The 56,569-nt window shown below is 70.0% G+C and carries 52 protein-coding genes, 2 tRNA genes and 1 other RNA gene (2 of these 55 only partly in view); 35 read left to right on the top strand and 20 right to left on the bottom strand.

What is annotated here, in order from left to right; all coding sequences use genetic code 11:
- The 3 genes from ABZV38_RS13680 to ssrA all read left to right on the top strand — a co-directional run.
- A protein-coding gene (locus ABZV38_RS13680; RefSeq protein ID WP_356326985.1) for a S41 family peptidase crosses the window boundary here: on the top strand, nucleotides 1-72 show its 3' end. The gene continues 1,122 nt to the left of window position 1, outside the view; only the last 72 of its 1,194 coding nucleotides appear in the window; its start codon lies beyond the left edge, outside the window; it ends in the stop codon at nucleotides 70-72.
- Between the two features lie 18 nt (nucleotides 73-90).
- Entirely contained in the window at nucleotides 91-579 is a 489-nt protein-coding gene (smpB, locus tag ABZV38_RS13685) for an SsrA-binding protein SmpB (RefSeq protein WP_356326986.1), read from the top strand.
- A 95-nt stretch (nucleotides 580-674) separates the two neighbouring features.
- Nucleotides 675-1,044, top strand: a transfer-messenger RNA (tmRNA) gene (gene ssrA, locus ABZV38_RS13690).
- A 73-nt stretch (nucleotides 1,045-1,117) separates the two neighbouring features.
- On the opposite strand, the gene ABZV38_RS13695 is transcribed toward ssrA, so the two are convergent.
- Complete coding sequence (locus ABZV38_RS13695) at nucleotides 1,118-2,365, bottom strand: MFS transporter (RefSeq protein WP_356326987.1); 1,248 nt, start codon at nucleotides 2,363-2,365, stop codon at nucleotides 1,118-1,120.
- 83 nt (nucleotides 2,366-2,448) lie between these two features.
- Here ABZV38_RS13695 and ABZV38_RS13700 point away from each other — a divergent pair, with 83 nt between their 5' ends.
- From ABZV38_RS13700 to ABZV38_RS13730, 7 genes are all read left to right on the top strand, one after another.
- A complete protein-coding gene (locus tag ABZV38_RS13700; RefSeq protein WP_356326989.1) occupies nucleotides 2,449-3,417 on the top strand; it encodes a LysR family transcriptional regulator in 969 nt (322 codons plus the stop codon).
- Between the two features lie 313 nt (nucleotides 3,418-3,730).
- Entirely contained in the window at nucleotides 3,731-4,393 is a 663-nt protein-coding gene (locus ABZV38_RS13705; RefSeq protein WP_356326990.1) for a hypothetical protein, read from the top strand.
- 66 nt (nucleotides 4,394-4,459) lie between these two features.
- Nucleotides 4,460-6,586, top strand: coding sequence for a bifunctional polysaccharide deacetylase/glycosyltransferase family 2 protein (locus ABZV38_RS13710; RefSeq protein WP_356327046.1), 2,127 nt, complete (start codon nucleotides 4,460-4,462; stop codon nucleotides 6,584-6,586).
- Nucleotides 6,583-7,824, top strand: coding sequence for an acyltransferase (locus tag ABZV38_RS13715; protein WP_356326991.1), 1,242 nt, complete (start codon nucleotides 6,583-6,585; stop codon nucleotides 7,822-7,824). Before ABZV38_RS13710 ends, ABZV38_RS13715 begins: the two co-directional genes overlap by 4 nt.
- A 145-nt stretch (nucleotides 7,825-7,969) precedes the next feature.
- Nucleotides 7,970-9,301 (top strand): nitrate/nitrite transporter, encoded by a 1,332-nt coding sequence (locus tag ABZV38_RS13720; RefSeq protein ID WP_356326992.1) that lies wholly within the window; start codon nucleotides 7,970-7,972, stop codon nucleotides 9,299-9,301.
- Nucleotides 9,302-9,430: 129 nt separating this feature from the next.
- On the top strand, nucleotides 9,431-10,576 hold the full coding sequence (locus tag ABZV38_RS13725; RefSeq protein ID WP_356326993.1) for a uroporphyrinogen-III synthase: 1,146 nt from the start codon (nucleotides 9,431-9,433) through the stop codon (nucleotides 10,574-10,576).
- Nucleotides 10,577-10,593: 17 nt separating this feature from the next.
- Nucleotides 10,594-11,181, top strand: coding sequence for a GNAT family protein (locus ABZV38_RS13730; protein ID WP_356326994.1), 588 nt, complete (start codon nucleotides 10,594-10,596; stop codon nucleotides 11,179-11,181).
- 36 nt (nucleotides 11,182-11,217) lie between these two features.
- Here the strand turns inward: ABZV38_RS13730 and ABZV38_RS13735 are convergent, their stop codons facing one another.
- A complete protein-coding gene (locus tag ABZV38_RS13735) occupies nucleotides 11,218-11,760 on the bottom strand; it encodes a GNAT family N-acetyltransferase (RefSeq protein WP_356326995.1) in 543 nt (180 codons plus the stop codon).
- A gap of 120 nt (nucleotides 11,761-11,880) precedes the next feature.
- Here ABZV38_RS13735 and ABZV38_RS13740 point away from each other — a divergent pair, with 120 nt between their 5' ends.
- The 6 genes from ABZV38_RS13740 (at nucleotide 11,881) to ABZV38_RS13765 (ending at nucleotide 19,161) form a co-directional block, all read left to right on the top strand.
- Nucleotides 11,881-12,492 carry a CGNR zinc finger domain-containing protein gene (locus ABZV38_RS13740; protein WP_356327048.1) on the top strand — a complete coding sequence of 204 codons (612 nt, stop codon included), beginning with the start codon at nucleotides 11,881-11,883 and terminating at the stop codon, nucleotides 12,490-12,492.
- Between the two features lie 89 nt (nucleotides 12,493-12,581).
- On the top strand, nucleotides 12,582-13,169 hold the full coding sequence (locus tag ABZV38_RS13745) for a sigma-70 family RNA polymerase sigma factor (protein ID WP_356326996.1): 588 nt from the start codon (nucleotides 12,582-12,584) through the stop codon (nucleotides 13,167-13,169).
- On the top strand, nucleotides 13,166-14,083 hold the full coding sequence (locus tag ABZV38_RS13750; RefSeq protein WP_356326997.1) for a zf-HC2 domain-containing protein: 918 nt from the start codon (nucleotides 13,166-13,168) through the stop codon (nucleotides 14,081-14,083). The genes ABZV38_RS13745 and ABZV38_RS13750 overlap by 4 nt, the downstream gene beginning before the upstream one ends.
- Nucleotides 14,084-14,213: 130 nt before the next feature.
- Entirely contained in the window at nucleotides 14,214-16,616 is a 2,403-nt protein-coding gene (locus ABZV38_RS13755) for a UvrD-helicase domain-containing protein (protein ID WP_356326998.1), read from the top strand.
- A 406-nt stretch (nucleotides 16,617-17,022) separates the two neighbouring features.
- On the top strand, nucleotides 17,023-18,459 hold the full coding sequence (locus tag ABZV38_RS13760; protein ID WP_356326999.1) for an NAD-dependent malic enzyme: 1,437 nt from the start codon (nucleotides 17,023-17,025) through the stop codon (nucleotides 18,457-18,459).
- 420 nt (nucleotides 18,460-18,879) lie between these two features.
- Complete coding sequence (locus tag ABZV38_RS13765; protein ID WP_003968811.1) at nucleotides 18,880-19,161, top strand: HU family DNA-binding protein; 282 nt, start codon at nucleotides 18,880-18,882, stop codon at nucleotides 19,159-19,161.
- 234 nt (nucleotides 19,162-19,395) lie between these two features.
- Here ABZV38_RS13765 and murA read toward each other — a convergent pair whose 3' ends face one another.
- On the bottom strand, nucleotides 19,396-20,736 hold the full coding sequence (gene murA / locus ABZV38_RS13770; RefSeq protein WP_030922987.1) for a UDP-N-acetylglucosamine 1-carboxyvinyltransferase: 1,341 nt from the start codon (nucleotides 20,734-20,736) through the stop codon (nucleotides 19,396-19,398).
- A 277-nt stretch (nucleotides 20,737-21,013) separates the two neighbouring features.
- Between murA and ABZV38_RS13775 the strand changes: the two genes are divergently transcribed.
- Together ABZV38_RS13775 and ABZV38_RS13780 are read left to right on the top strand one after the other, a co-directional pair.
- A complete protein-coding gene (locus ABZV38_RS13775; RefSeq protein ID WP_356327000.1) occupies nucleotides 21,014-21,574 on the top strand; it encodes a YqgE/AlgH family protein in 561 nt (186 codons plus the stop codon).
- 29 nt (nucleotides 21,575-21,603) lie between these two features.
- Nucleotides 21,604-21,897 carry a DUF3039 domain-containing protein gene (locus ABZV38_RS13780; RefSeq protein ID WP_352262647.1) on the top strand — a complete coding sequence of 98 codons (294 nt, stop codon included), beginning with the start codon at nucleotides 21,604-21,606 and terminating at the stop codon, nucleotides 21,895-21,897.
- Nucleotides 21,898-21,937: 40 nt separating this feature from the next.
- Here the strand turns inward: ABZV38_RS13780 and ABZV38_RS13785 are convergent, their stop codons facing one another.
- Genes ABZV38_RS13785 through ABZV38_RS13795 form a run of 3 tightly spaced genes read right to left on the bottom strand, consistent with a single transcriptional unit; the run spans nucleotide 21,938 to nucleotide 23,415 of the window.
- The gene (locus ABZV38_RS13785; RefSeq protein WP_356327001.1) at nucleotides 21,938-22,201 is read right to left on the bottom strand and encodes a zinc ribbon domain-containing protein; all 264 of its coding nucleotides are present in this window, start codon (nucleotides 22,199-22,201) and stop codon (nucleotides 21,938-21,940) included.
- 30 nt (nucleotides 22,202-22,231) lie between these two features.
- Nucleotides 22,232-22,480, bottom strand: a complete 249-nt coding sequence (locus ABZV38_RS13790; protein ID WP_356327049.1) for a transposase — start codon at nucleotides 22,478-22,480, stop codon at nucleotides 22,232-22,234.
- Nucleotides 22,459-23,415, bottom strand: a complete 957-nt coding sequence (locus ABZV38_RS13795; RefSeq protein WP_356327002.1) for a transposase — start codon at nucleotides 23,413-23,415, stop codon at nucleotides 22,459-22,461. Before ABZV38_RS13795 ends, ABZV38_RS13790 begins: the two co-directional genes overlap by 22 nt.
- A 208-nt stretch (nucleotides 23,416-23,623) precedes the next feature.
- On the opposite strand from ABZV38_RS13795, the gene ABZV38_RS13800 reads away from it, so the two are divergent.
- The 8 genes from ABZV38_RS13800 to ABZV38_RS13835 all read left to right on the top strand — a co-directional run bounded on the left by ABZV38_RS13800 (nucleotide 23,624) and on the right by ABZV38_RS13835 (nucleotide 35,153).
- The gene (locus ABZV38_RS13800; RefSeq protein ID WP_356327003.1) at nucleotides 23,624-25,252 is read left to right on the top strand and encodes a beta-N-acetylhexosaminidase; all 1,629 of its coding nucleotides are present in this window, start codon (nucleotides 23,624-23,626) and stop codon (nucleotides 25,250-25,252) included.
- A 295-nt stretch (nucleotides 25,253-25,547) separates the two neighbouring features.
- Nucleotides 25,548-26,444, top strand: a complete 897-nt coding sequence (locus tag ABZV38_RS13805; protein ID WP_356327004.1) for an FAD binding domain-containing protein — start codon at nucleotides 25,548-25,550, stop codon at nucleotides 26,442-26,444.
- On the top strand, nucleotides 26,441-27,964 hold the full coding sequence (locus ABZV38_RS13810) for a 2Fe-2S iron-sulfur cluster-binding protein (protein ID WP_356327005.1): 1,524 nt from the start codon (nucleotides 26,441-26,443) through the stop codon (nucleotides 27,962-27,964). Before ABZV38_RS13805 ends, ABZV38_RS13810 begins: the two co-directional genes overlap by 4 nt.
- The gene (locus ABZV38_RS13815; RefSeq protein ID WP_356327006.1) at nucleotides 27,961-30,297 is read left to right on the top strand and encodes a molybdopterin cofactor-binding domain-containing protein; all 2,337 of its coding nucleotides are present in this window, start codon (nucleotides 27,961-27,963) and stop codon (nucleotides 30,295-30,297) included. The genes ABZV38_RS13810 and ABZV38_RS13815 overlap by 4 nt, the downstream gene beginning before the upstream one ends.
- Before the next feature lie 133 nt (nucleotides 30,298-30,430).
- The gene (locus tag ABZV38_RS13820) at nucleotides 30,431-30,961 is read left to right on the top strand and encodes a hypothetical protein (RefSeq protein WP_356327007.1); all 531 of its coding nucleotides are present in this window, start codon (nucleotides 30,431-30,433) and stop codon (nucleotides 30,959-30,961) included.
- Between the two features lie 52 nt (nucleotides 30,962-31,013).
- Nucleotides 31,014-32,486: a translation initiation factor IF-2 gene (locus ABZV38_RS13825; RefSeq protein ID WP_356327008.1), complete on the top strand. Its 1,473-nt coding sequence runs from the start codon at nucleotides 31,014-31,016 to the stop codon at nucleotides 32,484-32,486.
- Nucleotides 32,487-32,555: 69 nt separating this feature from the next.
- On the top strand, nucleotides 32,556-33,860 hold the full coding sequence (gene mycP, locus ABZV38_RS13830; protein ID WP_356327009.1) for a type VII secretion-associated serine protease mycosin: 1,305 nt from the start codon (nucleotides 32,556-32,558) through the stop codon (nucleotides 33,858-33,860).
- A 93-nt stretch (nucleotides 33,861-33,953) separates the two neighbouring features.
- Nucleotides 33,954-35,153, top strand: a complete 1,200-nt coding sequence (locus ABZV38_RS13835) for a S8 family serine peptidase (RefSeq protein WP_356327011.1) — start codon at nucleotides 33,954-33,956, stop codon at nucleotides 35,151-35,153.
- Here the strand turns inward: ABZV38_RS13835 and ABZV38_RS13840 are convergent.
- The 4 genes from ABZV38_RS13840 to ABZV38_RS13855 all read right to left on the bottom strand — a co-directional run bounded on the left by ABZV38_RS13840 (nucleotide 35,140) and on the right by ABZV38_RS13855 (nucleotide 38,521).
- Nucleotides 35,140-36,147, bottom strand: a complete 1,008-nt coding sequence (locus ABZV38_RS13840; protein WP_356327012.1) for a serine/threonine-protein kinase — start codon at nucleotides 36,145-36,147, stop codon at nucleotides 35,140-35,142. The two genes, ABZV38_RS13835 and ABZV38_RS13840, sit on opposite strands and share 14 nt — an antisense overlap.
- Nucleotides 36,144-37,058 carry a serine/threonine protein kinase gene (locus ABZV38_RS13845; RefSeq protein WP_356327013.1) on the bottom strand — a complete coding sequence of 305 codons (915 nt, stop codon included), beginning with the start codon at nucleotides 37,056-37,058 and terminating at the stop codon, nucleotides 36,144-36,146. Before ABZV38_RS13845 ends, ABZV38_RS13840 begins: the two co-directional genes overlap by 4 nt.
- A 188-nt stretch (nucleotides 37,059-37,246) precedes the next feature.
- Nucleotides 37,247-37,317, bottom strand: a tRNA-Cys gene (locus ABZV38_RS13850).
- A 19-nt stretch (nucleotides 37,318-37,336) separates the two neighbouring features.
- Nucleotides 37,337-38,521: an acyltransferase family protein gene (locus ABZV38_RS13855; RefSeq protein WP_356327014.1), complete on the bottom strand. Its 1,185-nt coding sequence runs from the start codon at nucleotides 38,519-38,521 to the stop codon at nucleotides 37,337-37,339.
- A 174-nt stretch (nucleotides 38,522-38,695) separates the two neighbouring features.
- On the opposite strand from ABZV38_RS13855, the gene ABZV38_RS13860 reads away from it, so the two are divergent.
- Entirely contained in the window at nucleotides 38,696-39,130 is a 435-nt protein-coding gene (locus ABZV38_RS13860; RefSeq protein ID WP_356327015.1) for a winged helix-turn-helix domain-containing protein, read from the top strand.
- Between the two features lie 125 nt (nucleotides 39,131-39,255).
- Here the strand turns inward: ABZV38_RS13860 and ABZV38_RS13865 are convergent.
- A tRNA-Cys gene (locus tag ABZV38_RS13865) sits at nucleotides 39,256-39,327 on the bottom strand.
- A gap of 204 nt (nucleotides 39,328-39,531) precedes the next feature.
- Between ABZV38_RS13865 and ABZV38_RS13870 the strand changes: the two genes are divergently transcribed.
- From ABZV38_RS13870 to ABZV38_RS13895, 6 genes are all read left to right on the top strand, one after another.
- A complete protein-coding gene (locus ABZV38_RS13870) occupies nucleotides 39,532-40,995 on the top strand; it encodes an MFS transporter (RefSeq protein ID WP_356327016.1) in 1,464 nt (487 codons plus the stop codon).
- Between the two features lie 32 nt (nucleotides 40,996-41,027).
- A complete protein-coding gene (locus ABZV38_RS13875; RefSeq protein WP_114249050.1) occupies nucleotides 41,028-41,225 on the top strand; it encodes an Arc family DNA-binding protein in 198 nt (65 codons plus the stop codon).
- Entirely contained in the window at nucleotides 41,225-41,593 is a 369-nt protein-coding gene (locus tag ABZV38_RS13880) for a Fic family protein (RefSeq protein ID WP_356327017.1), read from the top strand. Before ABZV38_RS13875 ends, ABZV38_RS13880 begins: the two co-directional genes overlap by 1 nt.
- 164 nt (nucleotides 41,594-41,757) lie before the next feature.
- Nucleotides 41,758-43,539, top strand: a complete 1,782-nt coding sequence (locus tag ABZV38_RS13885) for a DEAD/DEAH box helicase (protein WP_356327018.1) — start codon at nucleotides 41,758-41,760, stop codon at nucleotides 43,537-43,539.
- A gap of 496 nt (nucleotides 43,540-44,035) precedes the next feature.
- Nucleotides 44,036-44,677 carry a helix-turn-helix domain-containing protein gene (locus ABZV38_RS13890; RefSeq protein ID WP_356327019.1) on the top strand — a complete coding sequence of 214 codons (642 nt, stop codon included), beginning with the start codon at nucleotides 44,036-44,038 and terminating at the stop codon, nucleotides 44,675-44,677.
- A 136-nt stretch (nucleotides 44,678-44,813) separates the two neighbouring features.
- Complete coding sequence (locus ABZV38_RS13895) at nucleotides 44,814-45,602, top strand: S16 family serine protease (protein ID WP_356327020.1); 789 nt, start codon at nucleotides 44,814-44,816, stop codon at nucleotides 45,600-45,602.
- 96 nt (nucleotides 45,603-45,698) lie between these two features.
- Here the strand turns inward: ABZV38_RS13895 and ABZV38_RS13900 are convergent, their stop codons facing one another.
- The 8 genes from ABZV38_RS13900 to ABZV38_RS13935 form a co-directional block, all read right to left on the bottom strand.
- Nucleotides 45,699-46,991, bottom strand: coding sequence for an MFS transporter (locus tag ABZV38_RS13900; protein ID WP_356327021.1), 1,293 nt, complete (start codon nucleotides 46,989-46,991; stop codon nucleotides 45,699-45,701).
- Between the two features lie 2 nt (nucleotides 46,992-46,993).
- Complete coding sequence (locus ABZV38_RS13905; protein ID WP_356327022.1) at nucleotides 46,994-47,206, bottom strand: hypothetical protein; 213 nt, start codon at nucleotides 47,204-47,206, stop codon at nucleotides 46,994-46,996.
- Between the two features lie 13 nt (nucleotides 47,207-47,219).
- A complete protein-coding gene (locus ABZV38_RS13910; protein ID WP_356327023.1) occupies nucleotides 47,220-47,828 on the bottom strand; it encodes a helix-turn-helix domain-containing protein in 609 nt (202 codons plus the stop codon).
- 88 nt (nucleotides 47,829-47,916) lie between these two features.
- The gene (locus ABZV38_RS13915; RefSeq protein ID WP_356327025.1) at nucleotides 47,917-48,912 is read right to left on the bottom strand and encodes a glycine betaine ABC transporter substrate-binding protein; all 996 of its coding nucleotides are present in this window, start codon (nucleotides 48,910-48,912) and stop codon (nucleotides 47,917-47,919) included.
- Nucleotides 48,912-49,766 (bottom strand): ABC transporter permease, encoded by an 855-nt coding sequence (locus tag ABZV38_RS13920; protein WP_356327026.1) that lies wholly within the window; start codon nucleotides 49,764-49,766, stop codon nucleotides 48,912-48,914. The genes ABZV38_RS13915 and ABZV38_RS13920 overlap by 1 nt, the downstream gene beginning before the upstream one ends.
- A gap of 68 nt (nucleotides 49,767-49,834) precedes the next feature.
- The gene (locus tag ABZV38_RS13925; RefSeq protein WP_356327027.1) at nucleotides 49,835-51,091 is read right to left on the bottom strand and encodes a betaine/proline/choline family ABC transporter ATP-binding protein; all 1,257 of its coding nucleotides are present in this window, start codon (nucleotides 51,089-51,091) and stop codon (nucleotides 49,835-49,837) included.
- A complete protein-coding gene (locus ABZV38_RS13930) occupies nucleotides 51,084-51,731 on the bottom strand; it encodes an ABC transporter permease (RefSeq protein ID WP_356327028.1) in 648 nt (215 codons plus the stop codon). Before ABZV38_RS13930 ends, ABZV38_RS13925 begins: the two co-directional genes overlap by 8 nt.
- Nucleotides 51,732-51,746: 15 nt before the next feature.
- Nucleotides 51,747-52,220: an Lrp/AsnC family transcriptional regulator gene (locus tag ABZV38_RS13935; protein ID WP_037692474.1), complete on the bottom strand. Its 474-nt coding sequence runs from the start codon at nucleotides 52,218-52,220 to the stop codon at nucleotides 51,747-51,749.
- 122 nt (nucleotides 52,221-52,342) lie between these two features.
- Here ABZV38_RS13935 and hppD point away from each other — a divergent pair, with 122 nt between their 5' ends.
- Complete coding sequence (hppD, locus tag ABZV38_RS13940; RefSeq protein WP_356327029.1) at nucleotides 52,343-53,488, top strand: 4-hydroxyphenylpyruvate dioxygenase; 1,146 nt, start codon at nucleotides 52,343-52,345, stop codon at nucleotides 53,486-53,488.
- A 77-nt stretch (nucleotides 53,489-53,565) separates the two neighbouring features.
- Here hppD and ABZV38_RS13945 read toward each other — a convergent pair whose 3' ends face one another.
- Nucleotides 53,566-55,257, bottom strand: a complete 1,692-nt coding sequence (locus tag ABZV38_RS13945) for a tetratricopeptide repeat protein (protein ID WP_356327030.1) — start codon at nucleotides 55,255-55,257, stop codon at nucleotides 53,566-53,568.
- A 97-nt stretch (nucleotides 55,258-55,354) separates the two neighbouring features.
- Here ABZV38_RS13945 and ABZV38_RS13950 point away from each other — a divergent pair, with 97 nt between their 5' ends.
- Nucleotides 55,355-56,569, top strand: partial view of an FAD-linked oxidase C-terminal domain-containing protein gene (locus tag ABZV38_RS13950; protein ID WP_356327031.1) — the 5' portion only. Its footprint extends 153 nt past the window's final position; the window shows 1,215 of its 1,368 coding nt (coding positions 1-1,215); the start codon lies at nucleotides 55,355-55,357; the stop codon falls past the right edge of the window.

The raw sequence follows: 56,569 nt of genomic DNA on the forward strand, positions 1-56,569 counted from the left end.
GACCTGGCGGTCTCCTCCCGGGCCCTGCAGCGGGGCGAGACAGTATTGAGTGGCCTCGGGGGTGGGTCGTAGTGCGAAAATGGCCGCACTATGGCTAAGGAAAAGGACACAGGGCGCAAGCTCATCGCGCAGAACAAGAAGGCGCGGCACGACTACCACATCCTCGACACCTATGAGTGCGGTCTCGTGCTGATGGGCACCGAGGTCAAGTCGCTGCGGCTGGGCCGGGCCTCGCTGGTGGACGGCTTCGTCCAGATCGACCGGCACGAGGCGTGGCTGCACAACATCCATGTCCCCGAGTACGTGCAGGGCACATGGACCAACCACTCCGCCAAGCGCAAGCGCAAGCTGCTGATGCACCGGGCCGAGATCGACAAGCTGGAGTCGAAGTCGCAGGAGACCGGGCACACGATCGTGCCGCTCGCGCTGTACTTCAAGGACGGCCGGGTCAAGGTCGAGATCGCGCTCGCCAAGGGCAAGAAGGAGTTCGACAAGCGGCAGACGCTGCGGGAGAAGCAGGACCTGCGGGAGACGAACCGCGCGATTTCGGCGGTCCGACGGCGTCAGCGGAGCGCCTGAGCGCGCTCGGACAGGAATAGGCTGGCACCGTCGTGCGTTGGTCACGTACGATGGCACTGGACCTCACAGCGGGTGCGCCTTTGAAAAAACAACATGGGGATGATCGGTTTCGACAGCGGATGTCGAAGCAGGGGAAGCGTGTCGAGGAAGCGGCAATGATCTCGTAAACCATATGTCGCAACCAATAATCGCCGATTCCAAGCGCGATTCCTTCGCCCTCGCTGCCTAAGTAGCGACTTGCGAAGTGTCAGCCCGGGGGTGATCCCGACCCGGATCCTGGCATCATCAAGGGATCTAAACTTCTAGGCCCGGTCACGGGGCCTGGAAGGAAATCAAACAGTGGCTGGGCCTGTCGGAGGCTTGTTCGCGTGATCTCCGGGGCCGAGAAAAGCGCAGCGAACTGCACACGGAGAAGCCCTGATTCTGCACCGTTGGACGCGGGTTCGATTCCCGCCATCTCCACAATTCCCATGTGAACGAGGACCCCGTTGCCCACCGGCAGCGGGGTCCTCGTTCGTGTCCGGGGTGATCTCCGGGTTCATGTCCGGCGGATTCCGGCCGCTGCGACGGCCAGGGCGAGTCCCGCCGCGCACACCGGGACGACGTACCCCGTCACCGCCCCCATGTGCTCCACCATCCAGCCGCCGGCCGCCGAACCGGCCGCTATTCCGCCCAGCAGCGCGGTGACGGGGAGCGTCATGCCCTCGTTCAACCGGCCCTCGGGGGTCAGCCGTTGCACCAGCGTCATCCCGGTGACCATCGTCGGCGCCGTGGCCGCGCCCGCCAGCAGCAGACCGCCGGCCAGCGTGAGCAGCGAATCGGTCGAGCAGGCGGCGAGCAGCGGCAGGGACATCAGCGCGGTCATCCCGGCCAGGCACCACAGCAGCCGGCGCCGGGTGTCCGTGGCCGGGCGCAGTGATCCGTACAGCAGTCCCGCCACGCACGAGCCGCCTGCCTGAAGCGCCAGGATCGCGCCCCCGGCGTGCGCGATCGTGACGACCTCCATGGCGCCGAAGACCGCGCCGGTGGCGAGGAAAGTGGCGAGCAGCGCGGGCATGCCGCCGGTGCGCAGCGGGGAGCCTGCCCGGGTACGGGGCGCCACCGGGGGTTCCGTGGCGCGCTGAGCGGCGAAGATCAGCACGCCGGTCATCAGCAGGATTGTGCCGATCAGCGTCCCGGCCTCCGGGAAGAGCGCCGCGCACAGGAGCGCGGCGAGGGCGGGGCCGAGCATGAAGCACAGTTCGTCGGCGGCCTGTTCGAAGGAGTTCGCGGTGTGCAGGGCGGCCGGGTCGCCGCGGTGCAGATGGGCCCAGCGGGCGCGGGACATGCCACCGGTGTTGGGGGTGGTGGCGGTGGCGGCGTAGGCGGCGAAGAGTGTCCAGGCCGGGGCGTCGTAGTGCACGCAGAGCAGCAGCGCGAGCGACCCGAGCGCGGCGATCGCGGTGGCGGGCACGGCGATCCTGGCCTGGCCGTACCGGTCGACGAGCCGGGCCGTCCAGGGCGCGACCACGGCGGTCGCGGCGAGTCCGGTCGCGGTGACCGCTCCGGCCAGGGCGTACGAGCCGCGCGACCCGGCGATCATGATGACGGCGCTGACGCTGAACATCCCCATCGGCAGCCGGGCGATCAGATTGCCGGTGGTGAAGGCGCGGGCGCCGGGGGTGGAGAGCAGGCGGCGGTACGGGTTGGTGGAGGCCCGGCGGGCGGGGGCGTCGGTGCGCGGGGCGATCACCAGCAGGTCGCCGGAGACGGCGTGCACGGGCGTGGTGGGCGTGTCGTACGGCATGGCTCAACCCTCGCGGTGCCCGGCCGGTGCGGTCCAACACCTGCTCCGCACCCATTCACGCATATTCGTTGTAAGTTCGGCCCGTGACCTCCTCCGATATCGATCCCCGGCTGTTGCGCGCCTTCGTCACCGTCGCCGAGGAGCTGCACTTCACCCGCGCCGCCGCCCGCCTCTACCTCGCCCAGCAGGCACTCAGCCGCGACATCCGACGGCTGGAGCGCGAGCTCGGTGCGGAGCTGTTCGTACGGACCACCCGGCAGGTCTCCCTCACACCCGACGGCGAACGGCTGCTGCCGCACGCCCGCCGGGTGATCGCCGCCCATGACGACCTCCGCGCCGCCTGGGCGGTGCAGACGCGCCCGCTGCTGGTCGACGTCAGTGCCCCGGTCGGGACGGGCCACCGGCTGCTCGGGCTGGCCCGCGGCGAGGCGCCGGGGGTGGAGTTCGTGGCGCGCTATCTGAGCGGGCTGACGGGGGCGGCGGCGGAGATCCTGGCGGGGCGGCTCGATGTCTCCTTCGGTCGGGTGGCAGGGCTCGATCCGGCGGTACGGGCGGGGCTGGCGCATCAGCCGGTCTGCTTCGAGCGGCTGACCGTCCTGCTGCGCGACGACCATCGTCTGGCGTCGCTCGCCCAGGTCCCGATGGCGGCGCTGGCGGGGGAGCGGCTGTACGCAGCGGCGGGCAACCCGGCCACGGCGGAGTGGACCGACCTCGCGGAGCGGCTGTTCGCGGGGCGAGGGATCGAACTGGTGGCGCCCTTCCCGGAGATCGTGGGGGAAGAGGAGTTCGTGCGGGTGGTGCGCAAGCAGGGCTGGTCGGTGCTGGCGAGCACCGAGTTCATCGAGGTGCCGGGGATGGTCGTGCGGCCGCTGGTCGACCCCGTGCCGTTGTCACCGGTATCGCTCGTGTGGCGCAAGGGTCTGAAGCATCCGGGGGTCGATGCGTTGCGGCGGGTTGCGGCAGGGGTGACGGCGGCGGAACGGGGGCTGAAGGTACCTGCCGGGAGCTGGCTTCCCGAGGGAGATCTGGCATTCATGTCGCAGGCGTGTTGACGCTGCAGGTGTCCTGAAGTGGCATGTTGGCCCATTGCTGACCAGCATTGGCTCAACTCCGGGACAGATACATGTGGATTGTGCATGTAGGGGCGGATCTGCCTTCCATTCGCAGGCTGTGTGAAATCGGTACATCTCTCATCCTGGGCATCACTCGTTCAGGGACAATTTCGTCAGCTTCGTGCGCTACATTCATCCTCCGGGTGCAAGGTGCTGGGGGGCGCACGGACCGGGTGGGGGCCCAGGTCCGTCGGTACGTAACTGGCTCAAACGTGCGCACCCGTTTTTCTGAGTGGGGGATGTGCCTACACCTGTGGAAAATTGGCGTGAAGGTGCCCGTACCGGGCACACGCACGAGCCGAACGATGTCACCGTCCAGCTCGACGGTCTCGGACGTCAGCTCTCCGAACTAACTGCCGAACCCGGAGCCCCCGAAGGCTCCGACGGTCCGGTCTTCGTCGACGAGAGCGGCCGGCGCAGCAAGACGTTCAGGCGTCTGGGCTGGGTCCTTGCCGCGGTCTGCGCCTGCTACGCGGTGACGCTGGTCGTCGCCCTGCTCGGCGGCAATTCCAGCGCGCCGTGGCTGCCGCTCTCGGGTCAGAAGCAGCACAAGAAGGCGGAGGAGGTTCCGGCGCTGCCCGCTCCGTCGGGCAGCGCGGACACGGTCGTGCCGGTGGGCGCGACACCGGGCGTCACGGAGCCCGAACACAGGGTCGGCAGCAATGCGACGCCGTCGGCCGGCGCCCGTTCCGGCAGCGCGTCCGCGCCCGGCAAGGACCCGTCGAAGCCCGCCACCGTACCGCCCAAGAACAATACCGCCACCGGCGGGGGCACGAAGCCCCAACCGGGGACCCCGACCCCCGAGCCGCCCGCCGCCACCACGACGCCGCCCGTCGATCCCGGTCCCACCGGGACGCCGACACCGCCCGTCGAGTCCCCGGATCCTCCTGTGCAAGAGCAAGAAGGCGCCCAGTAAATGACCATCCCCGCCTCGCGGGGCAGGCACAACCGACAGAAGCGGAACCAGCGGCGCAGGATCCCCATGCGCTATCTGCTGCCATCCGTGTTTCTCGTTGCCCTGCTCGCCATGCTGATGCTGCGCGGTTACGTGCACAGCGAAATCCTCGCGGACCACCGGGTCCAGGCCCCGGCGCCCACCGACCATGTGCCCGACGCGATCCTCGACGGCGGTCCGGTCATCGACGCCCGGAAGGCCACCGCGCCCGCCAAGACGCTGCGCATCCCCGATCACCGGATCGTGCTGACCTTCGACGACGGACCGGACCCGGTGTGGACCCCGCGGGTCCTGGACACGCTGAAGAAGTACGACGCGCATGGTGTCTTCTTCGTCACCGGAACGATGGCCTCGCGCTACCCCGACCTCGTCCAGCGCATGGTCGACGAGGGGCACGAGGTCGGGGTGCACACGTTCAACCACCCCGACCTCTCCTACCAGTCGCACTCCCGCATCGACTGGGAGCTGTCCCAGAACCAACTGGTGCTGGCGGGTGCGGCAGGCATCCGTACGTCCCTGTTCCGGCCGCCGTATTCGTCGTTCGCCGATGCCATGGACAACAAGTCGTGGCCGGTCACCCAGTACGTCGGCACGCGTGGCTACCTCACCGTCGTCAACAACACCGACAGCGAGGACTGGAAGCGACCCGGCGTCCCCGCGATCATCGAGCAGGCCACCCCCAAGGGTGGCAAGGGCGCCGTCATCCTGATGCACGACTCCGGCGGCGACCGGTCCCAGACCGTGGCCGCCCTGGGCGACTTCCTGCCGCGGATGCAGCAGGAGGGCTACACGTTCACCAACCTCACCACCGCCCTCGGCGCCCCCAGCGCGCACACCCCCGTGACCGGGTTCGCACTGTGGAAGGGCAAGGCGTTCGTCTACGCCGTCGACCTCTCGGAGAAACTCACCGACGTACTGGTGGCCGGGCTCGCCGTCATCGGGGTGCTCGTCCTCGTCCGCTTCGGACTGATGCTGCTGCTGTCCTTCCTGCACTCCCGGAAGGTCCGCAGGAGGGACTTCAGCTGGGGGCCCGCGTTCCACCGCCCCGTCTCGGTGCTCGTGCCGGCGTACAACGAACGCGAATGCATCGCCAACACCGTGCGTTCCCTGGTGGCGAGCGAGCATCCCATCGAGATCATCGTCATCGACGACGGCTCGACGGACGGCACGGCGGACATCGTGGAGGCGATGCGGCTGCCGAACGTCCGCGTCATCCGCCAGCGCAACGCCGGCAAGCCCGCCGCCCTCAACAACGGCATCGCGCACGCCCGTCACGACATCGTGGTGATGATGGACGGCGACACGGTCTTCGAACCGGCCACCGTCCGCGAACTGGTCCAGCCGTTCGCCGACCCCAAGGTCGGCGCCGTCGCCGGGAACGCCAAGGTGGGCAACCGCGACTCGCTGATCGGCGCCTGGCAGCACATCGAGTACGTCATGGGCTTCAACCTCGACCGCCGGATGTACGACATGCTGCGCTGCATGCCGACCATCCCCGGCGCGGTCGGCGCCTTCCGCCGCGACGCACTGGACCGGATCGGCGGCATGAGCGAGGACACCCTCGCCGAGGACACCGACGTCACGATGGCACTGCACCGCGACGGCTGGCAGGTCGTCTACGCGGAGAACGCCCGCGCCTGGACCGAGGCGCCGGAGACCGTGCAGCAGCTGTGGTCGCAGCGGTACCGGTGGTCGTACGGCACCATGCAGGCGATCTGGAAGCACCGCCGCGCCGTCGTCGAGCGCGGCCCGTCCGGCCGCTTCGGGCGCGTCGGACTGCCGTTCGTCGCCCTGTTCATGGTCGTCGCCCCGCTGCTCGCGCCTCTCATCGACGTCTTCCTGCTGTACGGACTGGTCTTCGGCCCCACCGAGAAGACCATCGGCGCCTGGCTGGGTGTCCTCGCGGTGCAGGCCGTCTGCGCCGCGTACGCCTTCCGGCTCGACAGGGAACGCATGACGCATCTGATCTCGCTGCCCCTCCAGCAGATTCTCTACCGGCAGCTCATGTACGTGGTGCTGCTCCAGTCCTGGATCACCGCGCTCACCGGCGGCCGGCTGCGCTGGCAGAAGCTTCGCCGTACGGGAGTGGTGGAGGCGCCCGGCGCGATGGTGAGCCAGCGCGGGCGCAGCAACGAGCGGAGGCCCGTCGCATGACGAGCAGCTACACCCCGGCATTCCCCCCGTCCCACCCGGTCCCGGTGCCGGCCCAGTCCGCCGCACCGGTACCGGAGGCGGCCGCTCCGGCCGCCCCGAGGAGGCCGGGCCGCGACCGCTACCTCGACCTGCTGCGCGCCGTCGCCCTTGTCCGTGTCGTCGTCTTCCACATCTTCGGCTGGGCCTGGCTGACGGTGGTGTTCCCCTCCATGGGCGTCATGTTCGCCCTCGCGGGTTCGCTGATGGCGCGCTCGCTGGACCGCCCCGCCCCGGCCGTCGTGCGTGCCCGGCTCCGCCGTCTGCTGCCCCCGATGTGGGCGTTCGCCGCGGTCGTCGTCCCGGTCATGTTCGTCCTCGGCTGGAAGCCCCTGAAGGAGGAGGGCATCTGGTGGTTCATCAAGCTGGGCTGCTACCTCCTCCCGGTCGGCGCCCCGCCGTATCCGTGGGAGAGCGGCTCGCCGGGCGGCTTCCTGGAGGAGTCCTGGGCGGACCAGGCCGCCGGACCGCTCTGGTACATCCGCGCCTACCTCTGGTTCGTGCTCGCCTCGCCGCTGCTGCTGAAGGCCTTCCGCAAGCTGCCCTGGGCGACACTGCTCGCCCCGCTCGGTCTCACCGCCGTGATCGGCACCGGACTGGTCACCGTGCCCGGGGAGACCGGCGAGGGGCTCGTCGACTTCGCGGTGTTCGGCTCCTGCTGGATCCTCGGCTTCGCCCACCACGACGGACTTCTGCAGAAGGTCCCGCGCTATCTGGCGGTCTCGCTCGCCGCGCTCCTGATGGCGTTCGGACTGTGGTGGGCCTCGGGACATCTGACGCAGGAGGGCTGGAACCTCGACGAGATCCCGCTGGCCCAGGCGGCCTGGTCGCTCGGCTTCTGCGCGATCCTGCTCCAGTACGCACCGTCCTGGCAGCGACTCCCCGGCAGGCTGGCCCGGTGGGACAGCCTGATCACCCTCGCCAACAACCGCGCGGTGACGATCTACCTCTGGCACAACCTGCTGATCATGGCGACCTCGCCGCTCATCGACCAGCTGTGGAACATCCCCTGGGTCGATGACCACCTCGGTACGTACATCGACTCCTCGTACGCGGAACTGATGCTGCTCCTGGTCTGGCCGCTGCTGGCGCTGATGATCCTCGCGGTCGGCTGGGTCGAGGACGTCGCGGCGAAGCGCAGTCCCCGGCTGTGGCCCACCGGCGCGTCCGCGAGAAGGAAGAACGCACCGGCCCCGCAGTGACCGGTCCTCACCTCACCGGTCCGCCCCCGGCCCGGTGAGAGCAAGGTTGCCCACCGGTCACCTCGCAGCACCGCACCGAAACGCGCGCTCCCTAGCGTCGAGGCAGACGACCCGACACCCGTGGAACGCGAACCGTGGAGGCGTGATGGCCGGCAGGTGGATCGAGCAGTGGGAGCCGGAGGACGAGATCTTCTGGCAGGAGAAGGGCGAGCGGATCGCCCGCCGGAATCTGTGGTTCTCCGTGCTCTCCGAGCACATCGGGTTCTCGATCTGGACCCTGTGGTCGGTGATGGTGCTGTTCATGGGACCGGAGTACGGAGTCGACCCGGCCGGGAAGTTCTTCCTGATCTCGACGGCGACGCTGGTCGGGGCCCTGGTCCGGGTCCCGTACACGTTCGCCGTCGCGAGGTTCGGCGGGCGGAACTGGACGGTGGTCAGCGCCCTGACCCTCCTGGTGCCGACCGTCGCCGCGTACCTGGTGATGGAGCCCGGGACCTCGTACACCACGTTCCTCGTGGTGGCCGCCCTCGCCGGGATCGGCGGCGGGAACTTCGCCTCGTCGATGACGAACATCAACGCCTTCTTCCCGCTCCGGAAGAAGGGGTGGGCGCTCGGGCTCAACGCGGGCGGCGGCAACATCGGCGTACCCGTCGTGCAGCTCGTCGGGCTGCTGGTGATCGGCACGGCGGGCGCCACCCACCCGCGGATCGTGCTCGCCGTGTACGTGCCCCTGATCGTCGTCGCCGCCCTGTGCGCCGCGTCCTTCATGGACAACCTGGCCCCCGTGCAGAACGACACCGGGGCCGCGAAGGGCGCCGTCCGCGATCCGCACACCTGGATCATGTCGGTGCTCTACATCGGCACCTTCGGCTCCTTCATCGGCTACAGCTTCGCCTTCGGTCTCGTCCTGCAGACCCAGTTCGGCCGGACCCCGCTGCAGGCCGCCTCGCTCACCTTCGTCGGCCCGCTGCTCGGCTCGCTGATCCGGCCCGCGGGAGGGTGGCTCGCCGACCGCTACGGCGGCGCCCGGATCACCCTGTGGAACTTCGCCGCGATGGCCGCAGCGACCGGAGTCGTCGTGTACGCCTCCGGGATCGAGTCGCTCGCCGTGTTCCTTGTGGGGTTCATCGCCCTCTTCGTGCTGACCGGGCTGGGCAACGGATCGACGTACAAGATGATCCCCGGCATCTTCCACGCGAAGGCGATCGCCCAGGGGCTGCGCGGCGAGGAGGCCGCGGCTCAAGGGCGACGGCTGTCCGGGGCGGCCATGGGACTGATCGGCGCCGTCGGCGCGCTCGGCGGGCTCGCCATCAACCTCGCGTTCCGGCAGTCCTTCCAGGCCGCGGGCACGGGCACGGCGGCCTTCTGGTCCTTCCTCGCCTTCTACGGGGTGTGTTTCACCGTCACCTGGGCGGTATACCTTCGCCGCGCCGCTGCCGTCTCCGTGAAGCCGCAGCTCAGCTACGCCGAGGTGTGATCATGACCGTCCGGCGTCTACACGACGTAACGGGCGGGAAATGCAGGTGAACCGAGCCTGTCACGCTTCGTTGGCAGTCTCGGTTCTCCGCATCAACGAGCAGCAGCGGGACGAGAGCCGGTAGACCATATGCGCGACGACGAACAGCACGGGCCCCTTGCGGGTTTCACAGTCGGGGTGACCGCCGCACGCCGAGCGGACGAACTCGGCACCCTGTTGCAGCGACGGGGTGCCACCGTCGTGCACGCGCCCGCCCTGCGGATCGTGCCGCTCGCCGACGACCGTGAACTTCTCACCGCCACCGAGGAACTCGTCGACCAGGTCCCCGATGTGGTGGTCGCGACCACCGCGATCGGCTTCCGCGGCTGGATCGAGGCCGCCGACGGCTGGGGCATCGGCGACCGGCTGCTGGACCGGCTGCGCACGGTCGAACTGCTGGCCCGCGGCCCGAAGGTGAAGGGCGCCGTCCGGGCCGCCGGGCTCACCGAAGCCTGGTCGCCCGGCTCCGAGTCCATGGCCGAGGTGCTGGAGCGGCTCCTCGACGAAGGCGTCGAGGGCCGCCGCATCGCACTCCAGCTGCACGGCGAACCACTGCCGGGCTTCGTCGAGTCGCTCCGGGCGGGCGGCGCCGAAGTCGTCGTCGTACCCGTCTACCGCTGGATGGAACCCGAGGACCTCGCCCCGCTCGACCGGCTGCTCGACATCACCGCCGCCCGCGGCCTGGACGCGCTCACCTTCACCAGCGCCCCGGCCGCAGCCTCCTTCCTGAACCGGGCCGGGAAGCGCGGGCTGCTCCCGGAGATCCTGGGCGCCCTCCAGGGCGAAGTCGTCTCGGCCTGCGTCGGCCCGGTCACCGCACTGCCGCTGCAGGCCCGCGGCATCGGCACCATCCAGCCGGAGCGCTTCCGGCTCGGCCCGCTCGTCCAGCTGCTGTGCCGCGAACTGCCCGGCGGCGCCCGTACGCTGCCGGTCGCCGGGCACCGGGTCGAGATCCGCGGTCACGCGGTGCTCGTCGACGACGAACTGCGCTCTGTGCCGCCCGCCGGCATGGCCCTGCTGCACAGCCTGGCCCGCCGGCCGGGCTGGGTGGTGGCCCGGGCCGACCTGCTGCGCGCACTGCCCGGCAGCGGTACGGACGAACACGCGGTGGAGACCGCGATGGCCCGGCTGCGTACGGCGCTCGGTGTGCCCCGGCTGATCCAGACGGTCGTCAAGCGCGGTTACCGGCTGGCGCTGGACCCGGCGGCGGCGGACGCCAAGTACGCGGACTCCTGAGGCGTTACCGTGCAGGAATGACTACCGACATCCACCTGCTCGACACGGAGGTACGACTCCGTCCCGCCACCATGGCCGACGCCGCCTGTCTCGCCGACTCGCTGACCCGCAGCCGCGCGTACCTGCAGCCCTGGGAACCCGTGCGTCCCGACGTCTTCTACACCGAGAAGGGGCAGCAGGAGCGCCTGGCCGGGCTGCTGGCGGACCGTGAGGCGGGGCGTGTGATGCCGTGGGTGCTCGCCGACGCCGACGACCGGGCGATGGGCGGGTTCACGCTCACCAACATCGTGCTGGGGCCGTTTCGCAGCGCCAGTCTCGGCTACTGGGTCGATGTCGCGTACGTGGGTCGGGGGCTTGCCACCGCAGCCGTGGCGCAGGTCTGCGCGGCGGCCAGGGACGTGCTGCGGCTGCACCGGGTGGAGGCCTCGACCCTGCTCGACAACGCGGCGTCGCAGCGGGTGCTCGCCAAGTCCGGCTTCGAGGTGATCGGTACGGCTCCGCGCTATCTGCACATCAACGGTGAGTGGCGCGACCACCGGCTGTTCCAGCGGATCCTGCACGACGGTCCGGTCGAGGGACCGGTCGACCGGCCGTCGGCCGGCTGACAGCCGGCCCGGACAACACACCTAGTTGCTGGAGTACTAGTCCGCCTCCCGGACATGGCGGTGCCCGTCGAGCGGCCACGGCGGGCGGGCCGGGAGGATCTCCGCGAAGGCGTACCCGCTCTTCACGGCGACCCGGCACGAGGCGCGGTTGTCCTCCTGGTGGAGCAGGTCGAGCCGGCGCAGACCGTCGTCGGCGAAAGCGGTGAACGCCCAGCCGGTGAGCGCCTCGACCGCCTGCGGGGCGAGTCCGCGGCCCCGCGCCCGCGCCGCCGTCCAGTAGCCGACCTCGGCCGAACCGGAGCCGGGCGCCGGGTACTTCAGCGCCACATCGCCGACCGGTCGGCCGTCGAGGTCCGTGTCGACGACGGCGAAGCTGAACCGGGTGCCGGACTCCCGGCCCTCGGTCTGGACTCGCAGCCAGCGTTCCGCGTCCGCCTCGTCCGTGACGAGATCCTGCAGCCGGTCGCGCATCGTGGGATCGCGGTAGGCCTCGACCAGCGCAGGTATGTCGTCCCGGCACCAGGGCCGCAGCAGCAGGGGGCCGGCCGAGAACGCGGCCTCCCGAAGATCGTCGCTCATGTCCTCACCGTACTGGGGAGCCCGGCCACGACCCGGACGGTGGGAGGGGTTCCGGGCCGGGCCGGCGACGGGCACTCTGGTGGTGGCTACCACCGGTGACCCCGAGGCGGTGACATGCGCATGGCGGCGGGCAAGGGCTCGTACGACTGGCGGTTCGACTCCGGGCGGCTCTGCCTGGACCTGGTGGCGACGGGGATCGGCACCTCCGGCGCCTGCGAACTGCTCGACGGGGCGGACCGGCTCGCCGACTGGCTGGTGGCCACCGGACTCGTACCGGAGGACACCCGCCTCGACGCCGTCGACGACACCTGGCTGGCGAGCTTCCGGCAGCTGCGCACAGGCGTCGACCGGCTGCTGACCGCCGAGCTCGGCGGCCGCGACGCCGGCGGCGCGCTGGAACGCGTCAATGAACTCGCCGCCGGGGCCCCGCCTGGAGTGCAGGCCGTGCGCGCCCGGAACGGGCTGCTGGTACGGGCACTGAGCACCGAACCCGAATGCCGGGCGCTGCTGTCCGCGGTCGCCCGCGACGTCGTGGAGCTACTGACCGACCCGGTGGCGCGGGCCGGGCTCCGTCGCTGCGAGGGCGACAATTGCCGACGGCTCTACCTCGATACGTCACGGGGGCGGCGGCGCCGCTGGTGCTCCAGCGAGGTGTGCGGGAACCGGGAGCGGGTGGCCCGGCACCGGCGCCGGGCGGCCAAGGCCACGGTCCCGGCGGAGCTCACCACGTAAAAAATCTTGGAACTGCGTTGAATGGATCGGGGCCCGCCTCCGTATTCGATGGCCAAGGAGCTCTACAGGGTCTCGACCGGGAGGTTCGGGTGCGCAAGGATGCGGCCGTGGCCGATGACCGTCCGTACAGGGCTCGACATCGCAGTGAACCGCCCCCGTCCCCCTCCGCCGTCCCCGACGAGGAGCTGATGCGGGCGCTCTACCGCGAACACGCCGGACCGTTGCTCGCGTACGTGCTCCGTCTCGTCGCCGGCGACCGTCAGCGTGCCGAGGACGTGGTGCAGGAAACGCTCATCCGTGCCTGGAAGAACGCCGGTCAGCTCAACCGGGCGACCGGCTCTGTCCGCCCCTGGCTGGTGACGGTCGCCCGGCGCATCGTCATCGACGGCCACCGCAGTCGGCAGGCCCGGCCGCACGAGGTCGATCCGTCGCCGCTGGAGGTCATTCCCGCGGAGGACGAGATTGACAAGGCGTTGTGGCTGATGACGCTCTCGGATGCGCTCGACGATTTGACCCCCGCCCATCGGGAAGCATTGGTCGAGACCTACTTCAAGGGACGTACGGTCAATGAGGCTGCCGAGGTGCTCGGCATACCCAGCGGCACGGTGCGGTCCCGGGTCTTCTACGCACTGCGCTCGATGAAGCTCGCACTCGAAGAGAGGGGGATCACGGCATGAGCGACCACGAGTGGGAGCCTTTCGGGCCCCGGCCGACCGGTCCCTCCAGCCCCACCGGCTCCACAGGTTCCCGCGGCCGCCCGGGAATCCCCAGCAGCTTCGGCGGGCCCAGCAGCTTCGGCGGCTTCGACGCAGCCCACGGCCCCGGCTCCGGTGGAGCCTCCGAAGGGCCGGAGCACGACGCCGCCGGTGCGTACGTCCTGGGCATCCTGGACGCCACCGAGGCCTCCGCGTTCGAGGAGCATCTGGCCGGCTGCGCGCTCTGCGCCGCCCATCTCGACGAGTTCGCCGGCATGGAACCCATGCTCGCGATGCTCGCCGAAGCCCCCGCCGCCGTACCGGGCGCCCGCCCCGTCCCGCACGTCCCCGAGCTGCCCGCCCCCCGGGTGCTCGACCGGCTGGTCGACGAGGTCGCGACCAGGCGGGCCGCGCGGCGCCGCCGCGGCATGTATCTGGTGGCGGCCGCCGCGGCGCTGATCATCGGCGGTCCGGTGGTCGCCGTCGTGGCCACCGGCGGCGACAGCGGCTCGAACCAGGCGGCCGACCCGCACCCCACCAGCCCCGCCGAGGACGCGTTCTTCCACCACATGACGGAGAAGGTGCAGGCCACCGACCCCACCACCAAGGTCGACGCCACGGTCGGCATGGAGAAGAAGGCGTGGGGCACCCACGCGGTGCTACAGCTCAAGAACGTCACGGGGCCGGAGAAGTGCAGTCTGATCGCCGTCTCCAAGACCGGCGAGGAGGAGGTCGTCACCTCCTGGTCCGTCCCGAAGTGGGGCTACGGCATCAAGGACTCCCCGCACTCGGCCGCGCTCTATGTCCACGGCGGCGCGGCGATGGACCGCTCCGACATCGACCATTTCGAGGTGCGCACCTTCGACGGCAAACGGCTGGTGGACATCGACGCATAACCGCCCGGCCGGGGTCCGACGCACAATCGAGACCTCAGACGAGCCATATCGGTGCTCGTGGCAGGTGCGCGGCGGGGCCCCCTTCGCATAGGGTTGACGGCTGCCCAATGCACGTCAGAAGGGGGCCTCGGTGGCCGCGCAGGATGCCGCTGTCGATTCGTTGCGGGACCGGGAAATCGGTGTCGAGCAGGAACATCTCGACCGTGTTTATCACCGCCTTGAGGAGAAGATCCACGAGGCGGAATTTCTCATGAACGATGCCGTCAAACGCGGCCAGGTCGGTACGCCCGGTGCGCTCGCCGAGCGCGATGCCCAGGTGTTCCGGGCCGGGATTCACCTCAACCGGCTGAACAGCGAGTTCGAGGACTTCCTCTTCGGGAGGATCGATCTGCTGCTCGGCAAGGACGGCGAGCGTGGCCCGGACGGCGCGTTCACCTCCGTCGAGCCTGCCGACGACGCCGTGCGCGACGACAGCACGGCCGATATCGCGGAGACGCTCCATATCGGCCGGATCGGGGTCCTCGACTCCGACTACGCGCCGCTGGTCATCGACTGGCGGGCACCGGCTGCCGCGCCGTTCTACCGGTCGACGCCGAAGGACCCGGGCCGGGTGGTACGCCGCCGGGTCATCCGCTCCAAGGGCCGCAAGGTCCTCGGGGTCGAGGACGACCTGATGCGTCCGGAGCTGACCGCGTACAAGGACGGCGACAAGCTGCCCGTCATCGGCGACGGCGCGCTGATGGCGGCGCTCGGCCAGGCCCGCAGCCACACCATGCGGGACATCGTCTCGTCCATCCAGGCCGAGCAGGACCTGGTGATCCGGGCGCCCGCCGCCTCCGTCACCGAGGTCTCCGGTGGCCCCGGCACCGGCAAGACCGCCGTCGCCCTGCACCGCGCCGCGTATCTGCTCTACCAGGACCGGCGGCGGTACGCGGGCGGCATCCTTGTCGTCTCGCCGACCCCGCTGCTGGTCGCGTACACCGAAGGCGTGCTGCCCTCGCTCGGCGAGGAGGGACAGGTCGCGATCCGCGCGGTCGGCTCGCTCTCCGACGAGGCGGCGGGCGTCGAGGGCGCCACCACGTACGACGAACCGGCCGTCGCCCGGATCAAGGGCTCCTCCCGGATGCTCCAGGTGCTGCGCAAGGCGGCCCGCGGGGCGCTGGAGCAGCCGCGGACCCCGGGCGCGCCACAGGGCAGGGAGGACGGCCAGCTGTCATTCGGTGACGAGGACGACACCGACGGCGCCGGGGACGGGACGGCCGCCCCCCTCACCACCCACCTGCGTGTGGTCGCCTTCGGCGCCCGCGTCGAGCTGAACGCCGACGAGCTCCACCGCATCCGGCAGTCCGTCCTCGGCGGCACCGCCCCGGTCAACCTGCTGCGCCCGCGCGCCCGCAGGCTGCTGCTGGACGCCCTGTGGAACAAGTCGTCGGGCCGGGGCCGCTACACCGACCCCGAGCTGGCCGCGGAACTGCGCTCCTCCTTCGACGAGGACGTCTCCACCGAGAGGCCGTTCGTCGACTTCCTGAACGCCTGGTGGCCCGAGCTCACCCCGCGCGGGGTGCTCGCCGCGATGGCCGACGAGAAGCGGCTCGGCCGCTGGGCGCGCCGGGTCCTCAACCAGGGCGAGGTGCGCCGCCTCGCCCGCTCGCTGAAGCGGCTCGACAGTGCCGGCCAGGGCCCCCTGTCGGTGCACGACGTGGCGATCCTCGACGAGCTGCACACGTTGCTCGGCACCCCGCACCGGCCGAAGAGGAAGCGCGAGTTCGATCCGCTGGACCAGTTCTCGGGTCTGGAGGAGCTGATGCCGCAGCGCGAGGAGACCCAGCGTGAGCGGGCCGAGCGGCTGGCCGCAGAGCGCACGGAGTACGCGCACGTCATCGTCGACGAGGCGCAGGACCTCACGCCCATGCAGTGGCGCATGGTCGGCCGCCGTGGCCGGACGGCCACCTGGACGATCGTCGGCGACCCGGCGCAGTCCTCCTGGTCCGATCCGGACGAGGCGGCCGAGGCGCGCGACGAGGCGCTCGGCAAGCGCCCGCGCCGCCGCTTCACCCTCACCGTCAACTACCGCAACCCGGCGGAGATCGCGGAGCTCGCGGCGAAGGTCCTGGCGCTCGCGATGCCCGGGATGGAGTCCCCGGCCGCGGTCCGTTCGACGGGGGTGCAGCCCCGCTTCGAGGCCGTACGCGACGGCGATCTGGCCGGGGCCGTACGGGAGGAGTCGCGGCGGCTGCTCGGCGAGGTGGACGGCACGGTGGGTGTCGTCGTCGCGATGAACCGGCGCGCGCAGGCCCGCAAGTGGCTCGCGGAGCTCGGCGACCGGGTGGTGGCGCTCGGCAGCCTGGAGGCGAAGGGTCTGGAGTACGACGCCACGGTCGTCGTCTCGCCGGCGGAGATCGCCGACGAGTCGCCGGCCGGTCTGCGGGTGCTGTACGTGGCGCTGACACGCGCGACGCAGCAGCTCACGGTGGTCTCGGGGGAGCGGGACCTGCCCGACGAGAACGGTGTTCCGGACCTGCTCAGGGACTGACGGACAAGTCAACCTGCGAGGGGGGAATCACTTATCCCGGGGACTTTGTTAGCCTGGTGTCGGCACCGGCTCGATCCAAGCCCCCGGGCCCAACCTTCGTCGCTACGAGCGACCACTTGCCGCGAGGCGAGCATGGCGGGTCGGTGCCGCTGAAGTGAAAAAGACAGACCCGTGTCACCTTCCGGTGACGCGGGTCTGTTTTTGTTGGTGGCCCGCTCCGGGCAGCCGTCTCCGGCGGCTGCCGAGGTTCCGGGACGAGATCAAATCTCGTATGGTGGAAAACACTTTCCGAACAGTGGCAGTCATTACCGGCTACCAGTCAGTAGGTGCGAATATCGGGAAGCGTGTCCGAGGCGAGCGCCCCGGCCGCGCAGCAATGAAGCTAGGGAAAGCGAAGGACTCGGCCATGGCAACGGCGCCCAGCGTCTCGTACTCGATGACGGTCAGGCTGGAGGTGCCCGCGAGCGGCACAGCGGTCTCCCAGCTCACCACGGCCGTGGAGTCCTCCGGCGGGTCGGTCACCGGCCTCGATGTGACCGCTTCCGGTCACGAGAAGCTGCGGATCGACGTCACGATCGCGGCCTCCTCCACCGCACACGCGGACGAGATCGTCGAAGGCCTGCGCGACATCGAGGGTGTCGTGCTGGGCAAGGTCTCCGACCGTACGTTCCTGATGCACCTCGGCGGCAAGATCGAGATGGCGTCCAAGCACCCCATCCGCAACCGTGACGACCTGTCGATGATCTACACCCCCGGTGTGGCGCGGGTCTGCATGGCGATCGCCGAGAACCCCGAGGACGCCCGCCGTCTCACCATCAAGCGCAACTCCGTCGCAGTTGTGACGGACGGCTCCGCCGTACTCGGCCTCGGCAACATCGGCCCGATGGCGGCCCTGCCGGTGATGGAGGGCAAGGCGGCCCTCTTCAAGCGGTTCGCCGGCATCGACGCCTGGCCGATCTGCCTGGACACCCAGGACACCGACGCCATCGTCGAGATCGTCAAGGCGATCGCCCCCGGATTCGCTGGCATCAACCTGGAGGACATCTCCGCACCCCGCTGCTTCGAGATCGAGGCACGGCTGCGCGAGGCCCTCGACATCCCCGTCTTCCACGACGACCAGCACGGCACCGCGATCGTCGTGCTGGCCGCTCTGACCAACGCACTGCGCGTGGTGGGTAAGGGAATCGGAGACGTACGCGTCGTCATGTCCGGCGCCGGAGCGGCCGGTACGGCCATCCTGAAGCTGCTCATCGCCGCAGGCGTCAAGCACGCCGTCGTCGCCGACATCCACGGTGTGGTGCACGCGGGCCGCGAGGACCTGGTCTCCGCCGACCCCGACTCGCCGCTGCGCTGGATCGCCGACAACACCAACCCGGAGTCGATGACCGGCACGCTCAAGGAGGCCGTCGTCGGCGCCGACGTCTTCATCGGCGTCTCCGCTCCGAACGTGCTGGACGGCAACGATGTCGCGGCGATGGCGGACGGCGCGATCGTGTTCGCGCTCGCGAACCCGGACCCCGAGGTGGACCCGGCAATCGCCCGCCAGACCGCGGCAGTTGTCGCCACCGGCCGCTCCGACTTCCCGAACCAGATCAACAACGTGCTGGTCTTCCCGGGTGTCTTCCGCGGCCTGCTGGACGCTCAGTCCCGCACGGTCAACACGGAGATGATGCTCGCCGCGGCCGGCGCCCTCGCCGAGACGGTCGCCGAGGACGAGCTGAACCGGAACTACATCATCCCCTCGGTCTTCAACGACAAGGTCGCGGGCGCGGTCGCCGGGGCCGTCCGCACGGCCGCGAAGGCCGCCGGAGGCGCTGTGACAGGCCCGGGGAACCCCATGTGAACCGACCGCTTCCCTTACCCGCCACGGCCCCTGCCGGGGGCTGCCCGGGGCTGTGGTGCCCCCCACGTTGGCCTGCCCCACGGCGCGTCGCGGGTCGCGGGGCCCCAAACGCCCCTTTAGGGTGGGCGGGCAGCGAGCCCCCCAGGACCCCGCACCCGCTGTGGACCCGCCGGGGGCGCTCCAGCATCTGCTGAGGGCCGCTTCAGGGAGTCGACGGAACGTCACCACGACGAGGCAGTGGCGGCTTTCGTGTGACTCCGGAGGGTGCCGGATTGGCTTTCCCGCCGCAGGTGGGGGCAGGATGCATATTCGGGCGCGAGGGTCTGACGTCAGACCCGGGTCCGGGGACTGTCCGAGGGCCCTGGCAGCATCGGCTTCGATCTCACGCCTCACAGGCAAGAAGAACACGGGAGTAACAACATGAACCGCAGTGAGCTGGTGGCCGCCCTGGCCGACCGCGCCGAGGTGACCCGCAAGGACGCCGACGCCGTGCTGGCCGCGCTCGCCGAGACCGTCGGTGAGATCGTCGCCAAGGGCGACGAGAAGGTCACCATCCCCGGCTTCCTGACCTTCGAGCGCACCCACCGTGCCGCTCGCACCGCTCGTAACCCGCAGACCGGCGACCCGATCAACATCCCGGCCGGCTACAGCGTGAAGGTCTCCGCGGGCTCGAAGCTCAAGGAAGCCGCCAAGGGCAAGTAAGCCCCGTAGGCACGACGGAGGGCGGTCACCCCGACCAGGGTGACCGCCCTTCGGCGTACAGGCCTCAGAAATGCGCTGAAAGGCCGCTGTGAGACCGCTGTGAGGCCACTGCCGGGCCCTGCGCGAGCCTGGGCGGTGAAGAGCCGTGTGCAAGCCGCGTCGGCGAACGAGAAGCGGGGGCCCGGGGCAGTGCCCCGAACCCCCGCGTCGGTCCTGACCGTCGGGCGCCCGCCCTCAGACCAGCGACCCGCCCGGCAGCTCCACCTTCGCGCCCAGCTTCTCCAGCTTGTCCATGAAGTTCTCGTAGCCACGGTTGATCAGGTCGATGCCGTGCACCCGGGACGTGCCCTGTGCCGCCAGCGCGGCGATCAGGTACGAGAACCCGCCGCGCAGGTCCGGGATGACCAGATCCGCACCCTGCAGCTTCGTCGGCCCGGACACGACCGCCGAGTGCAGGAAGTTCCGCTGGCCGAAGCGGCAGTCGGAGCCGCCCAGGCACTCGCGGTAGAGCTGGATGTGCGCGCCCATCTGGTTGAGCGCGGACGTGAAGCCGAGCCGCGACTCGTAGACCGTCTCGTGGACGATGGACAGGCCGGCGGCCTGCGTCAGCGCCACCACCAGCGGCTGCTGCCAGTCGGTCTGGAAGCCGGGGTGCACGTCCGTCTCCAGAGCGATGGCGTTCAGCGCGCCGCCCGGGTGCCAGAAGCGGATGCCCTCGTCGTCGATCTCGAAGGCACCACCGACCCGGCGGAACGTGTTCAGGAACGTCATCATCGAGCGCTGCTGTGCGCCGCGCACATAGATGTTGCCCTCGGTCGCCAGCGCTGCGGACGCCCAGGAGGCCGCCTCCAGGCGGTCCGGGATCGCCCGGTGCGTGTAACCGTCGAGCCGGTCGACACCGGTGATCCGGATCGTCCGGTCGGTGTCCATCGAGATGATCGCGCCCATCTTCTGCAGCACGCAGATGAGGTCCTCGATCTCCGGCTCCACGGCCGCGTTGGACAGCTCGGTGACACCCTCGGCGAGCACGGCCGTCAGCAGCACCTGCTCGGTGGAGCCCACCGAGGGGTACGGCAGCCGGATCTTCGTACCGCGCAGCCGCTGCGGGGCCTCCAGGTACTGGCCGTCCGCCCGCTTCTCGATCGTCGCGCCGAACTGCCGCAGCACGTCGAAGTGGAAGTCGATCGGCCGTCCGCCGATGTCACAGCCGCCGAGGCCCGGAATGAACGCGTGGCCCAGCCGGTGCAGCAGCGGGCCGCAGAAGAGGATCGGGATGCGCGACGAGCCCGCGTGGGCATCGATGTCGGCGACGTTCGCGCTCTCGACATGGGTGGGGTCCAGGATCAGTTCGCCCGGCTCGTCGCCGGGGCGGACCGTCACACCGTGCAGCTGCAGCAGACCCCGCACGACCCGCACATCGCGGATGTCGGGCACATTGCGCAGCCGGCTGGGCCCGCTGCCGAGCAGCGCGGCGACCATCGCCTTCGGCACCAGGTTCTTGGCGCCTCGGACGCGGATCTCGCCCTCCAGCGGGGTTCCGCCGTGGACAAGCAGGACATCGTCTGTGCCGGTCATGGATCTCGCGTTCCGGAGTGGTCGGGCAGGGGGCCAACCGAAAGGGTAATGGGCAGGTGCCCCCCTTCCGTAAGGCTACGGGGGGTGTACGAACGTCATGAATCCGCTATAACACGTTCTGCTTGCCGAGCCTTGCGGAGGGTCACCGTCCGCAAGTGCCTCCCGGACCGTGCGCTCTCCGTGCACCTGTGCGCCCTGAGCTGCGCTCGGGCCCCCTTCCGCACCCGGCGCTCCACTTGGTCCCCACGGAGGGCGAAGATGCGGGATCATTTCTGCCATGACCGAGGTGTCCTCGCTCACAGGGCGACTGCTCGTGGCCACACCCGCCCTGGCGGACCCGAATTTCGACCGCGCGGTGGTGCTGCTCCTCGACCACGACGAGGAGGGCTCGCTCGGCGTGGTCCTGAACCGCCCGACCCCGGTCGGTGTCGGTGACATCCTCGTGTCCTGGGCCGACCTGACCGCTGAGCCGGACGTCGTCTTCCAGGGCGGCCCCGTCTCGCTCGACTCGGCGCTCGGCGTCGCGGTGATCCCCGGCGACGAGGGACCGCTCGGCTGGCGACGGGTGTACGGGGCGATCGGTCTGGTGGACCTGGAGGCGCCGCCGGAGCTGCTGGCCGCGGCGCTCGGCTCGCTGCGGATCTTCGCCGGATACGCGGGCTGGGGCCCCGGACAGCTGGAGACGGAACTGATCGAGGGGGCCTGGTACGTGGTGGAGTCGGAGCCCGGAGACGTCTCCTCGCCGCGTCCGGAACAGCTGTGGCGGGCGGTCCTGCGCCGCCAGCGCAGCGAGCTCGCCATGATCGCCACCTATCCGGACGACCCTTCGCTCAACTGAAGCCCGGGGCTTTCAGTACCCTGGCAGTTATGAGCACTCTTGAGCCCGAGCGCGGGGCAGGTACGGGGACCCTCGTAGAGCCGACGCCGCAGGTGTCGAGCGGCGACGGCGACCACGAGCGCTACGCCCATTACGTCCAGAAGGACAAGATCATGGCGAGTGCCCTGGAGGGCACCCCCGTGGTCGCACTGTGCGGGAAGGTCTGGGTACCGGGGCGCGACCCCAAGAAGTATCCGGTCTGTCCCATGTGCAAGGAGATCTACGAGTCCATGGGCGCCGGTGGCGACAAGGACAAGGGCAAGGGCGGCAAGGACAAGAATTGACGATCCTCTCCCGGCTCTGAAGCCGGGAGATTCCCTTTGGCTACCCGGAAGTGGCCGGTTGGGTTTCACGCGTCCGCCTCCGCCGGAGGGCGGGACTCGGCACCAACGGGTGCCTGCGCGTGCTGTTGTTGACCGAGCCACCCGTCCGGCGGGCTCGGGCCTCGATCTCGACCGAGGCGTTGTGATCAGCGTCGTCCTCGTGCCCGCAGTGCACGCATGCGAACAGTCGGCCACAGCCCTTGCGGGACTGCGGATCCGCCCGACCGCAGGCCGCGCAGGTCTGCGAGGTGTGAAACGGCGGCACCGGTCGGAGCTCGGAGCCGTACAGGCGGCACTAGTATTCCAGCTGCCGCCTGCGTTCACCGGGGCAGTTGTCGAGGATGGATCGGTTGAGTCCGGCCTTCTGCCTTACGTTGCGGCCGGGTTGCTTTGCGGCGCCTTTGGCGCTGGCGGTCATGTTCGTCACGCGCAGGTCCTCGATACCGACGAAGCCGTGTTTTTTGGCGAGATCGGTGGTGAGCTGGTGCGTGAAATTCCGGCGGCGGTTGGCTTCCCGGGTCTTCAGTTTCGCGATCTGTGCGATGGTGCGACGAGCCGGTTGCTGTACTTACCGTGGTTGTGCTTCTGGGCGTAGACAATCTGGCGGGCTTTGCGCCGTTCCAAGCAACGCAGCCGGATCCGCTCGTGCTCGGTCAGGCCCGGAGGCTTGATGCGTGGCACAGTCTCGGTGGATACATAGGCGGAGGCGGCGACACCGAAGTCGACGCCGCAGCCCGGTCGGCCGTTCGGGGCGGCAGCCTCGGTCCCGGTGGCGACGCCGAAGGCGATGTGCCAGCCAGTCCCGTCCCGAGAGGTGGTGGCGTTACGGATCACACCTCCCACAGCGCGGGAGAGGCGGAAGCGGACCCAGCCAAGTTTCGGCAAGCGCACCTCGGCCCAGTGCCGGTTCAGCTTGCGTGTCTCGACCGCTTGCCCCGGGAGCGGGACAGACAGCCGGTGCCCGCGTTTCTTGAACGCCGGGAACCGGGCCAGGTGTCCGGAGTTGAAGAAGTCGTCGAACGCCGCGTCCAGATGCCGCAGCACCTGCTGGCCGGCCTGCGCGGGGAGTTCGGCCAGCCAAGTCAGCTCGCTCTCGGCGCGGGCCTCGGTGAGATACCGGCACTGCTCCACGGCGCGGACACTGCGGCCCCGCTGCTCGTATACATGGACGCGCTGTGCGAGGGCGACATTCCACAGGGCGCGCGCGGCATGCCCCCACCCGGTCAGGACCTGCTCCTGAACGATGGTGGGATACAACCGGTACCGGCGCCCCATGTCTGCCTTTACACTGCAGACCGTAGGCATCAGCGCAGGTAACTGCCCTGCCTGAGCGCATAATTCACACTCCCGTACCCAATGTCGAACGCGCGTACGGATCTTGAGGTCGGGCTGGTGGAGTCCAAAAACGAGAACAGTCACGTCCACCCGCTCATGCACTTCCCCTAAGGCCACCTTTTCCGAGTTGGTCAGCTCACTCAAGGCGGCTCCTCTCGCCGCGTGCGCCAGATGTCCTTCACCTCCGACCCGAAGGGCTGAGCACTGCGCATGAATCATCGGTGGCGGGTGTCGCTCTTCGCCGGTTGGCGGGCGAAGGCCCCGACACGTGTATCGGCGCTGATGAGGGACTGCTGCGCGCACTCGCCAGCCGCACTCAGGGACGCACAAGCTCATCTGAGACGCTGAACCCATGGATCTGATCCCGGCGCCCGTCGCAGTCGAAAGAATGGCCCCCGATGGTTTCCTGCTGGACCGGGGCACCACGCTGTACGTGGCGCCTGGCACGGAGACCACGGAGCGCTGGCTGCGTTCCAACGTCGGTGCCGCCCTCGGTCTGCCGCTGGCGCCGGGAGATGAAAGGGCCAAGAATTCGGTCACGCTGCTCATCGACGACGCACTGGAGCCCGAGGCGTACAGGCTTGGTGTGGTCCGGAGCCAGGGCATTGAGATCCGCGGCGGCAGCGCGGCGGGGGTTTTCTGGGGCGCCCAGACCCTGCGTCAGCTCTTTGGCCCCGACGCCTTCCGCCGCGCGCCTGTCCACTCCAATAAGAAGTGGGTCATCCCCTTCACGGACATCGAGGACCGTCCCCGCTTCTCCTGGCGCGGCCTGATGCTCGACGTCTCGCGGCACTTCCTGCCCAAGGACGACGTCCTGCGCTACCTCGACCTCCTCGCCGCCCACAAGCTGAACGTCTTCCACTTCCACCTCACCGACGACCAGGGCTGGCGCGTGGAGATCAAGCGCTACCCGAAGCTCACCGAGGTCGGCTCCTGGCGCTTCCGTACCAAGCACGGACACCGGGCCTCGGAGCTGTGGGACGAGACTCCGTACGGTGGCTACTACACCCAGGACGACATCCGCGAGATCGTCGCGTACGCCGCCGAGCGGCATATCCGCGTCGTCCCCGAGATCGACATCCCGGGCCACTCGCAGGCCGCCATCAGCGCATACCCGGAACTGGGCAACACCGACGTCATCGACACCACCGCCCTCTCCGTGTGGGACACCTGGGGCGTCAGCCCGAACGTACTCGCCCCCACCGACAACACCCTGCGCTTCTTCGAGGGCGTCTTCGAGGAGATCCTCGACCTCTTCCCGGCGGCCACCTCGCCGTTCATCCACGTCGGCGGGGACGAGTGCCTCAAGGACCAGTGGAAGGAGTCCTCGACCGCCCAGGCCCGTATCAGGGAGCTCGGCCTGGCCGACGAGGACGAGCTGCAGTCCTGGTTCATCAGGCACTTCGACCGCTGGCTCACCGTGCGCGGCCGCCGCCTCATCGGCTGGGACGAGATCCTCGAAGGCGGCCTCCCGGACGGTGCGGCCGTGTCGTCGTGGCGCGGGTACGCGGGCGGCATCGCCGCAGCCGAGGCGGGGCACGACGTCGTGATGTGCCCGGAGCAGCAGGTGTATCTGGACTACCGTCAGGGCGGCGGCCCCGACGAACCGATGCCCATCGGGTACGTCCGCACCCTGGAGGACGTCTTCCGCTTCGACCCCGTACCGCCGGGCCTGACCGAGGAGGCGGTCCGTCACATCCTCGGCACCCAGGCCAACGTGTGGACCGAGGTCATGCAGAACCGGTCCCGGGTCGACTACCAGGTCTTCCCGCGGCTCGCGGCCTTCGCGGAGGTCGCCTGGTCGGCACTGCCGGCCCCCGCCGACCGGGACTTCGCCGACTTCGAACGGCGGATGACGGCGCACTACGCCCGACTTGACGCGCTCGGCGTCGAGTACCGTCCGCCGGGCGGCCCGTTGCCGTGGCAGCGACGCCCCGGTGTTCTCGGACGCCCGATCGAGGGGGCGCCCCCGAACGTGTGAGCCCGGGCGCAGTGTGGGTCCGGCCACCACGGTTCCTGGGAACGTGGTGGCCGGTACACGCTCACTGCACGAACGGAATAAGTCGTACAACCATGGCTGAAGAGTGGCAATTCACACTCTGCGCCGAAGAGGTGCGAAACGGGATCATCTCGCAGGTCAGGGACGGATACACCCTTCGCGGACCCTCGCGTCGGTCCGATCGGAAGATGTGCCAGAGTTGCCACGTCCGGGCTTTGAGCACGTACCGTACGGCGAAACAAGCGGGACGCCGGGACACCGGGAAGGGGCAGCTGGGTTGACCACGCACGCACCGCAGGCGACGCAGTCCGTGACGCTGCCCGCCTCGCTCGACGAGGCCGTGGCGGCACTCGGCGCCATGCCCGCCGCCGTTCCTGTGGCCGGCGGCACCGACCTGATGTCGGCCGTCAACAAGGGGCTCCTGCGTCCCTCCGGGCTGGTCGGCCTCGGCCGGATCAGCGAGCTCCGCGGCTGGCACTACCAGGACGGTCACGCCCTGCTCGGCACCGGGCTCACCCACGCCCGCATGGGGCGGCCCGACTTCGCCGCCCTGATCCCCGCCCTGGCCGCGTCCGCGCGCGCCGCGGGCCCACCCCAGATCCGTAACGCCGGAACGCTCGGCGGCAACATCGCCACCGCGGCCCCGACCGGCGACGCCCTGCCGGTGCTCGCCGCGCTGGAGGCCGAGCTCGTCATCGCGGGCCCCGGCGGCGCACGCCGCGAGATCCCCGTCTCGCACCTGCTGGCCGGCCGCGAGATGCTCGAACCCGCGGAGCTGATCGGCTTCGTCCGCGTACCGCTGCTGCATGCCCCGCAGGTCTTCCTGAAGGCGACCGGCCGCACCGGCCCCGGCCGCGCCATGGCATCCGTCGCGATCGTCCTCGACCCTGCCCGGCGCGGGGTGCGCTGCGCGGTCGGCGCCATAGCGCCGATGCCGCTGCGCCCGCTTGAGGCCGAGCGGTGGATCGCCTCGCTGATCGACTGGGACGGTGAACGGGGACTGGCGCCCGACGCGCTGGCCGCGTTCGGCGAGTACGTCGCCGCGGCGTGCATCCCGGACCAGGTACCACCCGCCGACGGGAGCGAGGCACCACCGCTGCCCCCCGCCGTACTGCATCTGCGGCGCACGGTCGCCGCGCTCGCCCGACGCGCGCTGGGGAGGGCACTGTCGTGAGCAACAACAACGCCAACCACGAGGATCACACCGAGCAGCACGATGGCTGGCAGCCGACCCCGCAGGGCGGCGAGTACGACTCCGAGGCGACCGCCTTCGTCCACCTGCCGCCGGAGGATCTGGCGAACGCCCCGCTGGCTGCCCCCGGCCATGGCTACGTGCCGCCGATGATCCTGCCGCTGACCCCCGCGGCCGGGCTCGACCCGGCGGCGACGGGCAGCTGGGTGGTCCAGACGCAGAGCGTGCCCGAGGGAGGCGCGGAGCAGCAGGCGTCGGGCGCGGTGCACTGGCCGGACCCGAACCAGCAGCACGGCTACACGCAGCACGAGCAGCACTCCCCGGGCGAGCAGTACCCCCAGCACGAGCAGCAGTCCCAGCACGGTGAGCCGTCGGCCGTGACGGGCCAGTGGAACTTCGCCGAGGCGACGGCCGCGGAGACCCCCGGCCACACCGGCCAGTGGACGATCCCGGTCGCCGAGGGCGACCTCCCGGACGAGTCCGGCGAGTTCACGACCTCGGCGCTGGCCTCCGAGTGGTACGGGGACCGGACGCCGCCGGCCACGCTGCCGGGCGGCGCGGCCGCGCCGTGGGCGACGCAGCCGGAGCCGGCCCCCGAGGCCCCCGGGACGGCTGCGGGGACACCGGCGCTCGGCGTGGACGTCACGCAGGCGCCCGCCCCCGAGTCCACGCGCGTCCACGTGCAGCGCGATGCGGACGCCGAGCTGCCGACGGAGCCGGTCCCGGGCCCGACGGCGGACCTCACGCCGGGCCCGGCCCCCGACGTCTCACCGGACCTGATCCCCGGCGTCGGGACCGACACCGACAGCCCCGCCGCCGCACTCGCAGCCGACGAGGCACCGGCCGACACGCCGCCTCTCGACCTGCCTCCCCTCGACACACCGAGCGAGCACCCCGCCGCCTCGTACGTCCTGCATGTGAACGGCGCCGACCGCCCCGTCACCGATGCCTGGATCGGCGAGTCGCTGCTCTACGTGCTGCGTGAACGGCTCGGCCTCGCCGGCGCCAAGGACGGCTGCTCGCAGGGCGAGTGCGGTGCCTGCAACGTCCAGGTCGACGGCAGGCTCGTCGCCTCCTGCCTGGTCCCCGCGGCCACGGCTGCGGGCAGCGAGGTCCGTACGGTCGAGGGCCTGGCCGTCGACGGCGAGCCGTCCGACGTCCAGCGGGCCCTGGCCAACTGCGGTGCCGTCCAGTGCGGCTTCTGCATTCCCGGCATGGCCATGACCGTCCATGACCTGCTGGAGGGCAACCACGCCCCCAGCGAGCTGGAGACGCGCCAGGCGCTCTGCGGCAACCTCTGCCGCTGCTCCGGCTACCGCGGCGTGCTCGACGCCGTGAACGAGGTCATCGCGGGCCGCGAGGCCAGCGCCGAAGCCGCCGCAGTCGCCGGCCCCGCGTCCTCGTCCGCGGAGGCGCACGCCGACGAGGCGCGCATCCCGCACCAGGCAGCTCCGGGTGCCGGTAGTGTCCAGCCACATCTGCAGGACGGAGGCATGGCGTGAGCAACGACGCAGCCACCGCGGCCAACGCAACCCGCACCGCGCTCAGCACCCCGCCGGTCGACAGCCCCGACACCGAGCCGCCCCTGTTCGGCCTCGGCGCCTCGCTGCCACCCGCCGACGCCCGTGCCAAGACCGAGGGCACCTTCCCGTACGCGGCCGACCTCTGGGCCGAGGGACTGCTGTGGGCGGCGGTGCTGCGTTCGCCGCACCCGCACGCCCGCATCCTGTCCATCGACACCACCGCCGCGGCCGAGATGCCGGGCGTACGCGCAGTCGTCACGCACGAGGACGTCCCCGGGGACGGCGCGTACGGCCGCCGTGTGGTCGACCGCCCGGTCTTCGCGTCCGACCTGGTCCGCCACCACGGGGAGCCGATCGCCGCGGTCGCCGCCGACCACCCCGACACGGCCCGCCTCGCCGCGGCGGCGGTCGTCGTCGAGTACGAGATCCTCGAACCGGTCACCGACCCGGAGAAGGCCTTCGAGGCCGAGCCCCTGCACCCCGACGGCAACCTGATCCGTCACATCCCGCTGCGCTACGGCGACCCGGACATCGCGGGCGAGGTCATCGTCGAGGGCCTGTACCGCATCGGCCGCCAGGACCCGGCTCCGATCGGTGCCGAGGCCGGACTCGCCGTGCCCCGACCGGACGGCGGCGTGGAGATCTACACCGCCTCCACCGACCCGCACACCGACCGCGACCTCGCCGCCGCCTGCTTCGGTCTGGAACCGGAGCGGGTGAAGATCGTCGTCACCGGTGTCCCCGGCGCGACCGGCGACCGCGAGGACCCCGGCTTCCAGCTCCCGCTCGGCCTGCTCGCCCTGCGCACCGGCTGCCCGGTCAAACTGGCCGCCACCCGTGAGGAGTCCTTCCTCGGTCACGCCCACCGCCACCCGACGCTGCTCCGCTACCGCCACCACGCGGACGCGGAGGGCCGGCTGGTGAAGGTGGAGGCGCAGATCCTCCTCGACGCGGGCGCGTACGCCGACGCCTCGTCGGAGTCCCTCGCCGCAGCGGTGGCCTTCGCCTGCGGTCCGTACGTCGTCCCGCACGCCTTCATCGAGGGCTGGGCGGTCCGTACGAACAACCCTCCGTCCGGCCATGTGCGCGGCGAGGGCGCGATGCAGGTCTGCGCCGCGTACGAGGGCCAGATGGACAAACTGGCGGCGAAGCTGGGCATCGAACCGGCCGAACTCCGGCTGCGCAACTCCCTCTCGACCGGCGACATCCTGCCCACCGGCCAGACGGTGACCTGCCCGGCCCCGGTCGCCGAACTCCTGCGCGCGGTGCGGGACTTCCCGCTCCCCGCACTCCCGAAGGACTCTCCCGAGGACGACTGGCTGCTGCCCGGCGGCCCGGAGGGCGCGGGCGAGCCGGGCGCGGTGCGCCGCGGCGTCGGCTATGCGCTGGGCATGGTCCACATGCTCGGCGCCGAGGGCGCGGACGAGGTCTCCACGGCCACGGTCAAGGTTCACGACGGCGTCGCCACCGTCATCTGCGCGGCGGTCGAAACCGGCCAGGGTTTCTCGACGCTGGCCCGCCAGGTGGTTCAGGAGACCCTGGGCATCGAGGAGGTCCACGTGGCCTCGGTCGACACCGACCAGCCCCCGGCCGGCCCCGCCACGCACGGCCGCCACACCTGGGTCTCCGCCGGAGCCGTCGAACGGGCCGCCAAGATGGTCCGTACGCAGCTCCTCCAGCCACTGGCCCACAAGTTCGGCATGTCCACAGAGCTGCTCCAGATCGCCAACGGCAAGATCACCTCGTACGACGGAGTGCTGTCCACGACGGTCACAGAAGCGATGGACGGCAAAGAACTCTGGGCGACCGCCCAGTGCCGCCCCCACCCCACCGAGCCGCTCGACGAGTCCGGCCAGGGCGACGCGTTCGTCGGCCTCTCCTTCTGCGCGGTCCGCGCAGTCGTGGACGTCGACATCGAACTCGGCTCGATCCGAGTGGTGGAGATGGCCGTCGCCCAGGACGTCGGGCGGGTCCTCAACCCGTCCCAGCTGGCGACCCGTATCGAAGCAGGCATCACCCAGGGCATCGGCGCGGCACTGACCGAAAACCTCCGCACGGCCCGCGGCCTGATCCGCCACCCCGACCTGACGGGTTACGCACTGCCGACATCCCTTGACGCCCCGGACATTCACATCGTCAAACTCGTCGAGGAACGCGACGTGGTGGCCCCCTTCGGCGCCAAGCCCGTCTCGGCGGTCCCAGTGGTGACGTCCCCGGCAGCGGTGGCCGCCGCAGTCCGCGCGGCAACCGGCCGCCCGATAAACCGCCTCCCGATCCGACCGCAGGCGGCAGTGGCGGCGGCCAACTCCTGAGCGCTGCACCGACGGTGTGATCCGGGTTGCAGATGCAACCCGGAGATGCAGACTGTCATGGGCGCTGACTAAGGTGAACCCCGAAGCTCAAGCCGAAGCGGTAATCGGCTGTTGCTAAACGGGGGAGAGTGCTGTGCGACCGAGCGATCCGGGGGCGGGATCCCCGGCGGTTCCATTGGGTGTCATCGGCGGCATCGGGGCCATCGGCGGGGTGGTCCCGCAGGCCGTGGGCGAGCTGGTCACCGAGCTGTCGTCGTTCACGAAGTTCCGCGACCGTATCGACGATCTCCTGCACGGCCTCAAGGCGTCTCCGGCCGGCCCCGGGAAGGTCGGCGAAGACACCATGGGGCGCGAACGGTTCGGCGGTGGCAAGGGTGAGTGGTCGGAGGCGGATGCCCTGCACGGCTCATACTCCACGGTCATCAAGGAGCTGGAGCAGCTGTCCAGGCTGCTGTCGGACTCCATTGAGGGCATGAGCATCGCTGTCCTCGCGTCCCACAAGGGATACGAGCACGTGGACCTGGACGTCCGCAACCGCATGCTTGCGATCAGGAGCAGCACGGAGTCCCACCACAAGGCCGAACAAGCCGCGGCGAAGAAGCACCAGGAGCAGGACGCCAAGTCGGAGAAGCCGGCGGATACGTCCGGCGGTGAAGGCATCTGATGTGCGACGACTTGCGCTGCACGGGGGCTACGGGGATGGGAAGGACACCGGCATGGGCTCGATTTTCGATGACATGAGTCACGAGAGGATGCTGGAGTGGCTGGACGCAGCCAACAGCGGCGAGATCCAGGGCGCGGCCGATCGTTTGATGAGCGCGGCGTCGGAGGTCCGTAAGATCGCCGAGGATCTGAAGGTCCGTCCGCAGTGGGTGGAGTGGAAGGGCGAGGGGGCCGACGCATTCCGTACGTGGAGTGCGGACCTGGCCAATGCGACGCTGCGCCTGGGGGATTACAGCGAGGGCGCCTCGAAGTGGCTCGGCGAGGCCTCGAACGCGATTGCGTCGGCACAGGTATCAATTCCTCGGACGGAGGCGGGCGCACAGGCGAATCTGGAGGCGGCTCTTGCCGCACGAAACGATCCGGATGCGTCGGCGGTGGCGAAGAAGTCCGCGGAGACGTTGATCGCGTCGAGGGAGAAGAACCGCGAAGAGGCGGCTGCGCAGATGCGGAAGCTGACGCAGACGTACACCTTCTCGTCATCGCAGATGACGGCTCTGGAGAAGCCGGTGTTCCCGGCCATGCCGCAGGTGATTGCGCCGCAGGTTGCTCAGAAACTCGGCGGGGGGCAAGACGGACACATTGGGCCCGGGACCGGATACGGATCTGCCGCCAGCAGTACAGGGTACGCCACTGCACCGGGACACAGCACCGAAGCAGCACCTGGTGTGAGCGCGCTCGGCGGCGGCATGGGCGGCTCCCCACACACCGTGTTGCCCTCAGTCTCGAGACCGGTGGACATGGGGATTGATGGCATGGCCGTGCTGCCGGATGCTCCGTCCTCCCCGGTCGCGAATCCAGTGGTGCCGCCGACCGGGCCCAGGTCCGACACCGTTCTCCCGCCGACAGTGGGCATCATTCCGCCTGTCCCCCATACCAGTCCCTCTGCACCGCGCAGCACCGGTGGAGGGGGCAGAACGGTAGGGATGCCACGTCCGCCGGTGTCCACCCCAGGTTTGAGTCCGCTTGGCCCTGGGCCCATGGGCCGTCCCGCCGGGCCCAACGGGATCACCGGCGGCCGTGTTGTGCCCTCGAACTCAGGGCGTCCTGCGGTCGGTATTCCGCGGGGGACGGTCATCGGCAGGGAGAACGCCCACGGACAGGCGCCCATGGGACGTGCCCCAGGCATGGGTGGTGGCATCGGTCCCGGCGTCTCACCGAATGCAGCCGGCGGCGGTCGGCGTCTGACCGGAGAGACGGGTGGTGTGGTCGGGGGACGACAGCAGCAGGGCCGCGCGGGTACGAGCCCGTTCACGCCTGGAGGGTCGGGTTCGGTGAGGGGCGGCGCCTCGGGGGACTCGGAGCGCGGCACAGGGCTGGCAGGGCGGGGTGGCGGGATCGCCCCTCAAGGTTCTCGGACGCATGCGACAGGGCGTTATGAGGGTGGCGAACGGCCGGACTATCTGGTCGAAGACGATGAGACCTGGCAGCAGGGTGGCCGGCGGGTTGTCCCGCCGGTCATCGACTGATCAACGGAAAACTCACGAAGGATTCGGATGCGCATCAGGAGCAGGGGACTCATACGACGGCGAACCGTGATGTCGGCCGCCTCGGGCCTACTGCTGGTGGGTGTCGTTGCCGTGCCCGCGTCTGCCGACTCCACGCGTTCGATGCAGTGGCATCTCGATGCCATGAAGGCCGACGAAATGTGGAAGACGAGTACGGGCAAGGGGGTCACCGTTGCCGTGATCGACAGCGGTGTGGATCCATCGAATCCCGACCTTGGCGGACAGGTGCTCAAGGGAAAGGACTTGGAGCCGGACGTCGCGGGCGACGAGCACACCGACTACGACGGCCATGGCACGAGCATGGCCGGACTGATCGCGGGGACAGGCCGGAGTAACGGAGGGAACGGCGCGTTCGGACTCGCGCCGGGAGCCAAGATTCTCCCGGTTCGTATGCCTGAGTCCGGAGTTGGGGCAACCCAGACAGAGGGGGACGAGGAATTCAACAAGGTTGCCCCCGTGGCGATTCGGTACGCGGTCGAGCGCGGTGCAAGGGTCATCAGTATCTCCCTGGGTGCACAGGCAGGGTCGCAGGAGCTCACGGATGCCGTGAAGTACGCACTCGATAAGGGATCGTTGATCTTTGCTGCCGCAGGAAACAGCGGCGACGCGGCCAACCTGGTCGAGTACCCATCGGGAACACCAGGCGTTATCGGCGTTGGCGCAATCGGTCACGACGCGAAGAAGACCGATGAGTCCCAGTATGGGCCGCAGATCGATTTCACGGCCCCCGGAATCGACATGGTCCACCCATGCACAGGCGGAACTCAGTTGTGCAAGACGAGCGGAACCAGCGACGCCACCGCCATCGCCTCCGCCTCCGCCTCCGCCGCCCTGATCTGGTCCAAGCACCCGGACTGGACCAACAACCAGGTTCTCCGCGTCATGCTGAACACGGTCGGCGCCCCGACCAGCGGTGCCAAGCGCAACGATTACGTCGGCTACGGCATCGTCCGCCCCCGTATCGCCCTGAAGAACCCGGGCGACCCCGGCCCGGCCGACGTGTACCCGCTCCCCGACCTCGCGGCGGCCGAGAGCCCCAGCCCCTCCGCCGAGCCGTCCGAGGCGACCGGAAGCCCGGAGGGCACCGACAAGCCCGCCGCAGCCCCGGCATCCGACGACGGCAGCAGCGACACCGGCCCCTGGATCGGCCTCGGTATCGGCGCAGCCGCTGTCATCGGCGCAGCGGTCACCGCCCTGGCCATCCGCTCCCGCCGCCGCAAGACCGTTGTGGCAACGCCGAGTTCGTATCCCTATCCGCAGCCTCACAACCCGTACCACGCGTACGGGCCCCCTCCCACACACAACAGGCCTCCGGAGCAGGGGCCTGCCGCGTAAGTGCGTGCGGGCGTCGTGAAGAGGTCGGGAACGGAATCGGGAAAGAGACGCATGCGCAAGATGGGCAGGCGAACAGGTCGTCATCGAGCTTGTGTGCCAGCTGTGTTGGCACTGCTGATGGCTGGTGGCGTGGCTGCGCCCGCGCAGGCGGACACCGTCTTCTCCCAGCAGTGGCACCTCGACAAGATGAAGGCCCGGGAGATGTGGCGGACCAGCACCGGGAAGGGGGTCACGATCGCTCTCATCGACACCCGGGTGCGTGAGGTTCCCGAGCTGGCGGGCCGGCTTCTTCCCGGCAAGAATTTCGCCCGGGCGGCTCCCACGGAGCAGGACGAGCACGGCACGACGGCGGCTTCCGTGATCGCCGGTATCGGGAAAGGACCCGGCGGCCAGGAGAGTGCATACGGGCTCGCTCCCGGGGCCAAGGTTCTTCCTCTGGTGATCCTCGACGGCCAGGACGCCCACAACGCCGCCGACCAGAACAAGGCGATCAACACGGGGCTGGCTCCAGCCATCCGTTACGCGGCGGATTCCGAAGCGAAGATCATCAGTGTGTCGTTCGGTACCTCCGAGGACGACCAGTCGGTGCGGGATGCCGTGAAGTACGCACGGAGCAAAGGGAAGCTGATCTTCGCGGCTGTCGGTGATTCCATCATCGACGATCCGCTGGTGGAGTACCCGGCTGCGACGCCCGGCGTCGTCGGCGTCACCGGCATCGGCAAAAACCTGAAGGCGATCAAGAAGGCCGGCGTGGGGCTCACCGTGGATCTCAGCGCCCCCGGTGAGGACGTGATCAGCGCGTGTGCCGGCGGGACCGGGCTGTGCAAGAGCCGAGGCACCGGGGTGGCCACCGCCCTCGTCTCCGCCTCCGCCGCCCTGATCTGGTCAAAGCACCCCACGTGGACGGCCAACCAGGTTCTGCGCGTCATGGTGAACACGGCCGGTGGTCCCACCAGTGGGGCCGTGCGGAGTGACTACCTCGGTTACGGCATCGTCCGTCCCCGTATCGCGCTGAGGACGCCGGGTGACCCAGGATCGGCCGACCGGGATCCGATCCCCGACTTCCGCACCGCGTCGCCCACTCCACCCGAGCCGTCGCCGTCGAAGAAGCATCCTGACAAGGCGAGCGCCGGGCCGGCGCCGGGCAGCCCTGTGGCGTCAGCGTCGGACGGGGGGCACAGCGGACTCTTCTGGGCCGCTCTCGGGGTGTGCGCCGTCGGGGTGCTCTGCGTCGGCGTCGCGGGCCCGCTGCTGCTGGCCGACCGTCGGCGTATGCGAGTCAGTCGTCCTTGAGCCGCCACGCGGCCGTGCCGCCGCCCACGGCGAGAACAGCCCCTCCGGTGGCGAGCGCTGTCAGGAACCTGCGCCGGGCCTGCCCCATCGGCGCGGGCGGGCTGCCTGCGGGGAGCAGGCGCCTTGCCTCGGTCTCGTACCGGTCGATCAGGGATGCCAGGTCGCCGTGCCGCCAGACTCTGTTTGCTCGCCGTGGGGGCGTGAACGCGTGGGCGATCTGGGTCGGTCCGGGGCGCAGTCCGGGCTCCTTGGCCAGACAGGGAGCGATGAGGGCACGCAATGGCTCGGGGATGTACGACAACTGCGGCTGCCCATGCACGACTTCGTATTGCACGGCGGCGACCTGGCTGCCGGCGAAGGCGCGTTGTCCGCTCGCGGCGTACACCAGCACAGCGCTCAGGGAGAAGACATCGGCGGCCGGGCCCACCCGGTGCCCGAGCGCCTGCTCAGGCGCACCGTACCCGGGTGTGACGGGAATCTGTCCCGTGGTCGTCAGAGTGAGACCGTGTTCCGGACGGGCGATGCCGAAGTCGATGATGCGGGGGCCCTCCGAAGTCAGCACGATGTTCGCGGGCTTCAGGTCGCGGTGCACTACATCCGACCGGTGCAGCTGCCCGAGGGCTCCGCACAGCGCCGCTCCCACGGCCCGCACGGTGGGCTCGGGAAGTGCCCCGGACAGAGAGACCGCGTCGTCCAGGGGTGGGCCGAGGACGTACTCCGTCGCCAGCCAGGGCACCTCGGCCAGCGGATCGGCATCGACGACCTGAGCGCCGTGCAGGCCCCCGATGACTCGGGCGGCGTCGGTTTCGAGGCGGAAGCGGGTGCGGAAGGTGGCGTCGGCGGCGATGTGTGCGTGCACCGTCTTGAGGGCGACCGTGCGGCCGCCAGGCGAACGGGCCAGGTCGACCGTGCCCATACCGCCGCTGCCGAGCCGGGCGACCAGCCGGTGCACGCCGATGTGCTGTGGGTCTTCGTGGAGCAGGGGCTTGATCATCGGTCAGCTTCCGAGTGGGGGAGAACGTCGGCTGCGAGGATTGCCGCGGACTGGCGCGCGATCGCCGCGATCACCCGGCCGGGCAGCTGCATCCGGTTCGCTTCCGGCCCCGAGTCCAGGACGGTGGCGACGGGCGAGGTTGGTGACGTGGGCGAGGCGGGCGAGAGGGCCTGCAGTACGTCCATCGCCCGAGGGCGGGCCGCAGGGTCGCGGGCCAGGCAGGCTGACACAAGTGAACGCAGCATGACGGGCAGTTCGTCCCGGTCGGGAACGGTGTGGCCGGTGGCCGCGTACGCGAGCACCGCGCCCAGCGCGTAGACATCGCCCGGTGGCCGAGGGCGCCCGCCCGCGGCCTGTTCGGGCGGGAGGCTGCCGGGCTCGAGGCCGGGGATTCCCGAGCGCGGCTGTCCGTCCTCGGCCGCGGTCCGTACCGCGCCGAAGCAGGTGAGCCGCGGGCCGTCCCCGGCCAGCAGCACAGCGGCAGGGGACACCCCGGCGTAGGTCAACCCGGCTGCATGGGCGGTGGCCAAGGTCTCCGCCAGGCAGAAGCCCAGGGCCCGCAGCGTGTCGTCGGGGAACGGACCCCCGTGGACGGCCAGGGCCGTCGGGAGTGGCACAGCAGGCACGTACGGGCGCGCGCACCACACGGGCAGGCCGGGTTCCGCATGCTCGGTGACGGGGGCGAACCAGGGGCCGAAATGGCAGCGGGCTGCCTGCGCCTCGACGAGAAAACGACCGGGGTCGGCGCCGTCGAGCGGGACGCTCACCAGGGAAGTCAGGTCACCGTCTGTGCTGCGTGCGACGAAACGCTGCTCGGGAACGGGCATGGTGCCGGGGCCGGTCGGGTCCAGCCTGGTGATGACGGTGTAGGGGCCGATCTGCCGGGCGGAGGTGCGGCGCGGCTGTTGCATGTAGCGGAAATCCCCCCGGACGTCATCAGAACAATGGAAGCCTACTCAGTCGCCCAAGGGCTGACCCCAAGGGCTGCGACTGCGGCCACCGCTGTGTCCGTCCGAGTCGTTCTTCATGATGTTTCCGCCGAACGATTCGTCGGTGGGGATGACTCCGTTCTGGCTGGTCCGCGTGACTCCCGGACCGGAGGCCGTGACCGGCATCGAACCGGCGTAACTCACTTTGCAGGCGAATCCCCAACCACTCGGGCACACGGCCGTGTGTGCGCGTCGCGCGATCAAGTCGCCGTGGTCGGCTGCTCGGCGGCACTGCGGGGCGCCGGAACCGGGGCCCGCCCTTGCCAAGTCGCTGTGGACGGGGCCGCCGCCATGGACGCCTCAGTGAACACCGGCTGCTGACGTGGCTCGGCAGGGGCGAACAGCCAGCTGATGGACGGCCGGGTGAGTGGCTGAACCAGTCGGCGGACCGGCGGAGAGCCGAGCGTCATCGTCAGCAGGACCGCGCAAAGCACCAGACCGACGATCTCGACGGGGGTATTCACCCGGGAGATCCAGCCCTGTTCCCGGAACGGCATGATGACCAACGGATGCAGCAGATAGATGGTGAAGCCGCCCGCACCCAACGTGGAGATCAGCGGCAGCCGCCGTCGGGGCATCAGCCTCAGCAGACAGAGCACCAGGGCCGCGGCCGAGGCCAGCACCAGCAGCCGGATGACCCAGGCCCATTCCAGGCTCATCGGATCGGCGACGGAGTAGGGGTGGCGCATCGACAGCCAGTTGCCCTTGATGTCCCGGTGCCACAGCCACCCGGCGACACAGGAGGCCAGAATGCCGGCGACCGCCACGGGCAGGCTCCAGCGGCTGGTGAACCAGGTGTGCAGATAGCCCTGGCCGATCCGCCAGCCGAGGTAGAACAACGGCATATAGACAAGGGTCCGGCTGGCGGAGAAGGCCATCCCGAACTCGTCGACGTACCCCACCGCGAGGGCGACGCCCGTGGTGACCACCAGCGGGTGACGCAGCTGCGCCACCAGCGGCAGCAGCAACCGCCAGAAGAAGAGGGACATCAGGAACCACAGGGTCCACGGCAGTTGGACGACATGCACGGTGAACTCGGCGCCCAGCCATCGGCTCTCCAGCGAGAAGAGCAGACTGAACACCAGCGCGGGCAGCACGATGCTCTGCAGCAGGGTGCGCAGGGGGCGGGGGCCGAGCGGACCCGCGCTGCTGAACACACCGGCCAGCATGACGAAGGCCGGCACTCGGAAGGCCCAGCTTACGATGTGGAAGGAGTGCAGCACGTCCTCCCGTTCCATGATGCTGCCCACGGTGTGCAGAACCACGATCAGTGTGGCGGAGACGAACCGAGTGTTGTCCCACCATGGATTCCTGGCCCGTTCGGCCCGCGCAGCCCTTTCGGGATTGTCGGCGGCGGTGGCGGATCTCGGGTGTGGCTTGTCCATCGCGGTGAGGCTCCTGGTAGCGGGCCGGCCGTGACATGGCTTGCCGCACTGGTGATCGAATCGGGTGGGTGGGCACACTTTGCCCGACCGTCGCGAAGGAGCCGGTTGCCGCTTCAGGTTCGTACGGTGAACCCCGCATGTACATCAGGGGCAAGGGATGCCGAGAGCGTGACGATGCTTGCGCCGGAGTATCAGGGGGTCGTGTCGGCCCTGGGGGCGGAAGCGGCGGCGGGCCGGGGCGGGACGCGGGCCCGGGACCTGGGCGTCTGGATCGGCCTGGACATCGCCGCAGCGGCACTGATCGGCGCAGCTGTCGCTATCACGGTCATTCGGTCGCGCGATGTACCGCGGATATCTGGCGTCAACTGCATGAGTGAGGATCTTGACCGAACGCGCCCTGTGTGGCGCCAGGTGGCGGCAGTGATCACTGCTCGCATCGCGGAGGGCGTTTACCCGGTGGGCGGAAAGGTCCCCAGCGTGGTGGAGCTGTCGACGGAGTTCGGGATTGCGGCCTCGACGGCTCAGAAGGCGTTGACCCACCTGAAGGCTGAAGGGCTCATCCGTACCGAGGTCGGGCTCGGTTCGTTCGTTGCCGGTGGGCCGTCGTAGCTCCGGTCGTGGCTCCGAGCCGACCTGGCTGTGGGGCGAACCGTGGGCGGGAAATGAAGGTGGGGAAGCGGCCCGTTCGGGGCCGCTTCCCCACCTTCAGCAGATCCGCGTGACTCCCGGATCGGAGACCGTGACCGGATTCGAACCGGTGTAACTCGAGTTGCAGTCGAGCCCCTGAACCACTCGGGCACACGGTCGTGCGCTTCTTGCGTGTCCTGCGTGTCCTGCTGATGTGTCGACCGTAGGGGCGGTGGGGGCGGGGCTCAAGAGTGCCGGGCGGGGTGCAATGTGACTGCCATACCGCGTTCATGCTCGGCGCCTCGGTCCTACGACCAAGGGACGAGTGCGCGACCACCTTGCGACAGGGCCCAAAGCGGATCTTGCCCCTTACTCTTGGGCTCATGACCGCCCTCGAACCGCGTGACGCCGATGTCTCGCCCCATGTTGTGGACGCTCCCGTCGTCGCCGAGTCCGAAGGGCTGCTGGGGCGGACCTATCGGGCGCTCAGCATCGGCATCGTCTCCGTCGTGTTCCTGATCGCCTTCGAGGCGACCGCCGTCGGGACCGCGATGCCGGTCGCCGCCCGTGAGCTGCATGGCATTCCGATGTACGCGTTCGCTTTCTCCGCGTACTTCACGACCAGCCTCTTCGCCATGGTGCTCTCCGGGCAGTGGGCGGACCGACGCGGACCGCTGGCGCCGCTCGCCGCCGGGATCGGTGCCTTCGGGGTCGGTCTGCTGCTGTCGGGGACGGCGGGCAGCATGTGGATGTTCATCGCCGGGCGGGCCGTGCAGGGGCTCGGTGGCGGGCTGGTGATCGTGGCGTTGTACGTGGTGGTCAGCCGGGCCTATCCGGAGCGGATCCGGCCGGCGATCATGGCCGCCTTCGCGGCGAGCTGGGTCGTCCCGTCCGTCGTCGGGCCGCTCGCCTCCGGCAGCGTGACCGAGCATCTGGGCTGGCGCTGGGTCTTCGTCGGGATTCCGGTTCTGGTGGTCTTCCCGCTGGCCCTCGCGCTGCCCGCGATCCGGCGCATGGCGTCCGGACCTGCCGATCCGTCGGCGCCTGTCGAACCGTACGACCGCCGGCGCATCGGTCTGGCGCTCGCCATTTCGGTGGGGGCCGGTCTGCTGCAGTACGCGGGGCAGGAGCGGAACTGGTTTGCGCTGATCCCGGCCGCCGCGGGTGTTGCTCTGCTCGTTCCCGCCGTACGGGGGCTGCTGCCCGCGGGCACCGGGCGGGCGGCGCGCGGGCTGCCGTCGGTGGTGCTGCTGCGCGGGATCGCCGCCGGGTCGTTCATCGCCGCAGAGTCCTTCGTACCGCTGATGCTGGTGACGCAGCGCGGGCTGTCCCCGACGATGGCCGGGCTGTCGCTCGCCGCCGGGGGCGGGACCTGGGCGCTCGGCTCGTACATACAGGCCCGGCCGCGCCTGGAGCAGTACCGGGAGCGGTTGATGGTGGGCGGCATGGTGCTGGTCGTGGCGGCGATCGCAGGCGCACCGTCGGTGCTGATCGCTTCGGTGCCGGTGTGGACGGTGGCTGTCGCCTGGGCCGTCGGGTGCTTCGGCATGGGCATGGTGATCGCTTCGACGAGCGTGCTGCTGCTGAAGCTGTCGGCGCCGGAGGAAGCGGGGGCCAACTCCGCCGCGCTGCAGATCTCCGACGGGCTGTCGAACGTGCTGTTGCTGGCCGCGGGGGGCGCGGCGTTCGCCGCGCTCGGCGGCGGTGCGGTGGGGGCGGCGCACGAGGCCGTGGAGGCGGGGGCGTCCGGGGCGCATTCGGGGGCGTTCGCGGTGGTGTTCCTGCCGATGGCGGGGGTGGCGCTGGTGGGGGCGTGGGTGGCAGGGCGGGTGCGGGTGAAGCCTTAGTACCGTCTGGTACCACGCGGTACCATTCATTCATGGCTGGTCTGAATCTGCGGTTCACCGAGGAAGAGCTGGACGCATTGCGTGCGCGTGCCGAGTCGGAGGGGCGAAGCATGCAGTCGTTCGCCCACGACGCGGTGATCACCGCGATAAACGAACACTCGCGCCTCTTCAACGAGGCAGCGGATCACGTGCTGAAGGTCAGTGAGGAGCTCAACCGGAGGCTGGCCTGATGCAGTACCTGACGCTGCCCGAGCTGCTGAACCTCGCGGAGCGGCTCGGTGCCGCCGAGGTGCGCGACTACGGGCTGCTCGAATCTGCCCTGGCTCGTCCTCGGGCGAGCGTGTTCGGCCAGGACGCATATCCGGATGTGTGGCAGAAGGCCGCGGCACTGATGGAGTCCCTGGCCCGCAACCATGGGCTCGTGGATGGCAACAAGCGCATCGCCTGGTACGCGACCTGGGTTTTCCTGCACATGAACGGCCATCCGCTGGACGCTGGTTTCGACATGGATGAAGCCGAGCGGTTCGTGCTGGACGTGTGTCAGGGGGCGCTGGAGATGCCCAAGATCGCGGAGCAGTTGCCCGGGTTCGCCAGGTAGGCATTCCCTGTGAAGAGAGTCTCAGCGTTCCCGAACCACGGCTGGTTCGTACGGGGTTCCGGCCGGGCCCCCGGTAGGGTGGCCCGGTTGTCGTATCGCGTGCGAGCCCGTCCCGGCCCGTGCGGACAGCGCCCCACGTACCCGAGAGCCCCGAACCGGAGACCGTGACTACTACCGCCTCCCACCACCTCTCACCCGCCTATCCCGGCCGCGCCCCCTGGGGCACGGCCGGGAAGCTGCGAGCCTGGCAGCAGGGCGCCATGGAGAAGTACATCCAGGAGCAGCCGCGTGACTTTCTCGCGGTTGCCACGCCCGGCGCAGGGAAGACCACCTTCGCGCTGACCCTCGCGTCATGGCTGCTGCATCACCATGTCGTGCAGCAGATCACCGTCGTCGCGCCGACCGAGCATCTGAAGAAGCAGTGGGCGGAGGCGGCCGCCCGGATAGGGATCAAGCTCGACCCCGAGTACAGCGCGGGACCCGTGAGCAAGGAGTACCACGGGGTCGCCGTCACGTACGCGGGTGTCGGCGTCCGTCCGATGCTGCACCGCAACCGGTGCGAGCAGCGCAAGACCCTCGTGATCCTCGACGAGATCCACCACGCCGGTGACTCGAAGTCGTGGGGCGAGGCCTGCCAGGAGGCGTTCGACCCGGCGACCCGGCGGCTCGCGCTCACCGGTACGCCGTTCCGGTCCGACACGAACCCGATCCCGTTCGTCGTGTACGAGGAGGGGAACGACGGGATCCGGCGGTCCTCGGCCGACTACACGTACGGGTACGGGAACGCCCTCGCCGACGGCGTCGTCCGGCCCGTGATCTTCCTCAGCTACAGCGGCAACATGCGCTGGCGCACCAAGGCCGGCGACGAGATCGCCGCCCGCCTCGGCGAGCCGATGACCAAGGACGCCATCGGGCAGGCCTGGCGGACCGCACTGTCGCCCACCGGTGACTGGATCCCGAACGTCCTCGCGGCCGCCGACAAGCGGCTGACCGAAGTACGCAAGGGCATTCCGGACGCGGGCGGCCTCGTCATCGCGACCGACCAGGAATCGGCGCGCGAATACGCCAAGATCCTGAAGAGGGTCACCGGCGAGAAGGTGACCGTGGTCCTCTCCGACGAGAAGGCCGCGTCGAAGAAGATCGACAAGTTCAGTGAGGACGACTCGCGCTGGATGGTCGCGGTCCGGATGGTGTCGGAGGGCGTCGATGTGCCGCGTCTCGCGGTCGGTGTGTACGCCACCACCATCTCGACCCCGCTCTTCTTCGCCCAGGCCGTCGGTCGTTTCGTACGGTCGCGTCGGCGCGGCGAGACCGCTTCCGTCTTCGTGCCGACCATCCCGATGCTCCTCGACTTCGCCAACGAGATGGAGGTCGAGCGGGACCACGTCCTCGACAAGCCCAAGAAGGGCAGCGACGAGGAGAACCCGTTCGCGGAGGAGGACAAGCTCCTCGCCGACGCGGAACGCCTGGAGGACGAGGAGACCGAGGAGCAGCTGCCGTTCGAGGCGCTGGAGTCCGACGCGGTCTTCGACCGGGTGCTGTACGACGGTGCCGAGTTCGGCATGCAGGCACACCCGGGCAGCGAGGAGGAGCAGGACTACCTGGGCATCCCCGGGCTGCTCGAACCCGACCAGGTGCAGCTGCTGCTCCAGAAGCGGCAGACCCGGCAGATCGCGCACAGCAGGCAGAAGCCGGCCGGGGAGGCCGACCTCCTGGAGAAGCCGGCCGAGGCCCGCCCGGTGGTCACGCACAAGCAGCTGCTGGGGCTGCGCAAGCAGCTCAACACGATGGTGTCGGCGTACACGCACCAGAGCGGCAAGCCGCACGGTGTGATCCACACCGAGCTGCGGCGGGTCTGCGGCGGTCCGCCGAGCGCGGAGGCGACGGCCGGACAGATCCAGCAGCGGATCAAGAAAGTGCAGGAGTGGGCCACACGCATGACGTGAGGCCGTGAGGCCGCGCGGTGACGGGGGTCGGGTGTCGGTCCGGTCCGGGGACGTGGGCCCCGGACCGGACCGACACCGCCGTCCGGGTCCCGGCCACGGCGGTGATCCGGGCCTGCGATGTCCCGGTGGACAGAAATTTGTGCACCATTCATTCACGGTGAGTTAACGACGGTTCACTTCCGCGCACGGAGCGTCGCGAAGACGTCGGTCGACCTGGACGCGCGTAGATGGTCAGGATCCGGTCCGCGCCGCGCTGACCGGCGCTTATGCTCCCGAGGCACAACCGCTTTTCCATGGGCGCCCGGATTCTGGACGAGGTCTTCCGCTGAGCGGACTGGCTCGCTACTGTCCCCAAAAAGTGAACGCACCGTGGCAGAGCCGCCGCGGAGCGCAGCCGGTGCCTTGGCCGCCGGCGGCCTCTCCGTGCGTCGCCGCTGGGACCGGCGACGCAACCTCCGTGAGAGTGCCGCCACTCACCAAAGAGGGAGAGGGCGTCGTGACCGCGGAGACCTCCCAGACGCTCGACCGGGGACTACGCGTCCTCAAACTGCTTGCCGACACCGACCACGGGCTGACCGTCACCGAGTTGTCCATCAAACTCGGTGTGAACCGCACCGTGGTCTACCGTCTGCTCGCCACGCTGGAACAACATGCCCTGGTCCGCCGTGACTTGGGTGGCCGGGCCAGAGTCGGCCTGGGCGTGCTGCGCCTGGGCCGCCAGGTGCATCCGCTCGTACGGGAGGCAGCGCTGCCCGCGCTGCGGTCCCTCGCCGAGGACATCGGAGCCACCGCCCACCTGACCCTGGTCGACGGCTCCGACGCGCTGGCGGTCGCGGTCGTCGAACCGACCTGGACCGACTACCACGTGGCGTACCGGGCCGGCTTCCGCCATCCGCTCGAACGCGGGGCAGCGGGCCGGGCGATCCTCGCCGCCCGCGCGAAGCCGGTGGCCGAACCCGCCTTCACCCTCACCCACGGCGAACTCGAAGCGGGTGCGAGTGGCGCTGCGGCGGCACTGATGGGCGTGACGGGGGTCGAGGGCAGCGTGGGCGTGGTGATGCTCGCGGACGCGGTACCGGAACGGGTCGGCCCGCGGGTCGTCGACGCGGCCCGTGAGGTGGCGGACGCGCTGCGGTAGTGACCGGGGCCGTCCGGTGGCCGTGCTGCCCCCAGGCGCAGGCCGGGCCGGCCGGGCCGGTCGGGTGTCCTCGGCCGCGGGAGGGGGCCGGGGGTGGTCGTACCCGCCCTCCACCCCCGGCGGTTAGATTGGGCGGGTGGTCACTCGTCTCTCGCGCCCCCGCACCCTCGCCCTCTGCGCTCTGCCCGTCCTCGCGCTGTTCGGCGTGGCCGCCTTCGCGCCGCTGCCGTTCACGCTGGCGCAGCCCGGTACGACCGCGAACGTGCTCGGTAACGTGCGCGGCACGCCGGTGATCAGCATCGAGGGCGCGCCGACCCGGGCCACCAGCGGTCAGCTGCGGATGACGACGATCATTGCGACCGGGCCGACTGCGGAGGTCGGCGTGGGCGATGTGATCGACAGCTGGTTCGGGACGGACCGTGCGGTCCTGCCCCGCGACTCGGTCTACCCGACCGGCGGCTCCGAGAAGGAGATCGAGAAGCACAACCTCGAGGACATGAAGAAGTCGCAGAACTCCGCTGTCGACGCGGCCCTGACCTACCTCGGCAAACCCCCGGGCTCGGTGGACGTCACCCTGCGCCTCGCCAATGTGGGCGGGCCCAGCGCCGGCCTGTTCTTCGCGCTCGGCATTGTCGACAAGCTCGACGGCAACGGCTCCGGTGGCGATCTCACCGGAGGCCGCACCATCGCCGGCACAGGCACGATCGAGGCGAACGGCAATGTCGGCGCGGTCGGCGGGGTCTCGCTGAAGACCCAGGCGGCCAAGCGCGACGGGGCGACCGTCTTCCTCGTCCCGAAGGCCGAGTGCAGAGAGGCAGGCGCCGAGCTCCCGAAGGGGCTCAAGCTGATCCCCGTCACGACGCTGAAGAGCGCGGTGTCCTCGCTGCAGGCGCTGGAACAGGGCCACAAGGTTCCGAGCTGCTGACGCCGGGCCGCCGTCCGGCCCGGCCCGGCGTGACCGGACGGAGCCGCCCCGCCCCCGACCCGGCCCGACCCGGTCGCTGCGAGCGAGCCTCCCGCCCTACCCGGGTGAGACCTCCGCGTTCACCTCGGCGGCAGGGTCATCGCCCCGCACCCCCTCGGACGGCCCGCCGGCCATCGTGCGCCACACGGGGAAGACCATCGGGCTCACCGTCGCCAGCAGGTACACCCCGCCCAGTGCCAGCAGCGCCCCGTCCACACCGACGCTCTCGACCAGCAGCCCCGCCACCAGCCCGCCCACCGGCAGTGCCAGCTCGCAGCCGGCGGTGATGGCCCCGGAGACCCGGCTGCGGAGCCGTTGCGGTACGCGCTCGTAGATCACCGTTGTCAGGATCGGGTTCAGCACCCCGCCCGCGAGACCGCCGAGCAGCATCGTCACGGCGAGCGGCAGCGTCGTGTCCGTCAGTGCGGCGACGACGAACCTCGGTCCGCCGCAGAGCACCACGCACACCGTGAACACCGCCCGCCGCGAGAACCGGTGCCCCACCGCCCCGTACACCAGCGCGCCCGTCAGGCCGCCCGCCCCGAACAGTGCGGTGAGCAGCCCGAGTTGGGTCGCGCCGCCCAGCTCGCGTTCGGCGTGTACGGGCAGCAGCACGGCGTTCCAGCCCTGGTCGGTGCCGTTCATGAAGAGCACCATCACCACGACGGCCAGCAGCAGCCGGTTGCCGAACAAGTGGGCGTAGCCCTCGCGCAGTTCGGCGCGGTACGTGCGCAGCGAGACCGGCTCGGCCGCCTTGCGCGGCTCGGCCGACCGTACCCCGCGTACGCCTGCCGCGATCAACAGCGCGGACGCGACGAACGTCGCAGCGTCCAGCAGCAGGACGGTCTCCGCGCCGACGAGCGCGATCAGTACCCCGGCCAGCGCCGCCCCGGTCATCCTGGCGCCGCGAGAGGTGGCGTCGAAGAGGCTGGCGGCGCGGGTGATCGTGGTTCCGGCGTGTTCGGCGAGATCCGGCAGGAGGACGTAGCGCGCGGTGTTGCCGGGTGTGTGGACGAGTCCGTTCAGCGCCATCAGTGCGCAGAGCATCCAGAACTCGAGCGCCCCCGCGTAGTGCAGCAGCGGGATGGTGGCGATGGCGAGACCGCACATCGTGTCGGAGGCGACGGAGACCCTTCGCCGTCCCGCTCGGTCGATGACGGGCCCGCCGATCACGGCGGAGACGACGATCGGCAGCGTGGCGCAGAAGGCGACGACACCGGCCCGGCCGGGGCTGCCGGTGGTCTGCAGGACGAACCACGGGACCCCGATCAGGGTGAGCGACGTGCCCGCGGTGGAGATGGAGTTGGCCGCGAGAAGGGCGGCGAGCGGCTTGCGGTTCCCCCCGGCCATGACTACGCCGTGCGCAGGGCGTGGGCGTGTCGGGGACGTCCGTTCGGCAGGACGCGCAGACCCAACTCGACCAGGGTCCAGCCCAGTTGCGTACGCAGACCTGCGCGCGGCGCCCGCGGGGCGCGCGGCTTGCGGGGCGCGCGGAACTCGGCGGCCTGCTGCCGCAGTTCGGCGGAGCGGAGGTGCGGCAGCGTCAGGTGCGTGTCCGGGTGCATGACGGGATTCCTCTCAGTCGGTGGGGCGCGGGAACATGTGCAGATGGGTGCGGACGACGGCCGAGCCCTCGGTGCCTTCGGGGACCAGGCCCCGGTAGCTGTCGATCAGGTCGTGGATCTTCTCGGCCAGCTCCAGTGAGAGCTCCGGGGTGAGCCGCATCGTGAAGTTGCTGGTATCCGAGCTGCGCAACCACTCGTCGGGCCATTCGTGCATGGTGCCGAGCCAGGTGTTGAGCTCCTGGGCGTGCGTGGTGGCGATCTCGTGCAGGACGACTCCCATGGCGCCGCGCACCTCCGGGTCGGGGTCGCGGAGGAAGCTCGCGCTGCTGTCGAAGGCCACGCCCATGTACGCGGCCCGCCACCACCGTTCGCGTCCCTTGCCGAGCGTCGGGTCGTCCTCGACGAAGCCGTACGCGGCCAGCTGCCGCAGGTGGTAACTGGTGGCGCCGCTGGACTCGCCGAGCCGATCCGCGAGCCCCGACGCGGTGGCGGGGCCGAACTCCCGGAGGGTGTTGAGCAGGCGGATACGCAGGGGGTGGGCGAGCCCGCGCAGAGTCCGGGCGTCGACGAGGTGGATGTTCGGGTCGAGCGGCTTCTCGTCGCCGGCTTCGTTCGTTGCCATGCCTTGAGCGTAGACTTACAAAGGTTCCTTTGCAACGCCTCTTTGCAACAATTTCTTTGTAACTTCTCGGCTCCGAACGGCAGCCGCGCTACCCGTTCTTGATGAAGCCCTCCTGGATCAGCCACTCCTTCGCCACGTCGTGCGGGTCCTGCCCCTCCACATCCACCTTCGAGTTCAGCTCCTGGGCGACCTCCGTCGTCAGTCGTCTGCTGACCGGATCCAGCAGCCCCGCGATCTCCGGGTACTTGTCGAAGGTCGCGGTGTGGATGACCGGCGCCGCGTTGTAGTTGGGGAAGAAGTGCTTGTCGTCCGCGAGGACGACGAGGTCCATCGCCTTGATCCGGCCGTCCGTGGTGAACACCTCGCCCAGCAGACAGGAGTTGGACTTGGACACCTGTGTGTAGATGATCCCGGCGTCCATCTTCTTGATGTTGCCGGGCGGGATCGACATCCCGTACGCCTTCTCCATGCCCGGCAGCCCGTCGTCGCGGGAGGCGAACTCGTTCTCCACGCAGAGCGTCACCGCCGACGGGTTCCTCTTCGCCAGCGCGGCGACGTCGGAGAGCGTCCGCAGGTGGTATTTCGCGTTGTTCTTCCTGCTGATGGCCAGGGCGTAGGTGTTGTTGAGGGTGGACTGCGGCAGCCAGGTCACGCCGTTCTTCCGGTCCTCGTCCCGGACCGCCGCCCACTGCTTCAGCGGGTCGGTGATCGGCTTCGCATGGCCGAGGTACGTGATCCAGGCCGTGCCCGTGTACTCGTACATCGCATCGGCGTCGCCGTTGATGATGGCCTCACGCGCGCTGATCGACCCGGGCAGGTTCGTCCGGTCCAGGACCTCGGCACCGGCGGCCTTGAAGACCAGGCCGATCATCTGGCCGAGGATGATGTTCTCGCTGAAGTTCTTCGATGTGACGGTCAGCGAGGCGCCGGCCAGCGGCCGGCCCTGGCCGACGGATCCCGGCACAACCTCGTCGACCAGCGGCGAACCGCTCTTGAGGCCGCAGCCGGCGAGCGCGGCGGTGAGCACCAGCACCCCGACGAGACCGGTCCGGACTCTCCGCGATGCCCCCGCCCCCGCACGCATCACCCCACCTCCAGTCCGCGTGGCGTCAGCGCCACCTCGACCAGGGAGGCCATCCAGTCCACCAGCAGCGCCAGCACCACTGTCAGTACGGAGCCGAGCACCAGCACCGGCATCCGCTGCGTCTGGATGCCTGAGGTGATCAGGTCCCCGAGCCCGCCGCCGCCGCCGAACGTCGCCAGCGTCGCCGTGCCGACGTTGAGCACCAGCGCCGTCCGTACGCCCGCCAGGATCAGCGGGACGGCGAGCGGCAGTTCGACCTTCGTGAGCGTTCCCACCGCCGACATGCCGATGCCGCGCGAGGCCTCGACCAGGTTCGGTTCGATCGATTTCAGGCCGGCCACCGTGTTGGAGAGCACCGGCAGCACCGCGTAGATCACCATGCCGATGATCGCCGTCCGCGGGCCGATGCCCAGCCAGACCACCAGCAGCGCCAGCAGCCCGATCGCCGGGGTGGCCTGCCCGATGTTGGCGACCGCCGTGACCAGCGGGGCGCCCTTGCGGAGCCTGCGCCGGGTGAGCGCGATCCCGAGCGGGATGGCGATGATCAGCACCCAGAAGGTGGAGATCGCGGTCAGTTTGACGTGCTGCCACCAACGCAGCTGCACATTGCCGCCGGAGAGCGAGTTCCTTGCGATCGAGTCCAGGGGGACGTTGGTGATCCACAGATACGTGACAAGGAGGACGATCGCCAGGGCGGCCGGCACCAGCACCAGCTTGCGCCAGGTGATCCGGCGCGGCGGTCCTGCGGGCGGCGGTGCGGGCTCCGCCGCCTCGTCGCGGAAGGCGTGGCCCCTGACCTCGAGCTCGCCGGGCAGCCGGGCGCGCGTCGGCTGCTCACCGGCCCTGGAAGGCAACGGACCGATGGGGGGAATCGTCCCGTTGGGGGGAATCGGCTGGTCGGGAGGCATCGGCCGGTTGGGGTTCATGTGCCCGCACCGCCCTCCAGGTCCCGCTCGGTCGGATGGGTGCGCAGCTCCTCCAGATCGTGCTGGTGCTCCATGGCGGTGAGCCGGTCGGCCTCCAGGAGTTCATGGACGGAGTTCATCAGGGTCTGCATGTCGACGACGCCGATGAACTCGCCGCGCCGCCCGGTCACCGCGACCCGTCCGCCGCTGTCGATGAGCACGGCCTCCAGTGCGTCGTGCAGCGTGCCGTCCCGGGTCACCGTGTCGTGGACCAGCTGCCCGGCGCGCGCCAGCGAGCCGCGGGCCCGCATCAGGTCGCCGCGCCGCAGCCATTTGTACGGACGGTTCCTGCGGTCCAGCATCAGCAGCTCGTTGTGCGGGCCGGAGCGCAGCTTGTTGAAGATCTGCTGGAGCGGGTCGTCGACCGTCACCGTCGGGAAGTCGGCGATCTCCACTTCCCGTACCCGGGTGAGGTTGAGCCGTTTCAGAGCCGCGCCCGCTCCGACGAACCCGGAGACGAAATCGTCCGTCGGGTTGGTGAGGATCGCCTCCGGGGTGTCGAACTGCGCGATGTGCGAATGCTCCCGCAGTACGGCGATCCGGTCGCCCAGCTTGATCGCCTCGTCGAAGTCATGGGTGACGAAGACGATCGTCTTGTGCAGTTCGTGCTGGAGCCGGATCAGCTCGTCCTGGAGGTGGTCGCGGGTGATCGGGTCGACGGCGCCGAACGGCTCGTCCATCAGCAGCACCGGCGGATCGGCGGCCAGCGCCCGCGCCACGCCCACCCGCTGCTGCTGGCCGCCGGACAGCTGGCGCGGGTAGCGCCCGTGGAACTCCCGCGGGTCCAGCCCGACCAGGTCGAGCATCTCCTCGACGCGGTCCTTCACCTTCGACTTCGACCAGCCGACCATCTTCGGTACGAGGGCAATGTTCTCGGCGACCGTCATGTGCGGGAAGAGTCCGGACGACTGGATCGCGTAACCGACCTTGCGGCGCAGCTTCACCGGGTCGATGTCGGTGACGTCCTCGTCGTTGATCCTGATCCGGCCGGACGTCGGCTCGATCAGCCGGTTGATCATCTTCAGGGTGGTGGACTTCCCGCAGCCGGACGGGCCGACGAAGATCACCGTCTCGCCGGCCCTGATGTCCATGGAGACGCTGTCCACGGCCGGCTTCGGGTTGCCGGGATAGAGCTTGGTCAGTTCCTCCAGCTGGATGGTGGCCCCGGAGGTGGCCGTGGGCTTGTCGGCGGCCCCGGCGGCGGTCTCAGGCACGGATCCCCCTGGGGATGGTGAGCCGCCCGAGCAGGACGTACGCGGCGTCGAAGAGCAGGGCGAGGACGACGATGCCGAGCGTGCCGGCGAGGACCTGATTGATCGCGTTGGCGCTGCCCAGCGAGGCGATGCCGCGGAAGATCTCGTTGCCGAGGCCGGGACCGGAGGCGTACGCGGCGATGGCGGCGATGCCCATCAGCATCTGCGTCGACACCCGGATGCCGGTGAGGATCGGCGGCCAGGCGAGCGGCAGCTCCACTCTGAAGAGCTGGGCGATCCGCGACATTCCGATGCCCCTGGCCGCGTCGACGAGGGCCGGATCGACGCCGCGCAGTCCGACGATGCAGTTACGGACGACGGGCAGCAGCCCGTACAGCGTCAGGGTGATCACGGTGGGCGGGACCCCCAGCCCGACGAGCGGGATCAGCAGACCGATCGCGGCGAGGGAGGGGATGGTGAGGACCGCCGCCGTCGAGGTGATGGCCAGTGAGCCGCCCCAGCTGCTGCGATAGGTGACGATCCCGATCAGGATGCCGAGCACGGTGGCGATGACCATGCACTGGAACACGGCGCTGACATGCTGGTACGCGTCGAAGAGCAGCTGCTGGTGCCGATTGGCCAGGTACTCCCAGAAGCTCACACGTCACTCCTCGGCTCAGTCGCTGTCCTCCGCGGCCTGCTCGACGAGCGGGATGATGCGCAGAGGCACCGGGTTCTCCATGACGATCGCCGTGGAGGCCCGGACAATGCCATCAAAACCGACAACGCGGTCGATCACCCGCTGAAGGTCGGCGTTGGAACGGGCGACGAGCCGGCAGAGCATGTCGCCGTGCCCGGTCGTGGTATGCAGCTCCAGTACTTCGGGGACGCCGTCCAAATGGGCCCGCACATCGGCGCCTTGACCCTGTTTGATCTCCAGCGTGGCGAAGGCGGTGACGGGGTAGCCGAGCGCCGCCGGATCGACGTCCGGGCCGAATCCGCGGATGACTCCGTTCGACTGAAGCCGGTCGAGCCGCGCCTGCACGGTCCCGCGGGCCACCCCGAGCCGGCGGGACGCCTCCAGCACGCCGATCCGCGGCTCGCGGGCAAGGAGCACGATGAGCCGCCCGTCCAGATGATCGATCGCCACGCGCGTCCCCCTGTGGTCACCCTGTACAGATAGCCCGCTCATCCAACCATTCCCTTGTACAAATTGCCCGGCAGATGCGTGAACTATTGCGCACCCTGCGATGCGGGGGAGAGCCTACGAATATGACTGAGACGCTGCACAACACCCCCGACACCGTCCGGCAGGCCGATCCCTTCCCGGTCAAGGGAATGGACGCCGTCGTCTTCGCCGTGGGCAACGCCAAGCAGGCCGCGCACTACTACTCGACCGCCTTCGGCATGAAGCTCGTCGCCTACTCCGGACCGGAGAACGGCAGCCGCGAGACCGCCAGTTATGTGCTGACCAACGGTTCGGCACGCTTTGTATTCACTTCTGTCATCAAGGCATCCACCGACCACGGTCGCTTCCTCGCGGACCATGTCGCCGAGCACGGCGACGGCGTGGTCGACCTGGCCATCGAGGTCCCGGACGCGCGGGCGGCCTACGCGTACGCCGTCGAACACGGCGCACTGGGTCTCGCCGAGCCGCACGAGATCAAGGACGAGTACGGCACGGTGGTGCTGGCCGCGATCGCCACCTACGGCCAGACCCGTCACACCCTCGTCGACCGCAGCGGCTACGACGGCCCGTACCTCCCCGGCTTCACAGCAGCCACGCCGATCGTCGAACCGCCCGCCAAGCGCACTTTCCAGGCCGTCGACCACTGCGTCGGCAACGTGGAGCTGGGCCGGATGAACGAGTGGGTCGGCTTCTACAACAAGGTCATGGGCTTCACCAACATGAAGGAGTTCGTGGGCGACGACATCGCCACCGAGTACTCCGCCCTCATGTCGAAGGTCGTCGCCGACGGCACCCTGAAGGTGAAGTTCCCGATCAACGAACCGGCGATCGCGAAGAAGAAGTCGCAGATCGACGAGTACCTGGAGTTCTACGGCGGCGCGGGCGTCCAGCACATCGCCCTCGCCACGAACGACATCGTCGCGTCGGTACGTACGATGCGCGCGGCCGGCGTCCAGTTCCTGGACACCCCCGACTCGTACTACGACACCCTCGGCGAGTGGGCCGGCGAGACCCGTGTCCCGGTGGAGACGCTTCGCGAGCTGAAGATCCTCGTCGACCGCGACGAGGACGGCTACCTGCTGCAGATCTTCACGAAGCCGGTCCAGGACCGCCCGACGGTCTTCTTCGAAATGATCGAACGCCACGGCTCGATGGGCTTCGGCAAGGGCAACTTCAAGGCCCTGTTCGAGGCAATCGAGCGCGAGCAGGAGAAGCGCGGCAACCTCTGACGGTACGAGCGCCTCGGCAGGAGGCGCTCGGGGCGGGGTCTCCGGTACGGCCGGCGGCCCCGCTTCGTCACGCCCCGTCACGTGCGGGGCCGCGGCTGTGCGTGATGCAGGGCTGCGGGCCGGGCGGGCGGCGCTGACGCGTCCTGCAGGCCCTGCTGTTCCCGCGGATCCTGCGGTTCCTGCGGCTCCTGCGGTTCATCGGCGGGGGGTGCGGGCGTTTCGGGGGCCGCGGACGGGGGCCGGCGCAAGGCGTCCAGGGTCTCCTGGGCCGACGGGGCTGCCAGCGGGCTGAAGTGAGGGTTGGCGCGCAACGCCTCCTCCAGATGGCGACGGGCCGGTGCGTCGTTGCCCAGCCCCCGTTCGATCATGCCCAGGTGGTACGCGTACAGTGCCGTCCCGCCGCCCGTGTCCGTCGCCTGCTGCGCGTACGTCAGCGCGCTCTGCGCGTCGCCCGAGCGGTGCAGCGCCCAGCCCAGCGCGTCGGCCACCGCCGCGCTGCGGTGGTGGCGCCCCCACTCCGCCTGCAGGAGCTTCACCGCCGCCGCCGCATCGCCGTGGTCGGCCTCGAAGCGGCCGAGGAGGAGCGCGTCGTCGACGCCGTAGCCGTCGGCTCGGGCCAGGCTCTTGCGGAGCCGGGCGTACTGGCCGAGCGAGTCGCTGTCCAGGCCCAGCGCCTCGTACAATTCGCCCAGTTCCAGCATGTATTCGGGGCGCGGCAGTCGGGACAGGGCTGCCAGGTAGTCGCGCTGTGCATCGTCCGTACGGCCCAGGGCCGCCAGCGCCCGTGCCCGGCCGGCGAGCGACGGATGGTGGGCGCGGTCGGTCCGCAGGGCCGCGCTGTACTGCGTCACCGCCTTCTCGGGCTGGCCCTGCTCCCAGGCCAGTTCGCCCAGCCGGTGCAGGCAGTCCGCCTTCTCGGCGGGTGCGGTGGCCCGGTTCGCCGCGATCTGCGCGGTGGCGAGCGCGTCCTCGCGCCGGCCCTGGGTCCGGTACATCTGCGCCGTCCGCGAGAGCGCCGGGACGCCCGAGCGCAGCGCCGTGAACTTCTCCGCCGCCTTGCCCGCCGCCGCGTAGTCACCGAGCCCGTTGTACGCGTCGATCAGTACCGGGTACGCCGTCCAGTCCTTCGGCTGCCGAGCCCGTACCGTCTCGCCCCATTTCTTCGCCGTGACGAAGTCGTGCCGCGCGTTGGCGAGCGCCGCCAGCCCCACCAAGGCCGCCGCGTTCCCGCGGTCACCCGGCTGCACGTCCAGGGAGCGCGTCAACGCCTGCTCGGCCCGCCGGTAGTACGCCGCGTCCGCAGAACGCTGCCCCCACTCCACGTAAGCCGTCCCGAGCACCGCCCACGACCGCGCGTCGGACGGATGCGTGCCCACCCAGCTCTGCCGGTCCCCGATCATGGCCTTCAGATCGGAGAGGGACGCGGGGGAGCCCGTGTTCGTCGCCGCCAGGGCGCGCGAGACGCCTCCCGGCACGGACGGCGGCGCCCCCTTCTTGTCGTCGTCCGGTACGGCCACGACCGCACCCGTCACCAGCACGGCAGCCGCCACCATGCCGAACGCCGCCCTGCGCAGCGTCGTATGCAACGAGGCGGGCGGCGGTTCCTCCCACGGCTCCGGTGCCGGGCCGGGAGGCGGTTCGGGATCGGGCGCGGACGGCGCCTGCGGTGGGAAGCCGCCGCACGACTCGGAGGGCGACGACGTCCGGGGTGGGCGATCCGGGTGATCCGAGCGCGAGGGCTCCGGAGGCTGCTGCGGCATGACATCCATGCCGATCACTCTGCGTCAGTGCGAAGATCACACCGAACCTTGCGAACGCTGCCGCAGACGGGTTCACACCATTGGCCCCGGGTGTCACGCTTGGATCATGGACGACCTTCTCGAACGACTGCGCGCGGGCCTGCCCGCCGAGGCCCTGATCACCGACCCGGACGTCACCGCCTCGTACGCCCACGACATGGCGAGCTTCTGTGACGCGGGCGCACCGGCCGTGGTGGTGCTGCCGCGCACCGTCGAACAGGTCCAGCACGTCATGCGGACCGCGACCGCACTGCGTGTCCCGGTCGTCCCGCAGGGCGCCCGTACCGGCCTGTCGGGCGCGGCCAACGCCTCCGACGGCTGCATCGTGCTGTCCCTGGTGAAGATGGACCGGATCCTGGAGATCAACCCGGTCGACCGGATCGCCGTCGTGGAGCCCGGTGTCATCAACGCCGTGCTGTCCCGCGCGGTGAACGAGCACGGGCTGTACTACCCACCGGACCCGTCCAGCTGGGAGATGTGCACCATCGGCGGCAACATCGGCACCGCGTCCGGCGGGCTGTGCTGTGTGAAGTACGGGGTCACCGCCGAGTACGTACTCGGCCTGGAGGTCGTCCTCGCCGACGGGCGGCTCCTGACGACCGGACGCCGGACCGCCAAGGGGGTCGCCGGATACGACCTCACCCGGCTCTTCGTCGGCTCGGAGGGCAGTCTCGGCATCGTCGTCGGCGCCGTACTCGCCCTGAAGCCGCAGCCGCCGCAGCAGCTCGTCCTCGCCGCCGAGTTCCCGTCCGCGGCGGCCGCCTGCGACGCGGTCTGCCGGATCATGGAGCGCGGTCACACTCCCTCACTCCTCGAACTGATGGACGGTACGACGGTCCGCGCCGTCAACAAGATGGCCCATATGGGCCTCCCCGACTCGACCGAGGCGCTCCTGCTCGCCGCCTTCGACACCACGGACCCCACGGCCGACCTGACCGCGGTCGGCGAACTGTGCACCGTCGCGGGCGCCACCGAGGTGGTTCCCGCGGCCGACGCCGCCGAGTCCGAACTCCTCCTCCAGGCCCGCCGGATGTCGCTGACCGCCCTGGAGACCGTCAAGTCCGCCACGATGATCGACGACGTGTGCGTACCGCGCTCCAGGCTCGGCGCCATGATCGAGGGGACGGCGGCCATCGCGGAGAAGTACGACCTCACCATCGGTGTCTGCGCCCACGCGGGCGACGGCAACACCCACCCCGTCGTCTGCTTCGACCACACCGATGCCGACGAGTCCCGGCGGGCGCGCGAGTCCTTCGACGAGATCATGGCGCTCGGCCTGGAA

This window comes from Streptomyces sp. NPDC005181, assembly GCF_040608395.1.
GTDB lineage: Bacteria > Actinomycetota > Actinomycetes > Streptomycetales > Streptomycetaceae > Streptomyces.

Bases quoted from the DNA above. Each gene is read 5' to 3' on its own strand.
- smpB (WP_356326986.1), top strand. From the start codon at position 91: ATGGCTAAGGAAAAGGACACAGGGCGCAAGCTCATCGCGCAGAACAAG.
- ABZV38_RS13695 (WP_356326987.1), bottom strand. From the start codon at position 2,365: ATGCCGTACGACACGCCCACCACGCCCGTGCACGCCGTCTCCGGCGAC.
- ABZV38_RS13710 (WP_356327046.1), top strand. From the start codon at position 4,460: ATGCGCTATCTGCTGCCATCCGTGTTTCTCGTTGCCCTGCTCGCCATG.
- ABZV38_RS13715 (WP_356326991.1), top strand. From the start codon at position 6,583: ATGACGAGCAGCTACACCCCGGCATTCCCCCCGTCCCACCCGGTCCCG.
- ABZV38_RS13720 (WP_356326992.1), top strand. From the start codon at position 7,970: ATGGCCGGCAGGTGGATCGAGCAGTGGGAGCCGGAGGACGAGATCTTC.
- ABZV38_RS13725 (WP_356326993.1), top strand. From the start codon at position 9,431: ATGCGCGACGACGAACAGCACGGGCCCCTTGCGGGTTTCACAGTCGGG.
- ABZV38_RS13730 (WP_356326994.1), top strand. From the start codon at position 10,594: ATGACTACCGACATCCACCTGCTCGACACGGAGGTACGACTCCGTCCC.
- ABZV38_RS13735 (WP_356326995.1), bottom strand. From the start codon at position 11,760: ATGAGCGACGATCTTCGGGAGGCCGCGTTCTCGGCCGGCCCCCTGCTG.
- ABZV38_RS13740 (WP_356327048.1), top strand. From the start codon at position 11,881: ATGGCGGCGGGCAAGGGCTCGTACGACTGGCGGTTCGACTCCGGGCGG.
- ABZV38_RS13750 (WP_356326997.1), top strand. From the start codon at position 13,166: ATGAGCGACCACGAGTGGGAGCCTTTCGGGCCCCGGCCGACCGGTCCC.
- ABZV38_RS13760 (WP_356326999.1), top strand. From the start codon at position 17,023: ATGGCAACGGCGCCCAGCGTCTCGTACTCGATGACGGTCAGGCTGGAG.
- ABZV38_RS13765 (WP_003968811.1), top strand. From the start codon at position 18,880: ATGAACCGCAGTGAGCTGGTGGCCGCCCTGGCCGACCGCGCCGAGGTG.
- murA (WP_030922987.1), bottom strand. From the start codon at position 20,736: ATGACCGGCACAGACGATGTCCTGCTTGTCCACGGCGGAACCCCGCTG.
- ABZV38_RS13775 (WP_356327000.1), top strand. From the start codon at position 21,014: ATGACCGAGGTGTCCTCGCTCACAGGGCGACTGCTCGTGGCCACACCC.
- ABZV38_RS13780 (WP_352262647.1), top strand. From the start codon at position 21,604: ATGAGCACTCTTGAGCCCGAGCGCGGGGCAGGTACGGGGACCCTCGTA.
- ABZV38_RS13800 (WP_356327003.1), top strand. From the start codon at position 23,624: ATGGATCTGATCCCGGCGCCCGTCGCAGTCGAAAGAATGGCCCCCGAT.
- ABZV38_RS13825 (WP_356327008.1), top strand. From the start codon at position 31,014: ATGGGCTCGATTTTCGATGACATGAGTCACGAGAGGATGCTGGAGTGG.
- mycP (WP_356327009.1), top strand. From the start codon at position 32,556: ATGTCGGCCGCCTCGGGCCTACTGCTGGTGGGTGTCGTTGCCGTGCCC.
- ABZV38_RS13840 (WP_356327012.1), bottom strand. From the start codon at position 36,147: ATGATCAAGCCCCTGCTCCACGAAGACCCACAGCACATCGGCGTGCAC.
- ABZV38_RS13845 (WP_356327013.1), bottom strand. From the start codon at position 37,058: ATGCAACAGCCGCGCCGCACCTCCGCCCGGCAGATCGGCCCCTACACC.
- ABZV38_RS13855 (WP_356327014.1), bottom strand. From the start codon at position 38,521: ATGGACAAGCCACACCCGAGATCCGCCACCGCCGCCGACAATCCCGAA.
- ABZV38_RS13860 (WP_356327015.1), top strand. From the start codon at position 38,696: ATGCTTGCGCCGGAGTATCAGGGGGTCGTGTCGGCCCTGGGGGCGGAA.
- ABZV38_RS13870 (WP_356327016.1), top strand. From the start codon at position 39,532: ATGACCGCCCTCGAACCGCGTGACGCCGATGTCTCGCCCCATGTTGTG.
- ABZV38_RS13875 (WP_114249050.1), top strand. From the start codon at position 41,028: ATGGCTGGTCTGAATCTGCGGTTCACCGAGGAAGAGCTGGACGCATTG.
- ABZV38_RS13880 (WP_356327017.1), top strand. From the start codon at position 41,225: ATGCAGTACCTGACGCTGCCCGAGCTGCTGAACCTCGCGGAGCGGCTC.
- ABZV38_RS13900 (WP_356327021.1), bottom strand. From the start codon at position 46,991: ATGGCCGGGGGGAACCGCAAGCCGCTCGCCGCCCTTCTCGCGGCCAAC.
- ABZV38_RS13905 (WP_356327022.1), bottom strand. From the start codon at position 47,206: ATGCACCCGGACACGCACCTGACGCTGCCGCACCTCCGCTCCGCCGAA.
- ABZV38_RS13910 (WP_356327023.1), bottom strand. From the start codon at position 47,828: ATGGCAACGAACGAAGCCGGCGACGAGAAGCCGCTCGACCCGAACATC.
- ABZV38_RS13915 (WP_356327025.1), bottom strand. From the start codon at position 48,912: ATGCGTGCGGGGGCGGGGGCATCGCGGAGAGTCCGGACCGGTCTCGTC.
- hppD (WP_356327029.1), top strand. From the start codon at position 52,343: ATGACTGAGACGCTGCACAACACCCCCGACACCGTCCGGCAGGCCGAT.
- ABZV38_RS13945 (WP_356327030.1), bottom strand. From the start codon at position 55,257: ATGGATGTCATGCCGCAGCAGCCTCCGGAGCCCTCGCGCTCGGATCAC.